This is a genomic window from Chitinimonas sp. (assembly GCF_036568685.1).
Lineage (GTDB): Bacteria > Pseudomonadota > Gammaproteobacteria > Burkholderiales > Chitinimonadaceae > Chitinimonas.
Genome location: NZ_DATCSC010000071.1, coordinates 55,940 through 111,723 on the forward strand (window position 1 = coordinate 55,940; position 55,784 = coordinate 111,723).

The following is a 55,784-nucleotide window of genomic DNA, read 5'->3' on the forward strand; positions in this document are numbered from 1 at the left end:
GCCACCTGGTTGCCTACGTTGGCGACGTGGTCGGTACCGGCTCTTCGCGTAAGTCCGCCACCAACTCGGTGGTCTGGGCGACCGGCCAGGACATTCCTTACGTGCCGAACAAGCGCTTCGGTGGCGTGACCCTGGGCGGCAAGATTGCCCCGATCTTCTTCAACACCCAGGAAGATTCCGGCTCCCTGCCGATCGAAGTCGACGTCTCCAAGCTGGAGATGGGCGACGTGATCGACATCTACCCCTACAGCGGCAAGATCGAGAAGAACGGCGCCGTAGTAGCCGAGTTCAAGCTCAAGTCCGACGTGATCCTCGACGAAGTGCGCGCCGGTGGCCGTATCAACCTGATCATCGGTCGCGGCCTGACCGGCAAGGCCCGTGAAGCACTGGGACTGCCCGCCAGCACCGAATTCCGCCTGCCCAAGGCTCCGGCCGATTCCGGCAAGGGCTTCTCGCTGGCCCAGAAGATGGTCGGCCGTGCCTGCGGTCTGCCGGAAGGCCAAGGCGTCCGTCCGGGTACCTACTGCGAACCGAAGATGACCACCGTGGGTTCGCAAGACACCACCGGCCCGATGACCCGTGACGAACTGAAGGACCTGGCCTGCCTGGGCTTCAGCGCCGATATGGTCATGCAGTCCTTCTGCCACACCGCCGCCTACCCCAAGCCGGTGGACGTCAAGATGCACAAGGAACTGCCGGCCTTTATCAGCACCCGTGGCGGCGTTGCGCTGCGCCCGGGCGATGGTGTGATCCACAGCTGGCTGAACCGACTCTTGCTGCCCGATACCGTCGGTACCGGTGGCGACTCGCACACCCGCTTCCCGATCGGCATCTCCTTCCCGGCTGGTTCCGGCCTCGTGGCCTTCGCCGCCGCGACCGGCGTGATGCCGCTGGACATGCCCGAGTCTGTGCTGGTCCGCTTCAAGGGCAAGATGCAGCCTGGCGTCACCCTGCGTGACCTGGTCAACGCCATCCCCCTGTACGCGATCAAGGCGGGTCTGTTGACCGTGGCCAAGGCCGGCAAGAAGAACATCTTCTCAGGCCGCATCCTGGAAATCGAAGGTCTGCCGGATCTGAAGGTCGAGCAGGCGTTCGAACTGTCCGATGCTTCGGCCGAGCGTTCCGCCGCCGGCTGCACCGTGCACCTGGACAAGGCCCCGATCATTGAATACATGACGTCGAACATCACGCTCATGAAGACCATGATCGCCAATGGCTACGCCGATGCCCGTACCCTGGAGCGCCGTATCAAGGCCATGGAAGCCTGGATCGCCAAGCCTGAACTGCTGAAGGGCGACGCCGATGCCGAATACGCTGCCGTGATCGAGATCGATCTGGCCGACATCCACGAGCCCATCGTGGCCTGCCCCAACGACCCGGACGATGTGAAGACCCTGTCCGAAGTTGCCGGTGCGACCATCGACGAAGTGTTCATCGGTTCGTGCATGACCAACATCGGTCACTTCCGTGCTGCCTCCAAGCTGCTGGAAGGCAAGCGCGACATCCCGGTCAAGCTGTGGGTGGCCCCGCCGACCAAGATGGATGCCGAAGAGCTGACCAAGGAAGGCCACTACGGCACCTTCGGTACTGCCGGCGCCCGTATGGAAATGCCGGGCTGCTCGCTGTGCATGGGTAACCAGGCCCAGGTGCGCGAAGGCGCGACCGTGATGTCGACCTCGACCCGTAACTTCCCCAACCGTCTGGGCAAGAACTCCAATGTGTATCTGGGTTCGGCCGAACTGGCGGCCATCTGTTCCAAGCTGGGTCGTATCCCGACCAAGGAAGAGTACATGGCCGACATCGGCGTGCTGAACGCCAAGGCCGGTGAAGTCTACAAGTACATGAACTTCAACGAGATCAAGGACTACCAGGACGTGGCCGATACCGTGGCCGTGAACTGAGCCTTGCAGCACTCGTAGGTAGTACACGCAACCCGCCGAGCAATCGGCGGGTTGTTTGCTTTTTGGGCTGGCTGCTTTCTGCCGGCCCGCTAAACTTGCAGCCTTCGGGCCTGTCTCTCCCTGGTAGCTTGTGCGCCACGGCGTGCGGGCCGGATAAATCCAATCAAGACTTCAGGAAGGAAGACCATGACCCTACGTATATTCTCCGGTGCCATGCTGGCTGCTGTCACCCTTGGGGGCTGCGCCTCTTTCGTGGAGCTCAAGCCGGCCGCCCAGTCGGTACAGGTAGGTAGTACCGACACGGTGGGCAGCTGCACCCTGCGGGGTTCGGTCCATGTGAAGGTGCTGGACAAGCTTGGCCCGGTATCGCGCGACGAGGGCAAGATGATCATTGAGCTCAATACCCTGGCGCGCAATGCGGCGGTGGATCTGCAGGGCGATACAGTCCTGGCTGACGGACCGATCAAGGCCGGCGAGCGGGACTACAAGGTGTACCGCTGTAAGTGAGCCTGGCGCACTTGCTGCCGGCGTAGGTGAGGTGAGTTCAGTACAGGCGCCTGGGATACCCGTGCGCTAACCGATTACAACGCAGGTATAGCGGCTCACCTCCGGATCTGATCCTCACCCCTCTCGCAGCCTTGCACGCACAGGTTCTAGGCGCCAAAGCGCCAAGCGCTCTGGCAGCCACCCGCCGGTGGGGAATCTTGCCGCGCTCACTAGCGCACCGAATGAGTGTTTAGGCTAGATGGAAAAAGAAAAAGGGAGGCATTGCCTCCCTTTTTTCTTATCTGGCCAACGCCTTCAGCACGGTTTGCGTATCACGCACCCGACCCAGTCTCGGCAGGATGTTTTCCATGGAGAAGCGGTGATGCTCCGGCTTGGGCGCGCTGCACAGGTCTTCCACCAATACCTGTTCATAGCCCAACTCCCAGCCTGCTCGCGCGGTCGCTTCCACGCCGATGCCGGTGACAATGCCACCCAGCACAATGGTACGTATGCCGCGCCGACGCAGTTGCAGGTCCAGCTCGGTACCGAAGAAGGCATTCCATTGCCGCTTGACGATCAGAACGTCGGAAGGGGCATGCAGCAGCGTAGGCGGGGAGTCCAGCCAGTTGGCCGGCAGGCCACCCGGTGGTAGTGGCGGGGCTTGGTCCACCGGCTGTTTGAGGCTATCGCCGAAGTCGGCCGACCAACCCACCCGTACCAGCACCACCGGCGCACCGAGTTCGCGAAAGCGCTGCGACAGGCGATTGGCGTTTTGCAGCACCGTATCGGCACTATGGGTGCCGGCATAGGGCAGTATGCCCTGTTGCAGGTCTATCAGTACCAAGGCGGTAGTTTTGGGATCTAGTGTCAGCATGGTGGCCGGCTCCTGTGGGCATGGGTACTATGTGAGGACTGTCTCACTTTTTGAGTATATGAGGATGTCCTCACAAAATGCAAATGGTACGGCGCGCTTGCCGCAGGGAACGCGCGGCCGGCAAAAGGTAGCCTTGCTGCTGGATACGGCGGCGGCGGTATTTGCCGAGCAGGGCTTCGACGCCGCGACCATGACCGAGATCGCCGCTCGCGCAGGGGCCTCCATCGGTTCGCTGTACCAGTACTTTCCTACCAAGGAGCAGGTGGCCGATGCGCTGCTGCAGCGCTTTGCCGAGCAGCTTTACCAGCGTATGGAAGCACTGGTTGAAGCGGCGGCTAACTGGAGCGCAGCCGAACTGCTGGAGCGGCTCTACCCGGCGCTGATCCAGTTCCGCTCGGATAACCCGGCCTTCATCATCCTGGCCGAGGCGCGTAGTGGCCCGGCGCTGGCAGCCATGCAGATCCGTGCCCGCATGCGCACCTATGTGCAGGCCATCCTGCGCCAGCAGGCGCCTGAGCGGGATGAGGCTGAGCTCGAACTACTGGCCGTGTTGGTGCTGCAGGTCATGAAGACCGCGGCCGGCCTCTATGCCGAGCCAGATCTACCGCAGCGCGAGCAAGTATTGTCGGAACTGAAGACCATGCTGCAGGACTGCCTGGAACGCCGCCTCTACCAGCGCGCAGGGCGATGATGCTGCGCCGCACAAAATACTTGACCGCCTAAACCAGCTCATACAAGATGAGCTTTCAGATCAACCAGCCAACGACCGGAAAGGAGCACCTTCATGACCTGGCAAAACTCCACCGTAACGACTAGCTGACCCATTTCGCCATTGGCGTGAGGGGTCGATGCCCTCACGCCGGTTGCCCGCAAAGCCCCGGCCGTGTCCGGGGCTTTTGCATTCCGTCCTCGCGCCAAACCACCTTCAAGGCCGGGGAGGGAGATATTGGGAATGATCCATCTATGCCTATCTTGAAAACCCTCGCCGGCGATCGCGTGCCGGTAAAAGTCTGGACTGACGACATCGAGCATGACGCCATCCAGCAACTGAAGAACGTCGCTGCGCTGCCCATCGTGCACGGCCATGTGGCCGCCATGCCCGATGTACACCTGGGCATCGGTGCCACGGTCGGTTCCGTCATCCCTACCAAGGGGGCCATCATCCCGGCCGCAGTCGGGGTGGATATCGGCTGTGGCATGAATGCGGTACGCACTTCGCTGACCGCTTCCGATCTGCCGGACAACCTGGCCAAGCTGCGCTCGGCGGTGGAGGCCGCCGTGCCGGTCGGCTTTGCCCAGCACGAATGGGACAGAGTGCGCGGCTCGGCCCACCAACGGGTGGCCCGCCCGCTGGACGACAGGCTGGACCGTATCGTCGGCAAGCACCCTGGCCTGATGAAAATGCAGCGCAAGTTCGCCCAGACCTGGGTCTGCCAGATTGGCACCCTGGGTGGCGGCAACCATTTCATCGAACTCTGCATCGATGAAGCGCAGCGGGTCTGGGTCATGCTGCACTCGGGCAGCCGCGGTACCGGTAATGTGATCGGGCGCTATTTCATTGAGGCGGCTCGCAAGGACATGCGCCGCCACAAGGTGAATCTGCCCGACCGTGACCTGTCCTACTTCAGCGAAGGGTCCATGCTGTTCGACGACTACGTCGAAGCGCTCGACTGGGCGCAGGACTATGCCTACGCCAACCGGCGCGAAATGATGCGCCTGGTGGTGGAGGCACTGCGGCCGCATGTACCGAGCTTTACCCTGACCGATGAAGCGATCAACTGCCATCACAACTATGTGGAGCAGGAAACCCACTTTGGCGAAAAGCTGTTCATTACCCGTAAGGGCGCCATCTCGGCCCAGGCTGGCCAACTGGGCATCATCCCGGGCTCCATGGGGGCGAAGAGCTTTATCGTTCGCGGTCTGGGGAATGCGCAGTCCTTCTGCTCCTGCTCGCATGGGGCAGGGCGGCGTATGAGTCGGACCGAAGCCAAGCGTCGCTTCAACCACTTTGATCTGCGCGAGCAGACCCAAGGCGTGGAGTGCCGCAAGGACGGTGGCGTGGTCGATGAGATCCCGGCCGCCTACAAGGATATCGATCAGGTCATGGCGCAACAGACCGATCTGGTCGAGATCGTCCATACCCTCAAGCAAGTGATGTGCATCAAGGGCTGACCGGCCTCTGATCGTTAACCTTCCAAGCAAGGAGTACTGCCATGAAGCTCAAAGTCACCCTACCCAAGCCGCGCAACCCGCATGCCCTGGCCGCAAGGCAAAGGCAGGCGGGGGCGCACGACAAGCGCGAAAAGGTGAAGCGCCGTGATGCGCGGCAGGCGCTGGCCAAGGCCGTCAAACAGGGGTGGGAGGATTTTTTCCCCACCCCTGTTTCATTGTGTTGCCGACTTGCGTAAGCCCTGCTGAGAGCAGGGCTTTTTATTCCAATTTAATGATTGCAAATGCCTGAATGTGTGGAGGAAAGTTCTAATACTTTGGTAAAATCGCTGCTTGCCCCAATAACAGCCGTTCTCATCCATACCCCATGTCCACGATTGCTACCGAGCGCGTACTGAGCGTCCATCACTGGAACGACACCCTGTTCAGCTTCACCACCACGCGCGACCCCGGTCTGCGCTTCGAGAACGGCCACTTCGTGATGATCGGCCTGCAGGTCGGTGAGCGCCCCCTGATGCGCGCCTACTCGATCGCCAGCGCCAACTACGAGGAACACCTCGAATTCTTCAGCATCAAGGTGCCCAACGGCCCGCTGACTTCGCGCCTGCAGCACCTCAAGGTGGGCGACGAACTGCTGGTCAGCCGCAAGCCCACCGGCACCCTGGTCATCCATGACCTCAAGCCCGGCAAGAACCTGTTCCTGTTCGGCACCGGTACTGGCCTTGCGCCCTTCATGTCCATCATCAAGGACCCGGAGACCTACGAAAACTTCGACAAGGTCATCCTGTTCCACGGTGTGCGCTTTGTGAACGAGTTGGCCTACGCCGATTACATCCAGAACGAACTGCCCAAGAACGAATTCTTCGGCGATGTGATCCAGCAGAAGCTGGTCTACTACCCCAGCGTGACCCGCGAGGAATTCCGCAACCAGGGCCGCCTGACCGATCTGATCGAGAGCGGCAAGCTGTGCGAAGACCTGGGCCTGCCCCCGCTGAACCCGGAAACCGACCGTGCCATGATGTGCGGCAGCCCCAGCATGCTCAAGGACACCGCGGCGCTGCTGGATGCCCGTGGCTTCAAGGTCTCGCCGCGCATTGGTGAGCCAGGCGACTATGTGATCGAGCGCGCCTTCGTCGAGAAGTAAGCGCCAGCACCGGCAACAAAAATGGCTCGCCTAGGCGAGCCATTTTCATTTGCACATTGCCTGGCGGCGGGACGATCAGCGTTCAGCCTCGGCCTGCAGTGGCAGGGTGGGCTGGGCTGCAACGCCGGGATTGCTGGCCCGTAGGCTCCAGACACTGTTGTCCTGGCCGTTATGCGCACGTTGCCAAGTCAGCCTGGCCAGCGCGGCAAAGCCGATAGCCAGTGCGATGGCCACCAGGTCCACGCCCACAATGCCGCCGTCACCGCGCATGGCTGCCTGCCATAGCGGGTCGCCCGCCACGATGCGCGCCAGCGGCACGGCCAGGGCCGCCATCGAATTGGCCAGCAATAGCTCAACTGCTGCACGTGCCGGCGGACGGGCAAAACTCCAGAGTGTGGCCAGCAACCAGCCACCGTAGCAGGCCCACTGCTCGGCGGCCTGCACCGGCCAACCCAGCGCAGGCGACAGCTTGGCAGCCACAAAGGCCAGCGATATACCCAGGCAAACCCCGAGACAGATACCGACCGACGCCTGTGCCATCCAGCGCAACTTGCGCGGCTGCACCTCGGCCTGGCGCTTGCGGCGCGATTCGATCCACAGGAGGTTGCCGGAATAGAACAGGAAGGCGCCGGCGATGCCAAGCAGGAAGTACAGCCAGCGCACCGTGTCGGCACCAAAGAGGCCGAAATGCAGGCTATAGAGCGAACTTAGCACGGCATGGTTGGTATCGCGCTGCTGCGCGACCTGGACATTGAGCACCTGGCCACTGGTGGTGGAGATGGCCAGCGTGCCATAGGGGCCGATGGTCTTTTCCGCCTCGCCAAAGACCTCTACCGCACCGTTGGCATCGCCATAGTGCACAAAGCGCAGCGATTCCACGTGGTGCTGCGGCGCTGCTGCTTGCGCACGCGCCAGCAGCTCGCCCACCGGCAGCATGGCGGCTGGTTTACCGCTGGCTTCCTGCCTGGGTAGAGCACCCATGGCCGGTTCGATCTCGGCCATCAGCTTGCCGTCATAGACCAGGGTGTTGAGCGCAAAGGCGAGGATGGCGTAGAGGCCAAAAAGCCCGCCGGTCAGCGCGAAGATCAGATGGAAGGGCAGGCTGAGGATGCCGATCACATTGTGCGCATCCTGCCAGTAACGCTTGAGATTACGGCCCGGCCGCAGCGCGAACAGGTCGTCCTTGAGCTTGGGCAGGTGGATCAGCAGGCCCGAGACCAGGGCGACGCCATACATCAGGCTGACGATACCCATCAGATAGGTACCGACCTTGGGTATGCCCAGCGAGTAGTGCAGGGTATTGACCAGATCCCCCAGTGCCGATTGCTCGGCATGGCCCTCGTGCTGCAAGCCGGCAAGATCGGCATGCTGCCATTCGCGCTTGGCGTCACGCCACATGATGGACCACTGGTGCGATTCCTCGCCCGGCGGCACCAACACGAACATGGCGCTGGCCTCGGGGTGACGCGCCAGCAATGCGTTGACCAGCGCCTGTCCATCGCCAGGTTTGGCGTTGCCCGCTTGGCCGGTTTCAGCCTGCCAGGCATGGATCTCGTGGTGGAAGACCGTCAGCGAGCCGGCATAGAAGGCGACAAACAGCGCAAAGCCGCAGACGATGCCTATCCAGCTATGCAGTGCAATATAGAGGCGGAGGGTGGTGGATTTCAGCATGTCGGGGTCAGATCGCTACCGTCTTGAGCAGCCAGAGTACGGTAAAGGCAAGTGCATTCAGCCCCAGCAGGCGCCATAGCGTCTGCCAGGTGCTGCGCCACAGCACGGCGCAGGCAATGATGGCCACCCAAAAGGGCAGCAAGGGGATAAAGGCCGGTACCAGGGTGGCTTGCCAGCGGCCGGGCAGGCTCCAGGCAATCAAGCCGGTCAAGGCGACTGCCAGCGGGAAGCCCAGCAGGAAGGCCAGCCAGAAACGGCGCCACATCAGCGTGCCTCCTGGCTGGTTTGCTTACGCAGCAGGGCGAAGTAGGGCAGTACCACGCAACCCAGCATCAGCGTGGTCAGCCAGGCAAAGGGGCCGGCTACGCTACCGTTGGCGGCGCACCAGAGCACCAGACTTGTAAGGCTCAGCCCCCAGGCTGGCAGCTGCCAGGCCTGCGACAGCGGTTGGCTGCGCCAACGCTGGTTGGGGGAGAGCAGGTAGATCACGCAGGTTGCGGCGAGCGAGAGCAGGCAGGCCAATAAGAGCATGGAAGCTAATCATTTAATTGGAATTCATTCTCATTATCATTAATTTGCTTGGCCAGGGTCAACGAAATACAATGGTCTATCGCTATGTGCTTAATCTGTAAGGCTGTTTTCCAGATGTGGCCGCCAGAAAAGGCTTGCCCCGGGTAACGCTTTGAGGGACAATCCGCCCTCGTTTTTTTAGCGCTGCGGCACCTCGCCCAGCGCGGGTATTAGGGTGTCTCAGCCGTATGGGACGCGCCTGGTGCTTGCCCCAAAGGGCCATGAGGCTAGGGAGGAGGGCTGTCCGCCCCTCTCCGGCCAGGCGCAACGCCTGTCCGACTCGTAATCCATCAAGGCAAGACGTTCTTAGACCTTCGGGTGTTTGGAGCGCTTCAAAGCTGGATTGCGCCCAACTCCGACTCTTGGGGGTGTGGGATATGTCCAAGCTGGAATCCAACCAACTGCTGCGCGCAGCCAACGCGCAATTGCCTGTCTCCGTCTATTTCGACGAGGACTTCTACAAGCTCGAGCAGGAACTGCTGTTCGCCCGCGGACCGCGCTACGTCGGCCATGAGCTGATGGTACCCAATGTGGGTGACTATCAGGTGTTGGAAATGTACGACCGTGCCCGCATGCTCAAGCGCACCGAAGGCGGTGTGCAGCTGCTATCCAATATCTGCCGTCACCGCCAGGCTCTGATGCTCGATGGGCGCGGCAATGGCACGCACATCGTTTGTCCGCTGCACCGCTGGACCTACGACAACCAGGGCACCCTGATCGGTGCCCCGCATTTTCCCGACAAGCCCTGCCTCAACCTGCCCAACACCCGTTTGCAGAACTGGAACGGCATGTTGTTCGAGCTGGGCAGCGGCGGCCGCGACGTGGAAGCCGACCTCAAGGACCTGGGCGTTGCCCGCGACCTCGATTTCAGCAACTACATGCTGCACAGCGTGCAGGTCGACAGTTATGAGGGTAACTGGAAGACCTTTATCGAGGTCTACCTCGAGGACTACCACGTCGATCCCTTCCATCCCGGCCTGGGCCGCTTCGTGCAGTGCGACGACCTGAAATGGGAGTTTGCCGACTGGTATTCGGTGCAGACCGTGGGTATCAACAACGGCCTCGCCCGCGCCGGCTCCAAGTCCTATGCCGAATGGCACAAGCAGGTGCTGGAGTTCAACCGTGGCGAGATGCCCAAGCACGGCGCCATCTGGTTGACCTACTACCCCAATGTGATGGTGGAGTGGTACCCGCACACCCTGGTGATCTCCACCCTGTTGCCGGATGGCCCGCGCCGCTACAAGAACGTGGTGGAGTTCTACTACCCTGAGGAAGTCGCCCTGTTCGAGCCGGAATTCATGGCTGCCGAACAGACGGCCTACCAGGAGACTGCGGTAGAGGACATGGAAATCATCCGCCGCATGGAGGAAGGTCGCGAGCGCCTGTACAAGGAAGGTCGCGACGAGTTCGGTCCCTACCAGAGCCCGATGGAAGACGGCATGCAGCACTTCCACGAGTTCATGCGTCGCCAGATGGGCGAGCATATTCCGGCCGCACGCGGCTGATCTGCCGCACTGCCAGACAAAAACGGGATGCCATTCGGCATCCCGTTTTGTTTTGTCGTCGGTCCTCAGCGGCGCACTACGCAGTCACCCGGCATGGCGGTGATCCACTCGCGTATCAACCGTATCCCATCTTCATCCACCAGGCTGCGACCTATGCGCGGCATGATGGCCTGGCCGCCCGTGGCTTGCAGGCGCGATAGCAGCAGCGACTGCTCCGGCTTGCCCGGCACGATGTCATAGGCCAGGTCGGCGCCGCCTGCGCCTGCCGCCACATGCTGCTTGCAGACGCCCAGCGCACTGCCCTCGGCGGTCGGCGTCAGCAACAGGCCGGATTGCCGGGCGTCGCCCAGGCTGTTGTGGCAGTGCATGCAGTTGATCTCCAGATAGCTGCGCGCCCGTGCATCCAGGGAACCCGCCTTCGGATCGGCATAGGCCACCGCGGTCGGCAGGCTGGCAAGCTCGGCCGGCAGGCCGTCGACGCTGCCCAATCTACCAAGCTTCACCAACTGGTTGCTGCGGCCATCGCGATAGAGGTAGTCGATATTGAGGTAGCGGGTCTTGATGCCTATGGGCTGTATGCCGGTCTGGCCGCGGGTCGAATCGACCGCGTGACAGGTCTGGCATTGGCGAGCGTTGGGCACACCATAGCGCAGCTCAGCCACCTTGCCGCTGGCCGGGTCACGCAGGGTACTCACCACCTCCTGGCCTATGCGCCGCAGTCGAGCCTCCGTCTGCGCCTCGTTCCACACATAGGTGTTGGCCTGCCAGTTACCATCCACGTCGCGCCGCAGTATGCGCGTCTCCACCAGTCGGTAGTGCTCAAGATCGATCTGCTCGCCGCCTTCCAACTTGTTTCCTTTGAGCCAGCCCCCAGGCTTGGCCGGGTCACGGGCGTAGAAGAAGGTCTTGCTGATCACGGTGCCGATGGGCAGGTCCCAGACCTCATCGGCCTGGTAGCCGACCTTGGCACCGGCTGGCAGGGTAAGGGTGCGGAATTTGAGCGCGTAGTCGGTGAAGAGCGGGGCCGCAAGCTGGTAGACCATGGTGTTGCCGGCCACGCGCAGTGTGTTGCCCTCCCGCTTGAGCACCCCGTAGTCGGCCAGTTGCTCGGGGATGGCGGTGGCAGCCATCGCCAGGCTGGTCCACAGCAGTAGCGCGCTATGGCCCAGCTGTCGCAAGCAGGCCCACATCAGCGCAGCGCCACCGCCGGCAGCGGCGGCAAAGTGCAGTCGTATTCACTCGGCGTCGCTTGTGTGGCGCGCGGCTCCCACATGCGGAACAGCGCCTTCCAGAAGCCGGCATCCTCCAGCCGCATGTCCACGAAGGCCATGCTCTCGCCATCGAGCTGGTTGTCCCGTATGCACAGCTTGAGCTCGCTGATGGAGGCCGCCTTGCCGGCCAGGATGCCGTCGTGCACCACATGCGGTATGCGCTCGAGCTTGACCCCGGCCAGGCGCATGCCGCCTTGGAGGTCCTTGAGCATGCCGTCGGCCGAATAGCCACCGTTACGCATGCGGTTGCCGTGGATATAGGTATTGCGCGCCTGCGCCTGGTACTGCGGGTCGTTGATAGGCCGCTCGGTTGCGTAGTAGCTGGTCAGTATCAGGCTGGCGGAGCGGTGGTTCTCGATCTGGTTGTCGAAAATTTCCACGTCGCGGTTGGCCAGGATCATCACCCCGGTTCCGGCCGGCACCAGGCCCACGATATTGCCCTTGGGCGCAAAGTTGGCGGTGTTGTTGTCATGGATGCGGTTGCCGAAGATCCGCGTGCCGGCGCCGTTACGTATCACCGGCAGGTCGGGCAGCGAGAACACCAGGATGCCGCCGGTGTTGTTGCGGGCGTCGTTGTCGTACACATCGGCCCGCAGCGAGTTTTCGATCTCTATCCCTGCCACGTTTTCGATGACCGTGTTGCGGCGGACGATGATGTCTTCGGTCTGGCCGACATAGAGGCCGGAATCGGAGGCACCACGTATGGTGTTTTCCTCCAGCAGGATGCGCTTGCAGGCCACTGGGTAGAGGCCGTAGCCGCCATTGCTGGCCTTGACCGGGCCGCTCCAGTCCACGGACAGGCGGCGGATCACCAAATCCTCGCAATTCTGTACCTTGAGCCCGTCTGCCTTGCTGTCGACGATGGCAAAGTCCTCAAAGGTTAACCGCTTGCCACTGGCATCGATGCCGTTGCCGCTCTGCTGGCCCTTGAAGGAGAGGACGGTTCTGTCCTTGCCGGCGCCCTTGATGGTGACGCCGTTGGCCGAAATTGACAGCGTCTGGCTGAACTCGAAACGGCCCTCGGGCAGGGTGATCACGCTGCCGTCGGTCGCATCGATAAACTGCGCCATGATCTGCTCGCTTGGCGTCTCAGCCAAGGCGGGCAGAGCGACCAGCAGGCTCACAAGACGCAGCAGGGTGGGAAGAGTGCGCATGGTGGGTATCCTTGGCTATCGCATCACATGCTGATGCCGAATTCGATGGCCGTGGTCCGCGGCGACGTGACTGCGCCATAGGTCGAACCCAGCGCCTGGGCGATGTTGTAGACCCCGGTGACATAACGGCGGTCAAACAGATTGTTGACCAGCAGCGCCACGTTCCAGCGCCGCGACGGTGCATCCCAACGCAGCCGCAAGTCGGTGCGGTTGGTGGCTGCGCCCACCGTAAAGCGGTTGGTCTGCAGACAGCTGCCCTGCGCCTGCGAATCCGCATTGCAGCGGTGGGCGCTGGTATAGGCGTTCTGCAGGCTGCCCATCAGCTTGCCGCCGAACACATCGCTCCAGGTGTAGTCGGCACCCACTGCCACGGTCCACTTCGGGTTGCCTACCGGTTGGCCGCTCAGGTTGGTGCCGGCCGAGCTCGTATAGCTGCCGTAGCGCTGGTTCAGATACTCGCTGGCCAGGGTCAGCTGCAGGCTGCGGGCTGCTTGCCAGCGCGCCTCCAGGTCCAGGCCCTCGGCCTTCTGGTCGCTGGTTGTGACCTGGTACTGCGGCACGCCGGAGCTGTTGATGTTCACAAGGCTCAACTGCTGCAGATTGGTAAAGCGGTAGGCGAACACCGAGGCGTTGAGCAGCAGCTTGGCATCGCGGAAATAGCTCTTGATGCCGAACTCCACATTGCGCACCGTCTCCGGATCGAACTTGCTGCCGACCTGCTGCAGCGCGTTGTAGCCACCGGCCTGGTAACCCTTGGCGAGCGAGGCATAGACCATATGGTCCGGCGCGAGCTTGTAGTCCAGCACCAGGCGCGGGCTCCAGTCGGTCCAGCTATTGCTGGCGGTGAGCGGCGCGCCGCTGGCGCCGGGGCTGGTGAGCAGCTGGTTCTGGCTCAGAAAGCCCTGCAACTGGTTGGCCACATCCTGTCCCATCATCTGTGCCACTTGCTCAAAGAAGCCCGCCTGGCTCAGACCAGCGACGCCCGCGTCCACTGCGGCGGCGTTGCGTAGCGGTTGGTACCAGCTGAATTCCTTCTTGTCGCGGGTGAAGCGCAGGCCGGTGGTCAGGTTCCAGGCCGGGCTCAGGTGCCAGATCACGTCGCCGTAGATCGCCTGAGCGCGGTTACGCGCCTCGTTGTACATATTCTCTTGCCAGGTGTTTCCCAGGAGGTCGAGCCCGCTCAGTTGCGCGATCGTGCTGTAGATAGGCAGCCCCGCCATATTGAAGGAGAGCGTGTCCAGCGTATCGGTGTAGGTGTTCACCTGGCTGTTCTGTTTGGCGTTCTCATGGAAGAAACTCAGCCCGGCCACCCAGTCGATGCGCTCATCCTTGCCCGAGAAGCGGAATTCCTGCTGCCAGCTGCGGTTGCGCTCGATGTTGGCGGTGTCGAGGTAGGTGTATTGCCGGTTGGTGCCGTCGTTGTCCTCATGGTTGATGGAATGGAAGCGCCGGTAGGCGGTGGTCGAGCGGAAGTCCGCCCAACCCAGTGGTACATCCAGTCTGGCTGTCAGGCCGTCGAAAATGCGTCCCTCACGGTTGCCGACCGCGTCGTTGTAGACCGGTGCCGTGCGCGGATCGAGGTAGTTGGCGGTGTCGACAGGCACCGGGGGCAGGGCCGGGGTATCCGGTAGGGCCACGAGGCCAATGGCGGGCCGCGCCTTCTGGTCCAGCTCCTCATGCTCCCAGCTGACATTGAGCTTGGCGCGCAGGCTGGGCTCCCAGCGGAAGGCGAGCCGCGTGCCCCAGTTCTTGGTGCCATTGAGTTTCTCGCCGGTAGCGGCATCACTAAGCCAGCCGTCCGATCGCTGGCTGACCGCGCTGAAGCGCAGCGCCATCTGCTCGTTGATGGGCTGGTTGAGCAGCACGTCCACATTGCGCTCGCCGTACTCACCAAGCCGTACCCGGCCCGAGTAGATGGGCGTGACCGTGTCAGGTTCGTTGTTGACGATGGAGATCGCTCCGGCCGCGCTATTACGCCCGAACAGGGTACCCTGCGGGCCCTTGAGCACCTCGATGCGCTGCACGTCATTGAAGTTCATCAGCGAACCGCCGGTCTTGCCGGTGTAGACGCCATCCACATACACCCCCACCGGCGAATCGGTACCGATGCCGAAGTCGCTGGCTCCAAGGCCGCGCAGGGTGAAGTTGGGCTGGGTGGGCTGGCCGGCATCAACCGTCAGGCCGGGGATATAGCCGTTCACCTCGCCGAGGTTGTTGGCACCCAGCTTGTCCATTTGCTCCGAGGTAACCACCTGCAAGGGGATGGGCACGCTCTGCGCACTCTGGCTGCGGCTCTGCGCGGTAACCGTGATCGCGGCTTCGCCGCCTTCCTCCGCCGCCATGGCCGGCGGGGCCAGGCTCAGCGCGGTGCTGCCTATCATCGAGATACCAATGGCGATGCTGTGCTTGCGGAAAGTCATGACTGCCCCTTGCTTATGGTTGGTGTTGATGCCGGGTGCTGCTCACTTTCTAAGTGCCGCTGATTAATCCTGCTGCTGCCGTCCTGCAAACCTGCCTTTTCCTAGTACGCCTTCGAACGCTCTGCCAACTGCCCGGCAGCATGGCGCTGCGCCGCCCGCCGCTGGTCCTTGCGCAGCCGCCCACCTGCCACCCAGCGTACCAGCCAGGGGATGCGCCCCACCGGCATGCCGGTGCTGTGCGCCAGCAGATAGGCCTTGGCGCATTTCTCCAATAGCTCGGCATTGAAGACCAGCCGTTCCAGCGTCATACCCAGGCACAGCACCTGCGTGCCCAGGCCATAACCGTTGTTGCCAAGCGCCAGCGCGGCTTCCAGCTTGCTTCCTTGCCGCCAGTCCGGTACTTGGCCAATCTGCGCCCCCAGGTGGCGTATCTGTTCATCGAAGATCCCTGGCATGGGCGCGGCCAGTTGACCCAGCGCAGCCGCCCAAGTGGGCGCTGCCTGCAACACCGCGCCCACGTCGCCTCGGGCTTGGTAGATACGGGCATGCAAGGCCGCAGTCCCGCTGGCGGGTTGGCCGGCCGATGCCAGGTCATGCCTGCCGATATCGCTCTGCTGGTCCAACAGCAGAAAGGCCGCCTCGCCAGGCATCAGCACCGATAGGCAGGCCCCGGCATCGAATAGGCTTTTGCCGCGCAACCGGGTGGCGGCTTCGTGCAGGCTTTGCGAGAGATCCTCGTGTTCACGCATGGGCTAGACCAGGCTCAGCACGGTATCGAAGCGCTCGAGTGCTTCGTCGATGATCTCGTCGGTATCGGCCATGCTGGTATAGAGCCGGCTGCCGGCCAGGGTGACGATGCCGTGGGCCATGTAGGCGGCCCCCATCTCCTCCATCATGTGCTTGCGGGCCTTCACTTCCTTGAGCAGCTTGATCGGGTTGCGGGTGCTCAGGAGCAGTACCGCCGAGGTTTGCAGGTGCACGATGGAGCCCTGGTTGTAGGCCACATAGGGCAGCTGCCGGCGGGTGATGATCTCCTGCAGCCCGCGGCAGAGCCGGTCGCCGGCGCGGCCGGCGACTACCGGTGCATTGCTGCGGGCCATCTCGCTGATCGCGTAGTAGCCGGCCACGCAGGAGAGCGGGTTGGCAGACAGGGTGCCGCCCACGAAGGCCCGCTTGCTGAGTGCGCCTATGCCGCCGGCCAGCAGCATCATGACGTCCTTGCGGCCGCCTATGCCGCCCGCCATCAGGTATCCGCCGGTCAGGCATTTGCCGAACACGGTCAGGTCCGGCGCCACGCCAAAGTAGCCCTGTGCTCCCCCCATGCCGACCCGAAAGCCGGTGACTACCTCGTCAAAGATCAGCAGCGCGCCGAATTCGTCGCAGAGCTTGCGTACCCCGGCGTTGTAGTCGCGGTGTACCGGCCGGGTACCGCTCTCGGGGCCGAGCGGCTCGACGATCACGGCCGCGGTGCCGCCGCGCAGCCGGTTGAGCCAAAGCTTGCGGCGCAGCGCATCCAGGTCGTTGGGGAAGCATTCCTGGGTTGCGCCGGTGGCGCCGCGTGGGATGCCGGTGGCCTCGCGCCGGCCGGTACCGGGCAGGCGCATGCCGTAAACCATCTGGTCACTCCAGCCGTGATAGGCGCCACCCACCTTGATCACACAGCGCTTGCCGGTAAAGGCCCGCGCCAGCCGGATGGCTCCCATCACGCCCTCGGTGCCGGAGCCCAGCATGCGGAACATCTCCACCGCCGGCATATGCTGGCGGATCAGCTCGGCCAGCTTGACCTCGTACTCATGGAACATGCCGGTCACTGGTCCGCACTCGTCCAGCAGGGTATGGACTTTCTCCCGTACCGCCGGATGGTTGGAACCGAGCAGGGTAGGGCCGCCAGCCTGCAGGAAGTCGATATAGCGGTTGCCGTCTACATCCCACATATGGGCGCCGTCACAGCGTGCTACCGCCAGTGGGAAAGGATGGTTGAAGGCCAGGTTATGTTGCACACCGCCCGGTATGACGGTGGCGGCCCGTTCCGCCAGTGCCTTGGAGCCCTGGCAGTGGGCGGTAAAGTAATTGAGTACCTCGTCCATGCGTTCGCGCCGTATCGGCCGCAGTGGCGCCTTCAACAGCGTTTGCAGTCGTTCGTAGATGGCGTCGGTGTCCTGCCACTGGCTGATCGCGTAGCCACTGTCACTGGGCTGGGGGGCGTCATTCAACTTCATGGAGAGAGGGCTTTCACGGTTGGTCGGTCAGGGCGGCGAGGGTCAGTGCTTGCAAGCCGCCAGACGCGCGCGCAGCAATGCGCTGGCGTAGAAAGCTCGCTGCCGCACGCTCGATGCGGCCCAGCTGGTCGACAGCTTCGGGCAGGCTGCGGGCAGCACAGATCAAACCGTGGTTGCGTAGCAGGTAGGCCTGTATTTCGGGCAACAGCCTACGGCGCAGGGCGCGGACCAGCAGGCCGGTGCCGGATGGCGCATAGGGCACGATGGCAACTTCGCGGCCCAGCAGGGCCTGGTCGGCCGGCAGGGGTAGGGGGATAGCGGTATTGAGCAGGGCCATGGCGCTGGCGAGCGGCTGGTGGGTGTGCACCGATGCCTGCATGGCCGGCTTGGCCCGCAGCAGGGCAGCATGCAGGCCACTCTCCACCGAGGGCGCCAGGCGGCCTTCGGCCTGCGCCAGCGTGTCCAAGCGCAGTACACAGATATCCTCCACCTCCAGGGTGTAGTAGTCGGCTGCGGTCGGGGTGACTGCGATGTGCGCTGCATCGAGCCTTAGCGCCACATTGCCGCCAGTACCGGCCAGATAGCCCTGTTCAGCCAGTTGCAAGCAGGTATCGATCACTTCCTGGCGCTGGGCGTGGAAGGGGCTCATGGTCCTAGCCCTGGGCATGCGAGAGGCGCTGGTAGAGCGGTTGCAACCGCTCGTACAGCTCCACGAAGGTGGCATAACGTTCGCCATACACACCGTGGTGGGCGGCATGTGGCTCGAATACCCGCCGGTAGCGGGTCTGGGCGGCAGCACTGGGGTAGTCGATCAAGCCCAGGCCCACGAAGGCGATATAAGCCGCCCCGACCGCATTGGCCTGCAAGGGTTCGGCCAGCTGGCGCATGGGCACGCCCAGCACATCGGCAAAGATCTGGCACCACACTTCCGAGCTGCCACCCCCGCCGAGGATGGTCATTTCGCGGACCGGCCGACCCAGGAAGCGCTCTACCGGCTTCATCATCCAGCGGGTATTGAGCGCCACTCCCTCAAGAAAGGCCCGGATGATGGTCTCGCGGCTATGGTGCAGCGAAAGGTTGAAGAGGCCAGCCCTAAGTGAGCGGTCCTCGACCGGGCAGCGCTCGCCAAACAGCCAGGGGGTATAGATCAGCCCCTTGCTGCCGGCCGGAACTCGCGCCGCGATCTGGTCGATGATCTTGTACACATCCGGTAGCTGGGCTTCGCGCAGCAGCTCGTCCTGGTGGTAGAGCACCTTCTCCTTCAGAAAGGCCAGGTTGCTACCGGCCGTGGTCTGCATGGCGACCATCAGGTATTTGTCTGGCACGGCACAGGGCAGGGAGGCGATGGCAGAGCGGACGTGGGTCTGCTTGCGCGGCACATGCGCACCTATCCATGAAGACGTACCGATGTAGAGGTGAGGGGCATAGTCAGCCAGGGTGCCGGCCCCGACAGCCGCTGCCGTATTGTCGATAGCGCCGGCCACCACCCGGGTGGTTGGGTCCAGCCCCAATGCTTCTGCCACGGCGGGCAGCAGCGGACCGAGTACCTCGGTGCAGGGCACGATCTCGGGGAATTTGTCGGCATCGATGCCGCTGTCGGCCACCAGGCCGGGGTGATAACGTACCTTGCCGGCGTCGCGGTTGTCGGTTACCCAGGAGGTCAGGATGGAATCGTGGGTAGCGACAAAGCGGCCGGTCAGCCGCAAGTTGAGGTAGTCGAGGACGTTCAGGAACCGGTAGGTACATGCGTAGACCTCGGGCATGTGCTCCCGGATGTACAGCATATGGGCGCTGGGGTCCTTGCCGGACAAGGCAGGTGCGCCGCCACAGAGGCGCAGCCAGCGCCAGAGCTTGAAGGCATCGTAGCCGGCCATATTAAGCCTGCCGCGTGACTGCTGGCGTATCTGCTCGCTGCCGCGCATGTCCATCCAGGTTATGGCATTGCTCAGCGCCAGCCCCTCACGGTCAACAGGTATGGTCCCTTCGCCCTGGGTGGAGCAACACACCGCCACGATATGCCGGGCTGCAACCCCGCTACGTGCCAGTGCCTCACCGGCACTGCCGAGGAAGGCCTGCCACCAGTCTTCCGGTACCTGCTCGGCGCCGTCGCCCGGCAGGAAGCGAGTGTCGACCGCTCTGTAAGCCCAGCCCAATATCTCGCCAGCACGAGAGACGATGGCCGTTTTGCAGCCCGAGGTACCGAGGTCTACGGCAAGTACACAGCAATGGTCGTCGGTTCCGCTCAAGTGCTTGTACCCTCAGCCTGATGATCGGCCCGGCCGGGCTTGTCATCGCCGGTCCGGTACTGTCTATGCCGCCCAATGTAGAGGCTTTGCGGGGGCGAGCGTCACGGCTCAAGCGGTCGAACTGGGGGTGCAAAACGGCCAATCAAGCGATCGGTTTAGCTCGGGCGCAATCCGGGCTCACGTAACTCGCTCGGGGCTGAGCCGGTCCAGCGGCGAAAGGCACGGCGGAAGTTGTGTGCATCGCTGAAACCCACCTCCAGCGCCACCTGCTCGATAGATAGGCGCGGGTTGGCGAGTAATTCGATCGCCCGGTTCTTGCGCACGCTATCCAGCAGAGCCTGGTAGGTCACCCCGCTGTCCGATAAGCGCCGCCGCAGGGTGCGCTCGCTCAGGCAGAGCATGCCGGCCACATCGCTCAACGTGGGTGCCTGCTGCATGCGCTGGCGTATGGCCCGCTCAACCGATTCGAACAACTCGGTCTTGTCCCGCTCGCGCGAGATGCCGATCTCTAGGAATTCCAAGGCCTGTCGGTGGCTCAGCGGGTCGTAGGTCAACAGCGGCTTGGCGATCCAGCTGGCATCTGCCGCAAAGGCACTGGTCTTCTGGCCAAAGCGCAAGGGACAATCGAACACCCGGCGGTACTCCGCGGCATAGACCGGTTCCGGGTAGGCCAGGTCCACCCACTTGGGCTTGAAGGCGATGCCCACCAGGCTGCGGGCAATCTGCAGGAAGCTGGCAAAGGCCTCCTCCACCAAAAAAATATGGATCTCCGGCTCCGGGAACTTCAAGGAGGCGGTAACGACGGTGGTCTGTGCATCCTGATCCAGGTCGAACTGCAACATGCTGCCGGCGAATTTCTGCTGGCTCAGGCCCAGCGCCACCGCCTCACCCAGCGTGCGGCTGGTGAGCATGGCGTAACCCAGAAGGCCAATGGAAGCGATGGTCTCCCGTTCGCCGATGATCAGGCCCAGGCCTTGCCCCGGCGCCATCTGCAGTGCCCGGCGGATCATGATGCTGCCTTGCCGGTAGGAAATACGGCTGGCCGGGTTGGCCAGATCGTCCACGCTCAGACCCAGGCCCATGCAGAGCCGGCTGGCGGGTATGCCCAGGTCCTCGGCCGTGGCCGCTAGGCAGCGCAGCAGATAGACCGGCAGGTTGGCAACGGTGTAGCGGTCATCGGTGATATCGGTCATTTTTATATGTCTCCATCCGCTATGGCCCATTGTGACGTGCAAGCGCTGAAACCAGCCAGCAAGCGCTTGGCCCGGTGACGGTTTTGCGACAGGCGCTGACCTTTGCGCACCCCTTGACCGGCCGCTTGGGACCCTGTCTGCCTGGCGGTGGCCAGCTATAGTGCGAGGCTGGGTGCCATAGAGCAGGGGGAGGCGGGCGATGTCGGCATGGCGGCGGGTAGCAGGCTTGAGCGCGGCATTCGCTGCGGCACTGAATGGCACCATGGTGATGCCCTTGATCGTGCTGGTGCTGGCACGCATCCCAGGTATTTCGGAAGAGACCGCCACCCTGGTCGCAAGCGTGGAGATCGCCGGCATGGCCCTGTATTGCCTGCTCGTCCCCCGGCTGGTGCTGCATTTTCGGCGCACCGTGATGTTGGGCGGCCTGGCGGCCCTGGTGCTGGGCGAGGCTGCCAGCCAGGTGCTCGATACCGCCCCGACGCTCGCCCTGGCGCGTTTCTTGACCGGCTTGGGGGAGGGGGCGCTATTCAGCTTGATTACCTGCGAGGTGGCGGCCGAACCGCAAGCCGAGCGCATCTGGGGGCAGATCAATCTGCTAGGAGGGCTGGCCATGGGCCTGCTGCTCTATGTGCTCTCCGTCCTGCCAGTGGAAACCGGGCGGGGTAGCCTCTTTCTATGGCTGGCCGGCATGGGGCTCTTGATGGCGCCCTTGGTACTGACCATCCGCGCCCGGCCAGACAGGGCGGCGGCCAGCGCCTTGCGGCCCACTACCTTGGGTAAGCGCCAGCTGGGTCTGGTCTGGCTGGTGGTGGTGCTGGTCTATGCGGTGCAGGCGGGGCAGTGGGCGGTCAGTGGTTATGTGGGGAACACTGCCCATATCGCGCCGGCCACGGTAGGCCTCTTTCTCGCCATTTCCTCCATCGCCGGTTTTGCCGGGGCCGTGGTACCGTCGTTGACCCGCAATCCTGCCTACCGGCTGCACTGCGTGTTGCTGGGCTTCGTGGTCATGGCCGCTGCGTTGTATGTTTTCTTCAACTGGCTCGGCCCCACACCTTTTCTGTTGGGCCAGGTGCTGGTCAACATCGGTTTCTATATGGTCACGCCGTTCTTGATCGGCCTCCTGACCGAGAACGACCATGACGGCGCGCTGGTGCTGCGCACCCTGGTGATCGCCTTGCTGGGGGCCGCGGCCGGTACGGCGCTGGCTGGCGAGGGCTACGTACAGAGCGGCCCCTGGCGTTTCAGCGTGGCGACCATCATCGCCGTAGGGGTATCCATGCTCTGCGCAGCGGTGGTATTTCAGCGCCTGCGCCTGACGCCCGTGGTGCCGGCACCCGAGGCGGTGCGGAGTTGATCGCCGGCGAGGGAATTTGCATGTAAGCAAGCGCCATGAGGCGGGACGTTGGCCTGCGTTACACTGGCCGGCTGTTTTCCGTCTTCACTTGCTCCATGTCCGGCATCATTGATTTCCCCGCTTTCCTGGTAGCGTCCACGCTGCTGATCCTATCCCCCGGCCCGGGTACGCTGGCCATCCTGGGCTCGGCCACCGGTTCGCGCCGGCACGGCTTTGCCGCCTTGGCCGGTACCAGCACGGGCGATGCCATCCTCATGGCCGCGGCCGCCATCGGCGCCGCCACGCTGCTGGCGACCAATCCGCTGGCTTTTGAGGTGCTCAAGTATGGTGGCGGTGCCTACCTGGTGTGGTTGGGCATCAAGAGTCTGCTGTCCAAGGAGCAGGGCCTGGCGGTGAGCCAACCCGATTCAACAGGCCCTTACCGGCGCAGCCTGCTGGTGACCTTGCTCAACCCCAAGGCCATCGTGTTCTTCATGGCCTTCTTCCCGCAGTTTGTGGCGCCGGGCGCCAGCGGCTGGAATTTTGCGGTACTGGGCACCGTGTTCATTGCGCTCAACTGTCTCTACCAAAGCCTCTTGATCCTTGGCGCCGGGTTTATCCTGCGCCATCTCGACGAGGCGCCGCACTATGCGCTCTGGATCAACCGCCTGCTGGGCATGGTGTTCATCCTGTTCGGCCTGCGCCTGGCGGTAGGCTGAGGCAGGACAGTTGGCTGGCAAACCCTGCAACCGTGCCTGTACCTTGCTAGGCGCAGCGACGATAAATCAAGCAACCCCACCCGGATCGAAGACACCATGAGCGACGAATTCGACTATCACCTGGAAACGCTGGCCATCCGTACCGGTCAGGAGCGCAGCCAGTTCGGCGAGCATGCTGAGGCCCTGTACCTGAGCTCCAGCTTCGTGGCGGACAATGCGGCACAGGCGGCTGCCCGCTTTACCGGTGTGGAGCCGGGCTATATCTATTCACGTTTTACCAACCCCACGGTTACCCAGTTCCAGGAGCGTCTGGCGGCCATGGAAGGCGCGGAGACCGCCGTGGCTACCGCCAGCGGCATGTCGGCCATCCTGGCACTGTGCATGGGTCATCTGAAGGCCGGTGACCATATCCTGGCCTCGGCCGGTATGTTCGGGGCCACCATCCAGCTCTTCAACAACTGGCTGGGCAAGTTCGGTGTCACGGTGAGCTATGTGGATGCCACCCAACCGGCAGCCTGGGATGCCGCGGTGAAGCCGGAAACCCGGCTGTTCTACCTGGAAACCCCGTCCAACCCGCTGACCGAAGTGGCCGATATTGCCGCCATCTCGGCGGTGGCGCACCGGCACGGCGCCATCATGGTGGTCGACAACTGCTTCTGTTCGCCCGCCTTGCAGCGTCCACTCAAGCTGGGCGCTGATCTGGTTATCCATTCCGCTACCAAGTACATCGACGGCCAGGGCCGGGTGCTGGGTGGGGCGGTGGTGGGCAGCAAGGCACTGATCGAGCCGGTTTACCAGTTCCTGCGCACTGCCGGTCCAACCCTTTCGGCCTTCAATGCCTGGGTGCTGACCAAGGGGTTGGAGACGCTGGGCATACGCATGAAGGCGCATTGTGAGAATGCGCTGGCACTGGCGAAGTGGCTGGAAGCGCAACCTGCCGTGGCCAAGGTCTACTACCCAGGTTTACCCTCGCACCCGCAGCATGAGTTGGCCATGCGGCAGCAGTCGGGCGGCGGCGGTGTGGTGTCGTTCGATCTCAAGGGTGGTAAGGAAGCCGCCTGGAAGTTGATCGACAGCGTGCAGCTGCTGAGCCGCACCGCCAACCTCGGCGACGTGAAGACCACCATCACCCATCCCTACACCACCACCCATGGTCGCATCAGCCCCGAGGCCAAGGCGCTGGCCGGCATAGGCGAAGGCCTGGTGCGTATCTCGGTCGGTTTGGAACATATCGAAGATATCCAGCGCGACCTGCTCCTGGGTTTGTAAGTCTCGGCGAGGGGCGGTTTGCCGCCCCTTGTTTAATGCTATTCGAATCGCACCTCGTGCTCAGCCGCAAAGGCCAGCGAGAAGGCGCCGGCACCGATGTTGACGCCGGCCGGGGTACCCATCTCAGAGAGCAGTACCGTCACCTTGTGGGCGGCTGCCTCGCGCAGCAGTGCCTGGTAGCCCTCCATGGATTCCACCACCGCAGTGTCGCCGCCATAGCTTACGCAAACCACCGGTGCCAAGAGTCCGCCCTGCATCTGGGTGATGGCCTTATCGAACAGCAGATTGCATCCGGCCTCAAAGCCGCGCACCTTGGTCACCGGCTGGGTGTCGCCACGGTAGGCCCGCACGATGGGCTTGATATCGAGCGCGGAACCGAGCGCATAGCTCAGAAAACCCACGCTCTTGTCGCCACGCTTGCGTGCCTGGTGACGTAGTTGGCTGAGTCCGGCCGGTACCAAAAAGGCCTGGGTGTGGCGGGTTAGGGTATCGATATGGCGGATGATGTCGAGTGATGACTCCTCGGCCGCCGCCAGCCGTGCCACCTCGGCCACGATCAGGCCCTGGCCGGTGAACAGCTGGTTGCTGTCGAATACGCGTAACGAGAACGGCGTCTTGACGCCGGCTGCCTCACGTATGGGCCGGTAGTCGCTGAGTATGCGTAGCGAAGCGTGGGTCGCGTTCTCGAAGATCAGGCTGCGGCTGGCCATGACCGTGACGCAGAACACGTAGTCGAATTCCAGTACCAGCCGTTTGAGGAAGAGCTCGCGGATCTGCTCCACGCTATAGGGGCTGGAGCTGACGTCCGCCTCGTGGCCGGACAACACGTCGCGATAGAAGGCGAGGGTGGCCTTGGGGTTGCGGCTGTCGACGAAATCGCCCTGTGGGCCGTGGATGGTGATCGGCATGATCACGATATGGTGCTGGTCGAGCAGGCTGCGCGGCAGGTCGCAGCTGGAGTCGGTAACGATACCGATGCGCATGGTGCTGTCTCCGGATGGTCAGGGCTACCGTCTGTTGCGGTTTGAGCGGAAAGCCAATGCTTGGAGCAATTGCTCCACATCCAGAATACGCTGTTTTTCTGATAAACGTTACGTAAAAATTCCTTTTATATCAATTGCTTGTATGACTTTGTCATCATGCCTGCAACTGCAGGCTGGCCAGCCGCTGGTAGAGTGGGTTGCCGGCCACCAGCTCGGCGTGGCTGCCTATGCCGCTGATTCGGCCGCCGTCGACAACCACGATGCGATCGGCGTGCAGCACGGTGGAGAGCCGGTGGGCAATGATCAGGGTGGTGCGGCCTTCCATCAGCCGCTCCAGCGCCTGCTGGACCATGCGCTCGCTGTGGGAGTCGAGCGCGCTGGTGGCTTCGTCCAGCAGTAGTACCGGCCGGTCCGCCAGGATGGCGCGCGCAATGGCAATGCGTTGCCGCTGCCCGCCTGACAGGCGCACACCACGCTCGCCCAGGTCGGTGGCATAGCCCTCGGGCAACTGCTCGATGAATTCGGCCGCAAAGGCCGCCTCGCAAGCCTGCCGCACCAAGGCCTCGCTGGCGTCCGGGCGGCCGTAGCGCACATTGTCGATGACCGAGGCGGCAAAGATCACCGCATCCTGCGACACCATGGCCAATTGCGACCGCAGCGAGGTCAGTGCCAGCTCACGGATATCCAGGCCATCGATCCGGATACGCCCCTGGGCCGGATCGTAAAAGCGCAGCAGCATTTGGAAGACGGTGCTCTTGCCGGCACCGGAAGGACCGACCAGGGCCACCTTCTCGCCGGGGCGGATATGCAGGCTGAAGTCCTGCAGCGCGGCTTGCTGCGGCCGGCTGGGGTAGTGGAAGGTCACCGCATCGAACACCACCTCGCCGCGCGCCCCGACGGGGAGGGCAGCGGGCGACACCGGGTCGGCGATGTCCGGCCTGGTAGCCAAGAGCTCAACCAGTCGCTCCAGCGCGCCGGAAGCACGCTGTACGTCGCCGATCACCTCCGAGATGGTGCCTACCGCACCAGCCACGATCACCGCGTAGAACACAAAGGCCGACAGCTGCCCGGCACTGATCCGCCCGGCCAGCACGTCGTGCCCGCCAACCCAGAGGATGGCTGCCACAGCGCCGAAGACCAAGACCAGCACTGCCACGATCATGCTGGCGCGATGGCGTATGCGCGTACGACCGGTCTCGAAGGTGGCCTCCACCTTGAGTCCGAAGGCCCGCTGGTCCTCGGCCTCGTGACCATAGGCCTGCACGGTACGGATCTCGTGCACCGTCTCGTCGATCAGGGCGCTGACATCGGCCACCCGGTCCTGGCTCTGCCGCGCCAGGCGGCGCACCCGCCGGCCCAGCAGCACGATAGGCGCCACCACCAGTGGTACGCCTACCAGTACCAGGAGGGTTAGCTTGAGGCTGGTGACTGCCAGCATCACCAGCCCACCGACCAGCAGGAGCAGGTTGCGGATAGCCATGGATGCCGACGAACCCACCACGGTCTCGATCTGGGTGGTGTCGTTGGTCAGGCGCGAGATCACCTCGCCGGTGCGGCCACTCTCAAAGAAGGAGGGCGGTAGGGTGAGCAGGTGATCGAATACCTTGCGCCGCAGATCGGCGGTGATGCGCTCCCCCAGCCAGGAGACACTGTAGAAGCGGCCATAGGTCGCGACGGCCAGTACGGCGATCAAGCCAAACAGCGCCAGCAATGCCTGGTCCAGCAGGTGGGCGTCATTGGCTACGAAGCCCCGGTCTATCACCCCACGCAAGCCCTGGCCAAGAAGCAGCATGCAGGCTGCGGCGATCAGCAGCGAGGCGGCAGCGACCAGCAGCCGGGCCCGGTAGGGCTGGACCAGGTTGCGTATCAGGCGTAAGGGTGTCAACTCGGTGGGCATGGTGAATCCGGTGGATAACAAGCGGCCCGGTAGTACCGGGCCGAGGCGGGTTTATTTCCAGTCGCCGCGCAGGGCTTGTACCTGGGTCTGCAAGCTGGAGAGATCGACCTCGCCGGCTGGGACCGGCTTACCGGCCACGAGTTCGATCCGCGACCAGACGCGTCGCGGCATCTTGAGCATGGCGCTGCCGTCCTTGCGGCTGAAGAAGCTGCCCCACAGCCCACGCAGAGCCATGGGCACCACGGTGGCGCCGCTGCGTTGGGCTATCTCGACCACGCCGGGGCGGAAGGCATTCAGCTCGCCGTCGTAGGTGATCTTGCCCTCGGGGAAGATACACACCACCTCGCCTTGCGAGAGGTATTCCTGCACCTTGAGAAAGGCGCGCTCCTTCATGCCGGGGTCTTCCTTGGCGGGGGCAATGGGCACTGCACCGGCGGTCTTGAAGATAAAGCTCAGCACCGGAATGCGGAAGATGCGGTGGTCCATCACAAAGCGTACCGGGCGGCGGATGGCGCCACCGATGACCAGTGCGTCCATGAAGCTCACATGGTTGCAAACCAGGATTACCGGGCCTTCCTCGGGGATATTGCCGAGATCGTGGTGCCGCACCCGGTACATGGTGTGGGTAGCGATCCAGACCAGAAAGCGCATCAGGAATTCCGGCTGCAGGCCATACACATAGAAGGCGACCGGGATATTCATCAGCGCCATGATCAGCAGCAGCTGCGGAATGCTGGCGCCGGCCTTGAGGATCAGTACGCTGACGATGGCCGAGACCACCATGAAGCAGGAGTTGAGGATGTTGTTGGCGGCGATTACCCGCGAGCGGTATTCCGGCTCGCTCTTCAACTGGATCAAGGCGTACAGCGGCACGATAAAGAAGCCGCCAAAGGTGCCAAGCAGGGTGATATCGGCAATCAAACGCCAGTGGCTGGCGTCCAGCAGGAAGGCGAGGGCGCCGATGTCATGGGCGGGCATGGGCGGCTTGGCAAAGAACAGGTCGATGCCGAACACGCACATGCCGATCGAGCCAAAGGGCACCAGGCCGATTTCCACTTTGCGGCCGGAGAGGGCCTCGCACAGGGCGGAGCCGGCGCCCACGCCGATGGAGAACAGCGCAACCAGGAGGGTATAGACCTCGGCATTGCCGCCCAATACGTCCTTGGCATAGCTCGGCAGCTGGGTCAGGTAGACCGCGCCGAAGAACCAGAACCAGGAGATGCCCATCAGGGAGTGGAACACCGTCATATTGCGGCGGCTGATGGCGATGATGTGCCAGGTCTCGCTGAAGAGGTTCCAATTGATCTTCAGGTCCTTGGCCTGCGGCGGCGCAGGGGGCATGGCGCGGCTGGTGAGGTAGCCCAGTATGGCAACGCCCAGGCAGGCGGCCGAAATCGCAGCCCCCATCAGCATATGGTTGTCCTTGTTGCCCTCGATGATCAGTGTGCCGCCGATCTGGCCCAGGAGGATGGCGACGAAGGTACCCATCTCGATCAGGCCGTTGCCGCCCAGGAGCTCCCGCTCGCTCAGGTACTGCGGCAGGATGGAGTACTTGAGCGGGCCAAACAGGGCGGAGTGCACGCCCATCAGAAAGAGGCAGCCCATCAATATGGCGGCGCTGCGCAGCATAAAGCCGGTTGCGGCCATGGCCATGATGATGATCTCCAGCAGCTTGACCATCCTGGCCAGGGCCGCCTTGTCGAACTTCTCAGCCAACTGCCCGGCGGTGGCCGAAAAGAGGAAGAAGGGCAGGATAAAGATGCCAGCCGCTGCATTCACCAGCGTCGGCGCATCGAGCCCGGCAAAACCGAGACCGAAGAAGGTGATCATCACCAGCATGGCGTTCTTGAACAGATTGTCGTTGAACGCCCCGAGGAACTGGGTGACGAACAGGGGCAGGAAGCGGCGGGTCTTGAACAGGTCGAACTGGTTGCTGTGGCTCATTGCAGGCTCTTGTCGGAACAACGCAGCGCAGTGTAGCAGCGCTGCCGCTGCTTGCCGCAGCCTTTGGAGGGTGGCATGGCTCGGTAGCGAAAGCCGCACCCGACGGGAGTGCGCCACGCAACTCCAAGGGCGGTGTAAAATCAGGCCCTTCCTGCCTACCCGGCACCTCACAGGCTGCAGCGTTACCCACGCCAGGGCCACCCAAGGAGACCTATGAATTCCGCTTTTCTCCAGCATCTCGAATCCGAGCTGGCCGGTATCAAGGAAGCCGGCTTCTTCAAGCCCGAACGCGTGATCGCCAGCCACCAGCGGGCTGATATCAAGCTGCGTGACGGCAAGGAAGTGCTGAACTTCTGCGCCAACAACTATCTGGGCCTGGCGGACGACCCGCGCCTGATCGCGGCGGCCAAGAAGGGCGTGGATGATTACGGCTATGGCGTGGCCAGCGTGCGCTTTATCTGTGGCACGCAGTCGGTGCACAAGGATCTCGAGGCAGCGATCTCGGGCTTCCTGGGTACCGATGACACCATCCTCTACTCCAGCTGTTTCGACGCCAACGGCGGCGTGTTCGAGACCCTCTTGAGCGATGCAGACGCGGTGATCTCAGATGAGCTCAACCACGCCTCCATCATCGACGGCGTGCGGCTTTGCAAGGCACAGCGCTACCGCTACAAGAACAACGACATGGCCGATCTGGAAGCCCAGCTGCAGGCCGCCAAGGCCGCCGGTGCCCGCTTCACCCTGATCGTCACCGACGGTGTGTTCTCCATGGATGGCTATATCGCCAACCTCAAGGGTGTCTGCGACCTGGCCGACCAGTACGGTGCCCTGGTCATGGTCGATGATTCGCACGCCGTCGGCTTTATCGGCGAGACCGGTGCCGGTACGCCTGAGCACTGTGGCGTGGCCGACCGGGTGGATATCTATACCGGTACCCTGGGCAAGGCGCTCGGTGGTGCTTCCGGTGGTTACGTGTCGGGTCGTCGTGCCATCGTGGACCTGCTGCGCCAGCGCTCGCGCCCCTATCTGTTCTCCAACTCCCTGGCACCCTCCATCACCGCTGCCAGCCTGGAGGTGTTCCGCATCCTCAAGACCGAAGGTGCTGTCCTGCGCGCCAAGGTCAAGGCCAATGCCGAGTTGTTCCGCAACAAGATGAGCGCCGCCGGCTTTACCCTCTTGCCGGGCGAGCACCCCATTGTGCCGGTGATGCTGGGCGACGCCCGCTTGGCGGGTGAGATGGCTGCCAAGCTGCTGGAACACGGCGTCTACGTGATCGGCTTCTCCTTCCCGGTCGTACCCAAGGGCAGGGCCCGCATCCGTACCCAGATGAGCGCGGCACATAGCACCGAGCATATCGAGCGTGCGGTAGCTGCCTTTACCTTGGTGGGTAAGGAACTGGGCGTGATCTGATGCGTCTGCGTGCGTTGACGGTTGCCGATCATCTGCCCATCCGGGCGGTAATGAACGAATGGTGGGGTGGGCGGCAGGTCGATCATCTGCTGCACCGCTTCCTCTTCGAGCATTTCGGCGACAGCAGCCTGTTTGCAGAGACGGCCGAAGGTGAGCTGGCGGGTTTTCTGGTGGGTTTTTTGTCGCAAACCCAGCCAGATGTCGCCTATGTTCATTTTATCGGTGTCGCACCATCGGCTCGCGGTTCGGGGCTGGGACGCACGCTCTACCAGGCATTCATGGCGCATGCCCGGCTTGCCGGGCGCACCCGTATCAAGGCGATCACCTCGCCCGTGAATCATGCTTCCGTGGCTTTCCACCTCAGCCTGGGCTTCAGGCTGGCGGAAGGGGATGCCACGGTGAACGACTATCCCGTGATCAGCGATCACGGCGGGCCGGGGCAGGCCCGCATATGTTTTGAAATTGATCTGAAAGCCGCTCACGAGGCGGCAGACCAGCAAGGACAGTAACAATGAAAGCACTCGTCAAAGCCGAAGCCGCACCCGGCCTCACCCTGCAACGCGTCAAGAAGCCCGAGGTCGGCCACAACGATCTGTTGATCAAGATTCGCAAGACGGCGATCTGCGGTACCGACATCCATATCTGGAAGTGGGACGACTGGGCGCAGAAGACCATCCCGGTTGGCATGCACGTTGGCCATGAGTACGTGGGCGAAGTGGTCGGCATGGGCTCAGAGGTCAAGGGTTATCAGATCGGCGACCGTGTCTCGGGCGAAGGCCACATCACCTGCGGCTACTGCCGTAACTGCCGTGCCGGCCGTGTGCACCTGTGCCGCAATACCACCGGCGTGGGTGTCAACCGCGAGGGTGCATTTGCCGAATACCTGGTGATCCCGGCCTTCAATGCCTTCAAGATCCCGGACGACATCCCCGACGAGATCGCGTCCATCCTCGATCCCTTTGGCAACGCCACCCATACCGCATTGTCCTTCGACCTGGTCGGCGAGGATGTGCTGATCACCGGTGCCGGCCCCATTGGCATCATGGCGGCCGCGATTGCCCGTCATGTGGGTGCCCGCCACGTGGTGATCACCGACGTGAACGAATACCGGCTGGAGCTGGCGCTGAAGATGGGTGCCACCCGCGCCGTCAACGTTGCCAAGCAGGACCTGCGTTCGGTCATGACCGAGCTGGGCATGACCGAGGGCTTCGATGTGGGCCTCGAGATGTCTGGCAACCCGCAGGCCTTCCGCAGCATGCTCGACACCATGAACCACGGCGGCAAGGTGGCCCTGCTGGGCATCCCGCCGGGCGATATGGCGATCGACTGGAACCAGGTCATCTTCAAGGGCCTGATCATCAAGGGTATCTACGGCCGCGAGATGTTCGAGACCTGGTACAAGATGGCCGCCATGCTGCAAAGCGGCCTGGACCTGAGCCCCATGATCACCCACCGCTTCCCGGTGGAGGAGTACGTGACCGGCTTTGAGACCATGCTGTCGGGTCAATCCGGCAAGGTCATTCTTGACTGGACTGAGGCTTGATCCTGAGCCCGGCATGAAACAGAACGCCCCGCCTGGGGCGTTTTGCTTTTGGAGCGGCGGGGACTCGTCGCATCACTGTCATCTTGCCCCGGTAACGTGCCGCCGTTTCGCACGAACAACCACTGGAAGATGCCATGCAAGTTCGCCTGATTGCTGCCGCGCTCGCTGCGGTCTATGCCCATTCCGCCCTGGCTGCCAACGCCTTTGAGCTCAAGCCGGTCGAGCATGCCTCGGTCACCATGGTCGAGCGTTACACCCTGGACGTGCCGGCCAGCGAATACGTTCCCTACAACGGCAAGTTCAAGGCTGCTTTCCCCAAGGGCCTGCCGCTGGCTATCGGTTCCGGTCTGCGCTTCAAGGGTTATGAGAAGGATGCCTCGCTGAGCTTCTGGGCGCTGACCGATCGTGGCCCCAATGGCGATTCGCCCAGGGTCAAGACGGGCGACAAGACCTCGCCCAGCAAGGTCTTCCTGGCCCCGGAGTTTGCCCCGCGCATCGGCATCATCAATGTTCAGTTGGCCGATGCGGCTCGTCTGGTCAGCTCCATGCCGCTCAAGCAGGACGGCAAGCCCATCAGCGGTCGCCCGGTCAACCCGGATAGCTCCGGCTCCTCCAGGGAGATCCCGCTGTCGGACGAGCTCAAGCCGCTCAAGTTCGACGACTTTGGTATGGACCCGGAAGGCATCGACTTCGACAAGCAGGGTAATCTCTGGATCTCGGACGAATATGGCCCGGTGATCGCCCAGGTGGATGCCAAGAGCGGCGAGTTCATGCAGCAGTACCTGCCGGGTGCCGGCCTGCCTGAGGTCATCGGCAGCCGTCAGCCCAACCGCGGTCTGGAAGGCATTGCGGTGGAGCCCAGTGGCCGGGTGATGGCCATAGTGCAGAGCACCCTCGACATCAACAAGGAAACCCGCGGCACGGCCCAGTTCCTACGTATGGTGGAGCTGGACCCCAAGACCGGCGCTACCCGCATGTTCGCCTACCCGCATGACGTGGCCGACTACAAGAAGAGCGGCGACGCCAAGATCGGCGACCTGATCGCCATCGACGACAACCGCTTCCTCTTGATCGAGCAAGGTAAGGACAAACAAAAGCGCATGCGCAACATCGTCTACCTGGTCGACATCCTGGGGGCGGACGATCTGAGCGGCCGCAAGCTGCCCAATGGCAAGGAGCTGGAATACGCCGATGCCAAGGCACTGAGCGAATTGCAGACCGGTGGCGGTGTGCAGGGCAGTAGCAATGTAGTGTCGGCAGGGACGTCTGGCGGCCTGAAGATGGTGCGCAAGACCAAGCTCTTTGATCTGCGCGACTTCGGTTGGGAGCCGGAAAAGGCTGAAGGCATCGCCATCGTCGGTGAGATCGGCAAGTTTGGTGATGCCACCCAGCTGGCTTTTATCAACGACAACGACTTTGGCCTCAAGGGCAAGATCAACGGCAAGGACGAAGACCCGGAAGCCTATACCGTGGACGCCAGCGGCAAGCTCTCGGATGAGCAGGGCAATCCCGCTGCCGCCAGCTACGAAGTGAGCCAGAACGATGCCGCCGAGCGCGATACCCAACTCTGGTTCGTGCACCTCAAGAAGCCGCTGAAGGACTTCTTCCCCAAGTAATTCTTACGGTCATATCACTCCGAGCAGTTCCTGCCCCGCCATGCGGGGCTTTTTTTCGTCCTGCCCAGCTATATAGTTAGCCCCAAGTGCTTCATCGCGTGGCCATGCCTGCGGGTAGAATGCGGCTTCCCCCTGGAGTTGTTCATGTACCACTCGCTCGAAGATTTCATCGGCAATACGCCGCTGGTGCGGCTCAAGCGCCTGCCCGGCAATACCAGCAACATCGTCCTCGCCAAGCTGGAGGGCAACAACCCGGCCGGTTCAGTTAAGGACAGACCGGCCCTCAGCATGATCCGCCGCGCGCAGGAGCGTGGCCAGATCAAGCCGGGTGATACCTTGATCGAGGCTACCAGCGGCAACACCGGTATTGCGCTTGCCATGGCGGCCGCGATGATGGGCTACAAAATGGTGCTGATCATGCCTGAGCACCTGAGCGTGGAGCGCCGCCAGACCATGAAGGCCTTTGGTGCCGAGATCATCCTCGTGAGCCAGCAGGAAGGCATGGAAGGCTCGCGCGACCTGGCTGAGAAGATGCGCGACGAAGGCCGCGGCATCATCCTTGACCAGTTCGCCAACCCGGATAACCCGCTGGCGCACTATGAAGGCACCGGGCCGGAAATCTGGCGCGATACCCAAGGTCAGATCACCCACTTTGTCTCCAGCATGGGCACCACAGGCACCATCATGGGTACCGGCCGTTACTTGCGTGAGCAGAATCCGACCATCCAGATCGTTGGCGTGCAGCCTATCGATGGCGCGCAGATCCCCGGCATACGCAAATGGCCGGCCGAGTATGTGCCCAGCATCTGCGACTTTTCCAAGATCGATCGCATCATGGAAGTGACCCAACAGGAAGCCGAGATCATGACGCGCCGGCTGGCGGCTGAGGAGGGCATCTTCGCCGGTATCAGCTCGGGCGGCGCCATGGCGGCTGCGCTTAAGCTGAGTGCCGAGCTGGAGAATGCCACCATCGTCAGCGTGGTCTGCGATCGTGGTGATCGCTACCTCTCCACCGGGGTCTTTCCGGACTGAGCGGACCTTCCGTACCCAAACACAACGACACCGTGAGGTGCCGTTGCGCTTTGTGGCGCAGGCAATCTTGCATCGAGCAGCAGTGTGTCGCTAAAATTCATAGGATGATTGGATCATTGGATGAATTTCATGATGCAAACCGATGAGAAAGTGAGCCGACGCTCCCTGGTGGACCAGGTGGCGGACATGCTGCGTGAGCGGATTACAAGTGGGGCATGGCTGACCGATAGCCGCATTCCAACCGAGCCGGAGCTGGTGGCGATATGCGGTGCCAGTCGCAACACCGTCAGGGAGGCCGTGAGGGCATTGACCTTCTCTGGAGTGCTGGAGACCCGCCAAGGCGACGGCACCTATGTGCGCAGTCGGGTGGACCCGACCGCCACCATGCGGGCGCTGGGCAAGGCCTCGCTGCGTGAGCACCTTGAGCTGCGTAACCTGTTGGAAGTGGAGGCGGCCCGACTTGCCGCGCTGCGCCACCAACCGGCAGATTTGCTTGAGCTGCGCAGCCTGCTCGCTGCGCGGGGCGACCGTGCCCGGGGGGAGCCCAGTCTTGCAGGGTTTATCGAGCGCGACCTGCGCTTTCACCGCAAGATCGCGCAGATGTCCGGCAACGCGTCGCTGGCGGCGCTGTATGAGTTCTTTGCCGTCAGTATTGGCCAGCACCTCTCCTATAGCCTTCTGGATGCCGAGCAGCCTGAGCCCGGACACGCCGAGCACGCTGCCGTGGTCGAGGCCATTGCCAGCAGCGACGGTGAGCGGGCGGCTGAGGCGGCCCGGCAGATCAGTGGCCCGGCGCTGGACCAACTGGGACAAGAGGGGCTGTCATGAGCGGCAAGACTTCGGGCGCTGCCGTTCTGTTGCTCCTTGGCATGGTCATGGTCGGCCTCAATCTGCGGCCGGCATTGTCCAGCATCGCTCCGGTGCTCTCGGTCGTTCGCCTGGGAGAAGGGCTGAGTGCGACGGGGGCCGGTCTTTTGACCACCTTGCCGGTGCTTTGCCTGGGTCTGTTTGCCCCCTTGGCACCCATACTGGCGCGCCGGCTGGGGGCGGAGCAGGCCATTCTCCTGGTGCTGGCGGGCCTGATGCTGGCCATCCTGCTGCGCCCCTATACCGGCCCGGTCGGCCTCTTTCTCGGCACCATCCTGGCCGGTGCCTGCATAGGCATAGGTAATGTGATCCTGCCGGGCATCGTCAAACGCGAGTTCGCTCATAGGGTCGGACCGGTTACCGGCCTCTATACGATGGCGCTGAGCCTGGGCGCTGCGTTGGCCGCAGGTTTTACCGTGCCGGTGCAGAACCTGGCCGGCGGCGACTGGCGGCCCGCGATGGCCTTCTGGGCGCTCCCGGCCGCGCTTGCAGCCATCACTTGGCTGCCGCAGCTCAAGCAGCACCGTGCGCTCAACAAGGTGGCGCATGTACGTGGTCTTTGGCGCGATCCACTGGCCTGGCAGGTCATGGTCTATATGGGTGCCCAGTCGTCCCTGTCCTACTGCGTGTTCGGCTGGCTTCCCACCATCCTGGCGGACCGTGGCATGAGCGCCCTGGCGGCGGGCTTCATGATGTCCATGTCGGTACTGGTGCAGTTGATCACGGCGCTGACGGGGCCCTGGTTCGCTGCGCGGGGTCGCGACCAGCGGCTGGCCATCGTGGTGGTAGTGGTGCTGACCATTGCTGGTCTCTTGGGTTGCGTTTACGCACCGCTGGAGCAGATCTGGTTGTGGGCGGTGGTACTGGGTCTGGGACAGGGAGGTACCTTCAGTATCGCGCTGACGCTGATCGTGCTGCGTGCGAGCGATGCGACGGTGGCCAGTGAGCTTTCTGGCATGGTGCAGGGGGGCGGCTATACCATTGCCGCCCTGGGGCCGCTACTGGTGGGTCTGTTGCACGAATGGACCCATGGCTGGCACGCCGTGGCCATCTGGTTCGCTGTGCTCACGGTCGTCGCACTGATCGCAGGCCTGGGGGCTGGTCGCAATCTGCATGTAACGGTACGGCGAGCGCATTAAAAAGCGCACCCTTGGGTGCGCCTTTTCCTGCAGGCTTGCGGGCTCAGCCACCCATGCCTACGAGGGCCAGGAGGCCCAGCAGTGCAAAGATGACGGCGGCAATGCGGTGCACCAAGGTCACTGGCAGCGCATGGGCAGCCTTGTCGCCCAGCCAGACCACCGGCGCATTGGCCAGCATCATGCCTACGGTGGTGCCGGCAATGACCCACCAATAGTCCTGGAAGCGGGCGGCCAGTGCCACGGTGGCAACCTGGGTCTTGTCGCCCATCTCGGCCAGGAAGAAGGCTACCAGGGTGGCGCCAAAGACGCCGAAGCGCTCGCTGAAGCCGGCCTCGTCCTCGTCCAGCTTGTCCGGGATCAGCATCCAGCCTGCCATGGCTATAAAGGAAACACCCAGGATCCAGCGCATCATGTCCGGTCCGATCAGCGCCATCAGCCAGGAGCCGACGGCACCGGCCAGGGCATGGTTGACGATGGTCGCAGCAAAGATGCCGAGCACAATGGGAACAGGCTTGCGGAATTTGGCAGCCAGCAACAGGGCTAGCAGTTGGGTCTTGTCGCCGATCTCTGCGAGCGCGACGATGCCGGTCGAAACGAGGAATGCTTCCATGGGGTGATTTCTCTGGGGCCGGCAGCAAACCATAGACGCAGCCCGCCGCGGCCCCTTGCCGGTCGGGTGCGTCCGTGGTCTTGCCAGGCGAAGGTCAGGCGACCTTGCTGTTCACGCCATGGTCTTGCGACCAAGTATGTTGACATGAACTTCCACCGGGGCGGTGGAACGGCTACTCCCCAAAGACGGGGCGCATTGTATACGCATGCGCCTCGTCGGGCCAGCCTTCAGTGCTGCGGGCCGGATTTGGGTAGCAGCAGATTGAGGGCGATGGCCAACACGCCGCACAGGCTGACACCGGAGAGGCCGAAGCTGTCGCTGAAGTTGATTGCCAGCCCGCCTATGCCGGTCACCAGTACGACCGAGATGATGCAGAGGTTGCGCGGGTCGGCAAGGTCGACCTTGCCCTCGATCAGGGTCTTGAGGCCGATACTGGCGATAGAACCGAACAAGAGCAGCATAATGCCCCCCATGACCGGCAGGGGGATGGTGCCCAGGAAGGCGCCGAACTTGGCCACGAAGGCCAAAAGGATGGCGAAGCAGGCCGCCCAGGTCATCACCACCGGGTTGAAATTGCGGGTCAGCATGACCGCCCCGGTCACCTCGCCGTAGGTGGTTACCGGCGGACCGCCGAACAAGCCCACGATGTTGACTGCCAGGCCGTCGCCCAAAAGGGTGCGGTGCAGGCCGGGCTTCTCGGTGAAGTCCTTGCCGGTAACCGAGCCGATGGCCAGGATGCCGCCCACGTGTTCGACAATAGGTGCGATCGCCACCGGGATCATGAACAGGATGGCGGCGATATTGAACTCTGGGTGGCCAAATGTGGGCAGCGCAAACCAGGGGGCATCCAGTACCGGCTGGAAGTTGACCACGCCGGCCGCGATGGCAGCCACGTAACCCACCGCCACGCCGGCCAGGATGGGCACCAGCTTCATGATGCCGCGCGCCTTGATTGCTACCAGCATGGTGGTCAGCAGGGAAATCGCTGCCAGGGTGATGGCGACGTGGTTAGCAACCACCTGGTTGCTACCGGCCTTGCCTGAGGCCATGCCCACGGCAACCTGCGCCAGGCCCAAGCCGATCACCATCACGACCGGGCCGATCACTACCGGCGGCAGGATGCGGTGGATAAAGTCCACACCGCGCCATTTCACCAGGGCGGCAGCGATGTAATAGCAGAGGCTGGCGCAGGCCAGCGCCCCCAGCGTGGCCGGCATGCCCCAGGTCTGCACCGAATAGATGACCGGTGCGATAAAGGCAAAGCTTGACCCGAGATAGATCGGTACCTCGCGGCGGGTGACCAGTTGGAAGACCAGGGTGCCAATGCCGGCACCGAGCAGGGCGAGGCTGGGGTTGAGTCCGGTCAGCAGGGGGACCAGTACGGTAGCGCCAAAGGCGACAAACAGGATTTGTGCACCGGCAATGGCCGTTTTGAGCGTGTCGTTCATCTTCTTGTTCTCTGGGCCTGGTTCTTCAGGCTTGGTAATAGCTGCCTTTGGGGGGCTGGGCGAGGAGCGGCATGACTTTGGCAATCTCATCGGCTGGGATCAGCTTCGCCGCCGCCTGGTGGGCAGCGATGCTTTGCCACTGCTCGATGATGACCAGCCGGTTCGGGTCGTCGTGCTGGCGCAGCAGTTGGCAAGCCAAGGCACCAGGGGCCTTGCTGACCACCTCGATGACTTGGCTGAGGAAGGTATGGAGCGCGTCGGCTTGCCCCGCAGCCGCTACAAACTCATTGATGCGGGTAATGGTCATGCTCCCCCCGCTCAGCCGTGCTTGGTGCCGAAGATCTTGTCGCCAGCATCGCCCAGACCCGGAATGATGTAGCCGTGTTCGTTGAGGTGGTCGTCGATGGCGGCGGTGTAGATATCCACGTCCGGGTGCCGTTCCTGCATCAGATTGATGCCCTCGGGTGCCGCGACCAGCACCAGCGCCTTGATATGGGTACAGCCATTGCGCTTGAGCATGTCCACGGTGGCGACCATGGAGCCGCCGGTGGCCAGCATGGGGTCGATGATCAAGGCGGTGCGCTCGGCGAGGTTGCCGACGAACTTCTCGAAGTAGGGCACCGGCTGCAGTGTCTCTTCATTGCGCGCCAGACCCACCACACTGATCTTGGCGTTGGGCATCATGTCCAGCACGCCATCGAGCATGCCGATGCCGGCGCGCAGTATGGGCACTACGGTAACCTTCTTGCCCTTGATCTGCTCGATCTCCACCGGGCCGCACCAACCCTCGATGGTGACCTTCTCAAGCGGGAAGTCCTTGCAGGCCTCGTAGGCCAGTAGACGGCCGATCTCGGCGGTCAGTTCGCGAAATTTCTTGGTACTCATGTCGGCGTCGCGGGCAAGGCCGATCTTGTGGCGTACCAGGGGGTGGCGTATCTCGTGGATGGCCATGTTTCACATCCTTTTTTCAGCAATATTGTCGCCAAGGTTAGTGCATGCCACCCCTGCATGCACGCAGTGCTGGGCTATGCTTTTCGCAAGCCCTTGAAAAGACGCGCTTTCATGGGTACCCTTCGCGCCTTTTTACAGCGTCGCGCCTCAGTCGGGAGATGAATATGAACCGGGAAGAAATCGTCAACGTCATGCGTGAGGCCGACTGCCTGCACAACGATGCAGAAGTCAGTGCCGCGCTGGACCGCATGGCCGCTGCCATCACCGAGCGCCTGCATGACAAGAACCCCTTGGTCTACGTGGTGCTCAATGGTGGCATCATCGCCGCCGGCCAATTGTTGCCACGGCTGAACTTCCCGCTGGAAGTAGCCTATCTGCACGCCACCCGTTACGGCGACAAGACCCAGGGGGGCGGTCTGACCTGGAAGGTCAAGCCCACCGACGACATGAACGGCCGTACGGTACTGATCATCGACGACATCCTGGACGAGGGGAACACGCTGGCTGCCATCCTCGACTACTGCCGCGATCAGGGCGCCACAGAAGCGTTGACCGCCGTGGTGGTCAACAAGCTGCACAACCGCAAGGCCTTCCCTGGCCTCAAGGGCGACTTCGTCGGTCTGGATGTCGAGGACCGCTTCCTGTTCGGCTGCGGCATGGACTACAAGGGCTTCTGGCGCAACACGCTGGGCATCTACGCAGTTAAGGGACTGTAAGTCCTTGAAGATGAGCGGAATCGGTCACTGTATCGATTCTGCTCATGCAAGCCGGCTGCGGTCGGCGTGGTAAAATCTCTGAAATCTTTCCCTCCCTTCCCGGAAGCTCCGCCATGTTCAAGCCGCTGTCCATTGCCCAATACGACCCCGAACTCTCCGCCGCGATCCAGGGCGAAGTCGTGCGCCAGCACGAGCACATCGAACTGATCGCCTCCGAGAACTACACCAGCCCGGCGGTGATGGAAGCGCAAGGCTCGCAGCTGACCAACAAGTACGCCGAGGGCTACCCCGGCAAGCGCTTCTATGGTGGTTGCGAATATGTGGACGTGGTTGAGCAACTGGCTATCGATCGTGTGAAGCAGCTGTTCGGTGCCGAATACGCCAACGTGCAACCGCACTCCGGTTCGCAAGCCAACCAGGCGGTGTACTTCAGCATCCTCAAGCCGGGCGACACCGTGATGGGCATGAATCTGGGCCACGGTGGTCACCTGACCCACGGCTCGCCGGCCAACCTGTCGGGCAAGCTGTTCAAGATCGTGCCCTACGGCCTGAATGACAAGGAAGAGATCGACTACGACGAGATGGAGCGTATCGCCATCGAGACCCAGCCCAAGCTGATCATCGGTGGCGCCTCGGCCTACGCCCTGCGTTTCGATTTCGCCCGCATGGCTGAGATTGCCAAAAAAGTCGGCGCCTACTTCATGGTCGACATGGCGCACTACGCCGGTCTGATTGCCGCGGGTGTCTACCCCAACCCGGTACCGCACGCCGACTTCGTGACCTCCACCACCCACAAGACCCTGCGTGGTCCGCGTGGTGGCCTGATCCTGGCCAAGGCCGAGCACGAGAAGATGCTCAACAGCAACGTCTTCCCTTCGCTGCAGGGCGGCCCGCTGATGCACGTCATCGCCGGCAAGGCCGTGGCCTTCAAGGAAGCGCTGACGCCTGAATTCAAGGCCTATCAGGAACAGGTGCTCAAGAACGCCGCCATCATGGCCAAGACCCTGGCCGAGCGCGGCCTGCGCATCATCTCCGGCCGCACCGAGAGCCACGTGTTCCTGGTTGACCTGCGCCCCAAGGGTCTGACTGGCAAGGCCGCCGATGCGCTGCTGGGCCAGGCTCACATCACGGTCAACAAGAACGCCATCCCGAACGATCCGGAAAGCCCCTTTGTAACCTCGGGCATCCGTATCGGCTCGCCGGCCATCACCACCCGTGGCTTCAAGGAAGCCGAGGCGATCGAAGTGGCCAACCTGGTGGCCGACGTGCTGGACAAGCCGAACGACGAAGCCAATATCGCCGCCGTCAAGGCCCGCGTCCATGCCCTTACCAGCCGCTTCCCGGTATACGGCAAGTAAGCCTTCAGGCCGGTAGGCATGAAAAGGAGCGCTTCGGCGCTCCTTTTTCTTTGCCTGCGGGGCCGGGTACTGTGCTGCCTGGTCCGCGTGCGCTGTACCGGGCCGCCGGTCGTCCGTCTGGGCTATCTTCCAGCTCGTCGCTTAGGGATTCATCGCCATGTCACGACTCATGCCCCTGCCTTCGCTTGCAGCCGGTTTCATCACCGTACTGGTCGGCTATACCAGCTCGGCCGCCATCATCTTCCAGGCTGCCAGCGCTGCCGGTGCTACGCCGGCCGAGCTTGCTTCCTGGTTGATGGTGCTGGGCATAGGGATGGGGCTGACCTGCATCGGCTTGTCGCTGCGCTACCGCATACCCATCTCCACTGCCTGGTCCACCCCTGGTGCGGCCCTGCTGGTCAGCAGCCTGCCCGGCGTGAGCATGCCCGAAGCAATCGGCGCCTTTGTGTTCTCGGCGGCATTGATCACCCTGAGCGGTGTTACCGGCTGGTTCGAGCGCGCCATGAAGCACGTGCCGCTCTCCATTGCTGCGGCCATGCTGGCGGGGGTGCTGCTGCGCTTTGGTATGAATGCCTTTGGTGCGCTGCAGCAGCAGTTCGGCATCGTCTTGCCCATGTTGCTGGTCTATCTCGTCTTCAAGCGCTTCCTGCCGCGCTACGCCATCGTGGTGGTGCTGCTGGTCGGTTGCAGCCTCGCGGCCTGGCACGGCTTGGTCCACCTTGAGGGCCTTGATTTTTCGTTGGCGCAACCGCTTTGGACTACCCCGGTGTTCGACTGGAAGGTGCTGGTTGGGGTTGGTTTGCCGCTATTCGTTGTCACCATGGCTTCGCAGAATATCCCCGGCGTGGCCGTGCTGCGATCAGCCGGCTATGCCCCGCCGATCTCGCCACTGATAGGTTGGACCGGGCTGTGCAATCTGCTGCTCGCTCCCTTCGGCTGCTTCGCCATCAACCTTGCTGCCATTACTGCCGCCATCTGCGCCGGCCGTGAGGCGCACGAGGACCCGGCCCAGCGCTTCCGCGCCAGCGTGGCAGCCGGCGGCTTCTACCTGTTGCTGGGTTTGCTCGGCGGCTCGGTCGGTGCCTTGTTCGCCGCCTTTCCCAAGGAGCTGGTGCTGGCTATTGCCGGCATTGCGCTCTTTGGTGCCCTGGCCAATGGGCTTACCCTGGCCATGCGTGAAGAGCACCAACGCGAACCGGCGCTGATCACCTTTTTGGTGACCGCCTCGGGGCTGTCGCTCGGCGGTATTGGCTCCGCATTCTGGGGGCTGGTGGCCGGTGGTGTGGCCTTGTGGGCGCTGAGCTGGCGGCTGCGCCGTCCGGCCTGAGCGGGTCTGCTAGACTGGCTTGGCCCGTTTGGGGCCAACCGCTTGGGGTAAGCCGTTTGTTCCGTACCTTGCTCGTTCTACTTTGCTGCTTTATGGGTGGCTGCAGCAGCTTGGCCTACCTGGGGCAGGCGGCCAATGGCCAATCCCAGGTCATGCGCCGGGCCCGGCCCATGGCCGAGGTGATAGACGACCCGGCCACCTCGCCGCAGCTGGCCGACAAGCTCAGGCTGGCGCAACGATTCCGGCAGTTTGCCGTGGCTGAGCTAGGGCTGCCGGACAATGCCAGCTATACCCGCTATGCGGACGTGCAACGCCCCTACGTGCTCTGGAATGTGGTGAGTACACCGGCGCTATCGCTCAGCCCGGTACAGAGTTGCTTTCCTATCGCCGGCTGCCTGGCCTACCGCGGCTACTACGCCGAGGCCGACGCTGCCCGCTATGCTAGTGAGCGGCGTGCCGCCGGCGACGACGTGTTCATGTACGGGGTGGCTGCCTATTCGACCCTGGGCTGGTTTGCCGACCCGCTACTCAACACCACCGCCCGTTATGACGATGCCAGCCTGGCACGGCTGATCTTCCACGAGCTGGCCCATCAACTGATCTATGTGAAGGACGACAGCACCTTCAACGAGGCCTTCGCAACGGCGGTGGAGCTGGAGGGCTACGAGCGTTGGTTGCGCCAGACAGGGGATGCGCAGCAGTTGGCGCGCTATCAGCGCGAGGAGGTGCAGCGAGCCGCCTTCCGCAACCTGATGGAGCAGGGCATGCAACGTCTGCGGGCGATTTATGCGGATACTGCCGATGCAGCAGATAAACAGCGCCGCAAGGCCGAGGCCTTGGCGGCGCTGGCTGAGGACTATCAGGCGCTCAAGCGGCAGTTGGGCGCCGCCAGCTGGGGCTACGACGCCTGGTTCCAGCCGGTGCCCAACAACGCGCACTTCGTCGCGCTGGCTACCTACCACGACAAGGTGCCGGCCTTTCGCGTGCTCTTTCATAAGCAGGGAGAGGACTTTGCGGCCTTCTACGCGGCGGTACGCACGCTGGCAGAAAAAAACCGGGCCGCTCGTGACGAAGCACTGGCGGCCCTGACAAGCATCGCCGGCACGGACGGCCAGCAATACGGAGCAACAAATTCTCGGACAGCGCCGTAGCGCGCGGCGGCCTTTCGTCCCGGAACAACCGCCTTGTTGCCAAGTGGGCATGATGTTGTGCTGAGCCAATAAGCGCTATTGCGGGTTTCGGCAATTGGGAAAAACCAGTCCAGCCCCGATCCGGTGTCGCTGCAAGCCGCGCCCCGGTTAGAATGCAGGCTGTTGAGGCAGCAGGAGTGGCAAGATGAAATGCCCGTTTTGTGGGTCTGCGGACACCCAGGTGATCGATACCCGTCTTTCCGAGGAAGGCGACAGCATTCGCCGCCGCCGCCGCTGCAGCGCATGCGACAAGCGTTTCACCACCTTTGAGACCGCCGAGGTGCGGCCGCCCCAGGTGGTCAAGGCCAATGGCAACCGCGCCGACTATGAGCGCGAAAAGGTCAGGGTGAGCTTTCAGCGGGCCCTGCATAAACGGCCGGTACCAACCCAGCTGGTGGATGAGGCGATTGCCCGTATCGACCAGAAGGTGCTCTCGCTGGGTGATCGCGAGATCGATTCGCGTCGGATCGGTGAGATGGTGATGGCCGAGCTCGCCAAGCTCGACAAAGTGGCCTATATCCGCTTCGCCTCGGTCTATCGGAGCTTTCAGGATGTCGACGACTTCCGCGATGCGATCCGCGAAGTCAGCAAGAACTGACCGCAGTAGCGGCGAGAGGACAAGCAGCTCATGAGCTTCAGCCCCGACGATCATCGCCATATGGCCGCTGCGCTGCGGATTGCCGAAGGTGGGCGACGCATCAGCACCCCCAACCCCAGTGTGGGCTGCGTGCTGGTCCAGGCGGACAGGGTGGTGGGCATTGGTCATTCCCAGCAGGCCGGCGGGCCGCACGCCGAGGTCATGGCCATGCATGATGCTGCCAGCCGGGGCGAGACGATTGCAGGCGCTACCGCCTATGTGACCTTGGAGCCCTGTGCCCATCAGGGGCGTACGCCTCCCTGCGCGCGTGGTCTGATCGAGGCGGGGGTGGGGCGGGTAGTTGCCGCCATCGAAGACCCCAACCCCCTGGTTGCCGGCAAGGGCTTTGCCATGCTGCGCGAGGCAGGCGTATCGGTCCAAGTCGGGTTGATGGCGGCCGAGGCGCGTGAATCACTACGTGGCTTCCTGAGCCGTATAGAACGGGGCCGACCCTGGCTGCGGCTCAAGATTGCCGCCAGCCTCGATGGCAAGGTCGCCCTGGCCAATGGTGAGTCGCAATGGATCACCGGTCCCGAAGCGCGTGCCGATGTGCAGCGCTGGCGGGCGCGCTCCTGTGCCATGCTGACCGGCAGCGGCACGGTGCGGCTGGATGACCCGCTGCTCACGGTACGCGAGGTTGACGGCCAGCCTTGGAACGGGCGGCAACCCTTGCGCGTGGTGCTAGATAGCCGGGCGCAGATGCCGGTAACGGCGAAGATGCTGACTGCGCCGGGCAAGGCCCTGGTGGTGACGGCAAACGCGCCGGCGGCCCACCGGGTGGCGCTGGAGGCGGCGGGGGCCGAGGTATTGGCCTTGCCCGATGCGCACGGCCGGGTGGATCTTGCCGCGACATTGCAGGCCCTGGGCCAGCGTGGTATCAACGAAGTCACCGTAGAATCCGGCGCCCGGCTCAACGGCGCCTGGTTGCAGAGCGGGCTGGTTGACGAGGTGGTGCTCTACCAGGCACCGGTGCTGCTGGGGGGCGATGCCCGTGACCTGGCGGACTTCTCGCTGACATCGCTGGCCGAGAAGCTGGCACCCAAGGTGGTCGACATCCGCCAGGTCGGCGCCGATATGCGCTATACGCTGCGCTTCACCCACTGAGGGCCAAGTCATGAAGATCGCCATCCTGACCTTCGACGGGTTCAATGAGCTCGATTCCTTTATCGCGCTCGGTATGCTCAACCGCCTGCGTAACGTGGGTTGGCAGGCCGAGATCACCGGCCCGGGGGAGCAACTGACCTCCATGAATGGTGTGAGTATCGCCCCGCAACGGCCGCTGGAATATGCCAACGAGGCCGACGTCGTCCTGTTCGGTAGCGGTATAAAGACGCGCGAAGTAGCCGCCGACGCTGAATTGATGGCCCGTTTGCAGCTTGATCCTGGGCGTCAGCTGATCGGTGCCCAGTGTTCGGGTACCTTTCTGATGGCCAAGCTGGGCTTGATTGGCGATCTGCCGGCCTGCACCGACCTGATCTCCAAGCCCTGGGTACAGGCGGCGGGTGTCGATGTGGTCGATGCACCTTTCCATGCCGAAGGCAATCTCGCTACCGCTGGTGGCTGCCTGGCCTCCCAGTATCTGGCTACCTGGGTGCTGTTGCGCTTGGCCGGCGAGCAGCAGGCTCGCGAGGCGCTGCACTATGTGGCGCCGGTTGGTGAGAAGGCGAGCTATGTTGATCGCCTTTTGAGCGTGGTCCGCACCCATACCCGCGAGCGACAACCTGCCTGATACCCAGGCCGGATTGACGCCCCTGCCGTAGCGGGCTATCACGATTAGGCGGCGCTCTGCCGATTCGTGTCTCGCTGTGGGGTATCCATGTACACCGGCATTGTTGAAGCTACCGGCAAGATTGCCACTGTCACGCCGCTGGCAGGGGAAGACCTGCGGGTCATGGTAGTCAGCGAGCGTCTGGATATGGGCGATATCGCCGTTGGTGACAGTATCGCCGTCAACGGCGCGAGCATGGCCGTGGTCGCGCGTAGCACGCACAGCTTCAAATACGATATTTCCATTACCACCCAGCGCACCACGGTTGGGCTGGAGGACCCCGGCCGCGAGGTCAACCTTGAGAAGGCCATGCGCCTAGGTGAACGGCTGGGTGGGCACATGGTGGCCGGCCAGATCGATGGACTGGGGGAAGTGCTGAAGTGCGAGACGGTAGGCGAGGGCCGGACGCTCCTGGTCGAGGTTGACCGCAGCCTGGCCAAGTTCATCGCGCTCAAGGGTGCGATCGCGGTCAATGGCGTGTCGCTCTCCATCAGTCAGATCAAGGACCATGGCGAGCAATGCCTGTTCTCGGCCAGCCTGGGCGGGCATCTGCTGGAAGCCACCAACCTGCGCCTTCTGCAGGTGGGGGACCAGGTCAACCTAGAGGTTGATATGGTTGCCCGGTATCTCGAACGCTTGCTCCCCGGGCGTCTGCGCAGCCACTAACAAGGCCCTTCTGGCGGTGCTGTGCAAGTTTGCCGTACTACTTGTACTGTCCATTGCACGCGCCTGCTCTTGCACGCCCAGCCAAGAACCGCCGCGCTGGGCTTGCCATTACTACCTGCGTTTCTTGCCCTGCGGCTTGGTTGCCTTGGCTTTGCCCTTGTTGGCAGGCTTGGCCTTGGGTGCCGGTGGCAACAGGCTGGGATCGAGGTAGGCGGCGCGGATGCGTTGCGCCAGCTCATGTACCGCCATGGCGTATAGCGTGCTGCGGTTATAGCGCGTGATGGCGTAGAAGTTGCCCAGGCCCAGCCAGTAGCGTGTCACGCCCGGTTCGTGTTCCAGCGGCGCCAGCACGGCCAGGGGGTCGCCCGGCGCCTCGCCTAGCGGCGTTACGCCATAAGCCGCCAGCTCGCTGACCCGGTAGTGCAGATTGAATTTGTCGTCGACCAGGGGCTGGAACTGGTCACCGTCGACCTTGGCCTCGATCACCAGCGGCTGGCCACACTGCCAGCCGTGCTTGGCAAAGTAGTTGGCGACGCTGGCCAGCATGTCGCCGGTGTTCTGCCAGATATCATGCCGGCCGTCGCCGTCCCAGTCCGCCGCGTAGGCGTGAAAGCTCGAAGGCATGAACTGGGGTGCACCCATGGCCCCGGCGTAGCTGCCCTTGAAGCTCAGCGGGTCGGCGTGCTCATCGCGCGCCAGCAGCAGAAATTCTCGCAGCTCCTTGCGGAAAAATTCGGCGCGACGAGGGTAGTTGAAGGCGATGGTAGAGAGCGCGTCCATGACCCGGAAGCTGCCAGTGTTGCGCCCCCACAGCGTCTCTACACCCAGGATGGAAACCAGGTATTCCGGCTCCACACCGTACTGCTCAGAGACGGCGGTCAGCAGGGCGGCATGTTCCTGCCAGAAGGCCACTCCCAGCCGGACGCGGGTGTCATTCACAAAGTCCGGCCGAAAGGCGTAATAGGGGCGGCTGGTAGAGGGGCGGTCGAGGATGGCCAGGATATTGGGTTTGTAGACGACCTGGGCGAACTGCGCATTCAGTGTGTCCCGATCAAAACCAGGCTCTTGCACCATTTCGTCGATAAAGGCCTGCACGTCGGTGCGCTGGTTGAAGTCCGGTGCGGCTTCATCGGCCAGGCAGCTGGCAGCGGTCAAGGCGGTCAAGCCGATCAAAAGGGTACGCAGCATCAAAGGGAATCCGGTAAGTCGCCACTCTGCGAGGTCGCCAGGGCTGCCTCGGGTGGCGGAAGGAGGTATCAGTGGTGCGACAGCGCCGAAGACAAGAGGCGGGCGGTGATGTCGACGATGGGTATGACGCGCTCGTAGGCCATGCGGGTAGGGCCGATGACCCCCAGCGTTCCCACGATCTGGCCGTTGACTTCATACGGCGCGGTGACGACCGAGCATTCGTCCAGCGGAGAGAGACCGGCCTCCTGGCCGATAAAGATCTGCACCCCGGCTGCGTGCTGGCCGTGGTCCAGCAGCTGGAGGAGGGCGGTCTTTTCCTCGAATACCCGGAACAACTGCCGTAGGCGCTGCACATTGCCGGACAGCTCGTCTACCCGCAGCAGATTGCTTTCGCCGGTGATCACCACTGGCGAAGGGTCGTCTGCCATGGCCTGGCTGCCAGCCTCGACCGCCGCATTCATCAAGGTGGTGATATTCCCCTGCAGGTGGCGCAGGTCTTCATAGACGGTGGCACGTACCTCTTCCAGCGTCTTGCCTACGCAGTGCTGGTTCAGGAACTGCGTCGCCTCGCTGAGCTCCTGCGGGGTGTGTTCACGCTCGGTCAGCAAGATGCGGTTCTGCACATCGCCATCGGCAGTGACCAGGATCAGTAGCACCCGCTTCTCAGCCAATCGCACGAATTCCACCTGCGCCAACGGTATGCCGCGTCGCTTGGGCGTCATGACCACGCCAGCAAACTCGGTCAGCTGCGACAGCAAGGACGAGGCGGCGGCGACCGCACGGGTCGGGTTATCCGGCTGCAACTGCCCCTGCAGTTCGCGAATCTCGAGCTGTTGCAGCGGCTGGATGGTGATCAGCTTGTCGACGAACAGGCGATAGCCGAGCGAGGTCGGCACCCGTCCTGCCGAGGTATGCGGGCTGGTGATCAGGCCGAGCTCCTCCAGATCCGACATCACATTGCGGATAGAGGCGGGCGACAGCTCCAGGCCGGAATACTTGGAGAGGGTACGGGAGCCGACGGGCTGTCCTTCGGCGATATAACGCTCGACCAGGGTCTTGAGCAGGATTTGCGCACGTTCGCTGAGCATGCGCCGATTGTAGCGCGTGCACTACTTGCGGCAAGCCTGTCCGGCAAGTTGTAAGTGGTATGGCACCGGCTCTATTTGCTGCGACGCAACAGCTCAACGCGCCACTATTGTGAGGGCGGCCGCTCCCGGCGTAGTCTGCGGCAGCGTGTCGCCACGCTTTTGTGTACCACCTGTATTCCACGTCTCCAGTCGGGAGTGTTCCATGCGTTTGTTGCCGTATCTGCTGTCTGCCGTTCTGCTGTCCCTGTCTGCCGCTGTTGCGGCCGAGCCGCTGCGCATCGCGCTGGAAGGGAAGTACCCGCCTTTCTCCGAGATCGACGCCAAGGGCAACCTGGCTGGCTTTGACATCGATATCGCCAAGGCGCTGTGCAAGGAGATGAAGGCCGACTGCAAGCTGGTCCAGGTGGACTGGGACAACCTCATTCCGGCACTCAACAACAAGAAGGTCGATGCCGCCATCGCCATGATGTCGATCACCGACGAGCGCAAGAAGCTGGTGGACTTCACCGACAAGTACGCCAACACGCCGGCCTTCTTCTTTGCCAAGGCACACCGCATTCCCTTCGTCTTCATCACCCCCAAGCGGGTTGCCAAGATGACCATCGGGGTGCAGGTGGATACTACCTATGATCGCTACCTGACCGCCAAGTACGAAGGTAGCTCGCAGATCATCCGCTACAAGGGTGCAGACGAGATGTACGGCGCGCTGGCCAAGGGCGAAGTGGACATGGTCATGGATGACGTGGTCGCCGGCTACTATGGCTTCCTGCAAACCCCCAAGGGCAAGGGCTTTGAGCTGGTCGGTTCGGCCGTGATCGACAGCAAGTTCTTTGGCGAAGGGCAGGGCATTGCCCTGCGCAAGGGTGACCAGGCGCTGAAGGAACGCTTCAACAAGGCCCTGGCCACCATCCTGGACAATGGCGTGTACCAGGAAATCCAGCGCAAGTACTTCGTTTTCAATATCTACTGAGCCTTCGACATGGCGCGCCGGCAGGTAGCAAACGCTTCCAGCAGCCTGCTCGCGTTGCCCAACGTGGGCCCTGCTACTGTGGCCGACCTGCACCTCCTTGGCATTACCGAAGCCGAAGGGTTGCGAGGGCAGGATGGCTACGCCATGTACGCCACCTTGTGCGAGCGTACCGGCCAGCGGCACGACCCCTGCGTGATCGACGTTTTTCTCTCCATCGTCCACTTTGTCGAGACTGGCGAGGCCCGCAAGTGGTGGGACTTTACCGCTGAGCGTAAGCGGCACTTGGCGGGGCGCTAGGCGCTCGTTGTTAGCTTGCGTACAACGGCCGCTTAGCAAGGCGCCTGCCCTTGTGGTTAAATTCCTGCCATGAGCATGCTCTTCAAGAAAATCGCCCTGGTGGCGCGTCGCAATAGTCCCAATATCGGCGAACCCTTGCGCCGCCTGGCGGCCTTGCTGTGCCAGCATGATTGCGGTGGCATCATCCTTGATGCCGATACCGCTGCCGAACACCCGATTGCCGATGCGGTGGTCGTGCCGCTGGAGCAGGTCGGCAAGGTTGCGGACCTCGTGATTGTGTTGGGCGGTGACGGGACGATGCTGTCCATCGCCCGGCTGGTGGCGCCGTACCGTATTCCGCTGGTCGGCATCAACCAGGGCCGCTTGGGCTTTATGACCGATGTCGGTGTGGACGATATCGAAACCGTTATTCCGCGCATCCTCAACGGTGACTTTGTGCCTGAGGAGCGCATGCTGCTGTCGGCCAAGGTGATCCGCGACGAGCGTGAGGTGCATTCGGCCCTGGCCTTCAACGACGTGGTCTTCAGCCGTGGCTCGCTCGGCGCCATGATCGAATTTGAAATATTTATCGACGACCAGTTCGTCTACAGCCAACGCTCCGATGGGCTGATCGTGAGCACCCCGACCGGTTCGACCGCCTACGCGCTGGCATCTGGTGGCCCTATCCTGCACCCGACCGTACCGGCCATTGCCCTGGTGCCAATCTGTCCGCAGACCATGACCGCCCGGCCTATTGCCGTGAACGATGCCTCCACCGTCGAGTTCATGCTGACGCGTGGCTCCGAGGTCAAGGTCCACTTTGACGGTCATTCCCACTTTGATCTGCAGGAGATGGACCGCGTCACCATCAAGCGTTATCGCAATTCGCTGCGCATCCTGCACCCGGTCGGGTACAACTACTACGACATGCTTCGCCACAAGCTGCACTGGGGCGAGCGTTTGTTCTGAGCCGGCCCGGCCTACCCGCCAAGGCGCCGGTGGTGCCCGGCATCACGCCCAACCTGTCTGACTGACCCCTATGCTGCTATCCCTGCACCTGCGCGATTTCGTCATCGTCGAAGAGCTGGACCTGGATTTCGCCGGTGGTTTTACCGTGCTGACCGGCGAGACCGGCGCCGGCAAGTCTATCCTGATCGATGCCCTGTCCCTGCTGCTGGGCGAGCGGGCTGAGACCGGCGTGGTCAGGCACGGTGCCGACAAGGCCGACCTGTCTGCCCACTTCGATGCACGTGGCCGCTCGGCTTTGCTGGAGCGCCTGAACGAGCATGCGCTCAATGGTGACGACGACAATCTGCTGCTACGCCGCGTGATCGATGCCAGCGGTCGCTCGCGGGCGTTCATCAACGGCCAGCCCGCGACGCTGGCGCAGTTGCGTGAGGTGGGTGAATTCCTGGTTGATATCCACGGCCAGCACGCCCACCAGTCGCTGATGCGGCCAGAGGCCCAGCGCAGCCTGCTGGATGCGTATGCCGGCCAGACTGAGCTGGCGCGGCAGGTGAAGCAGGCCTTTGCGGCCTGGAAGAAGGCCGAGGAGCGGCTGACACTGGCCAGCAAGCACGAGGGCGAGTTCGCTGCAGAGCGCGAACGCTTGCAGTGGCAGATCGAGGAGCTGGCCGTACTCAAGTTGGCTGAGGGCGAGTGGGCCGAGCTGCAGACCGAACATAGCCGTTTGAGCCATGCCGCCAGCTTGATCGAGGGCGGCCGGCAGGCGCTCGATGCCTTGTCGGAAGGTGACGTCAATGTGCAGTCCCTGCTCGGTAGCGTGCAGTCCCGCCTGGCCGACCTTGCGGCGCTGGACCCGAGCCTGGGCGAGACACTGGATCTCTTGGCTGCCGCCGACGCCAATCTCTCTGAAGCCGTGCATGCACTGCGTCACTACGCCGACAGGGTGGAGCTGGATCCCACCAGATTGGGCGAGGTGGAGCGGCGCATGGACGACATCTACCGGCTGGCACGCAAATACCGCATCGAACCGGAGCAGTTGCAAGAGCGGCTGGTGGCTTGGCAGGCTCGGTTGGCTGAGCTGGGCGGTGGCGAGGGGCTGGCCACGCTGGAAGCGGCAGTGCGCGAAGGCGAGGTGGCCTATCGTGCCTTGGCCGAAAAACTGGGCAAGGCGCGGCGCAGCACGGCGACCACGCTCAGCAAGGCGGTGAGTAAGGAAATGCAGGCCATGGCCATGGCCGGCAGCCGTTTCGAGATTGCCCTGTTGCCGCAGGAGCAGCCAGCTGCTTATGGCTTGGAACAGGTCGAATTCCAGGTGGCGCCACACGCCGCGGCACCGGCCCGGCCGCTGGCCAAGGTGGCGTCCGGTGGCGAATTGTCGCGCATCAGCCTGGCGCTGCAGGTCATTACCAGCAAGGTCGCGGCCGTTCCTACGTTGATTTTCGACGAAGTGGATGTGGGCATTGGTGGCCGAGTGGCCGAGATCGTGGGCCAGTTGCTCAAGCGGCTGGGCGAGCGCCACCAGGTGCTGTGCATCACCCATCTGCCGCAGGTGGCTGCCAGTGGCGATCATCAATACCAGGTCAGCAAGACCCAAACGCGCCAGACTGTCAGCAGCCATATTGCCTACCTCGACCAGGCCCAGCGCATCGAGGAGATTGCGCGCATGCTGGGTGGCGTGGACATTACCGACACCACCCGCCGCCATGCAGCGGAAATGCTGGGCGTAGTTTGAGCGGCGTCATGATGGAGCCTGCAGACTTCATGCGCCTGGCACTGGCCCAGGCGGCCGAGGCGGCAGCGCGCGGCGAGGTGCCGGTCGGCGCGGTGCTGGTCAAGGGCGGCAAGGTGATCGCTACCGGCAGCAATGCCCCCATTGCCCTGCATGACCCCAGCGCCCATGCCGAGATGCGCGCCTTGCGTGCAGCGGCGCAGATTCTTGGCAACTACCGCCTGCCCGGTTGCGAGCTCTATGTCACCCTGGAGCCTTGTGCCATGTGTGCCGGTGCCATCATGCATGCCCGTCTGGCCAGGGTCTGCTATGCCGCGGCCGATCCTAAAACCGGCGTGGCCGGTAGCGTGCTTGACCTCTTTGGCTATGCCCAGCTCAACCACCATACCGAGGTGGTGGCGGGGCTGCTGGCCGACGAAGCCAGCCAGCAACTGAAGGATTTCTTTGCCGAGCGGCGGCGCTTGGCCAAGCAGGCCAAGGCGGATTCCGCCTGATCTGAAAGTGGTATTGTTGCGGTATGGTATTGACCGCGCTTATTCTGTGGCTCTGCTGCACTTCCTGTTTGTGATGCGGAGACCACATGAGAGCCATTTGCCTGCACCTCATACTCGCCTGCTGCATGCTGATGGCCTTGCCGGCCGTTGCGCAGGATCCGGCTGACTACAAGATCGTCGCCTACTACTTCAGTGAGGCGTCGGAGCGCTTGGGCTATGGTCCTGAGCGTATACCGGCAGACAAGCTTACCCATCTGATGTACGCCTTTGCAGAGGTGAAGGATGGTAAGGCCGTACTGACACCGACCGCAGAGGGCCGGCGCCAGTTGGCCGGCTTGCAGGCGCTGAAACGGCAGTACCCCAAGCTGCGTACCTTGCTTTCCATTGGTGGCTGGGGCGGCTCCAAATACTTTTCCGATGTCGCACTCGACCCTGAGGCCCGGCAGCGCTTTGCCGGCAGCGCCGTGGCGCTGATGCGCCACTATGGCTTTGATGGTCTTGATATCGATTGGGAATACCCGGTTGAAGGCGGTGCCGAGGGCAACATCGTGCGACCGGCGGACAAGACCAACTACACCCTGCTGCTGCAGGCCGTCCGCGCCGCCTTGGACAAAGCAGGCAAGCCGGCCGGTCGGCACTACCTTTTGACCAGCGCCACCGGCGCCGGCGAGCGTTGGCTGAACCATACCGAGATGCGCGAGGCAGTGCGCTACCTCGATTGGGTCAACCTGATGAGCTATGACTTCAATGGTCTATGGAACAAGTTCTCCGGCCATGTGGCGCCGCTCTACCATGACCCTGCCTACCAAAGGGACGGTACCTCGCCGCTGTCCAATGTCAGCAGCGCCATCGACCTTTACCGTAAAGCGGGCGTACCGGCAGACAAGATCATGTTGGGCCTGCCTTTCTATGGTTATGCCTGGAAGCAGTGTGCACCTGCCGGTAACGGCCAGTACCAGGATTGCAACGGTCCTGGCGGCGGCGCAAACTCGGAGGGCTCGATACGCTACGGCGAGCTGGCGACCCATTTCATCGACCGCAACGGCTACACGCGGCACTGGAACGACGTCACCAAGACGCCTTACCTCGTCCGACTGGAGACCGGGGAGTTCATCAGCTACGAAGATGTGGAGTCGCTGGACTACAAGCTGCAGTTCCTCAAGGCGCAGCGGCTGGCCGGTGCGATGTTCTGGGAGTTGACCGGCGACCCGGACGGCGTGCTGCTCGACAGGCTCAATCTGCGTTTGCGCAAGGCGGGGCGCTAGGAGGGGCAGTGCTTTTTTGGGGTGCGTAGTCAAAATGCAGCGGATTACATCGCAAGCGGCTTGTATTATTACTACATAACCGTGCGATGCCGGTACCGCCGGTGTCTGCCATAAGTACTACCACCCAAGCCAGGAGTGCTTCTTCCATGCAACGCAGCACCAAGATCGTCGCTACACTGGGGCCCGCTACCAATGAGCCGGATGTCCTGACCCGCCTGATCGCCGCCGGCGTCAATGTCGTGCGGCTGAACTTCTCCCATGGCAAGGCCGAAGACCATATCGCGCGCGCGCAGATGGTGCGCGAGGTCGCCGCCCGCCTCAACCTGCCGGTTGCCATCATGGTCGACCTGCAAGGCCCCAAGATCCGTGTGGGCAAGTTCGAAAAGAACAAGATCAACCTGGAGCCTGGCCAAGCCTTCATCCTCGATGCAGCCTGCGAGATAGGCAATGACGAGCGCGTCGGACTCGACTACAAGGAACTGCCGCGTGACGTCAGCACCGGTAGCGTGCTCTTGCTGGACGACGGTCGCATCGTACTGGATGTCGAGACCGTACACGGTAG

Annotated in this window: 53 protein-coding genes and 1 riboswitch (2 of these 54 running past the window's edge); of the genes, 32 read left to right on the forward strand and 21 right to left on the reverse strand. The window is 62.9% G+C overall.

Annotation, left to right across the window (positions count from 1 at the left end; all coding sequences use genetic code 11):
- Positions 1-1,901 carry the 3' portion of a bifunctional aconitate hydratase 2/2-methylisocitrate dehydratase gene (gene acnB, locus VIM95_RS10980; RefSeq protein WP_331985556.1) on the forward strand. Its footprint begins 688 nt before the window's first position, so 1,901 of the gene's 2,589 nt are visible here — the last part of the coding sequence; its start codon lies off the left edge, out of view; the stop codon is at positions 1,899-1,901.
- Between the two features lie 186 nt (positions 1,902-2,087).
- Positions 2,088-2,408: a DUF4156 domain-containing protein gene (locus VIM95_RS10985; protein WP_331985558.1), complete on the forward strand. Its 321-nt coding sequence runs from the start codon at positions 2,088-2,090 to the stop codon at positions 2,406-2,408.
- A gap of 277 nt (positions 2,409-2,685) precedes the next feature.
- Here VIM95_RS10985 and VIM95_RS10990 read toward each other — a convergent pair whose 3' ends face one another.
- Entirely contained in the window at positions 2,686-3,261 is a 576-nt protein-coding gene (locus VIM95_RS10990; RefSeq protein ID WP_331985560.1) for a hydrolase, read from the reverse strand.
- 64 nt (positions 3,262-3,325) lie between these two features.
- On the opposite strand from VIM95_RS10990, the gene VIM95_RS10995 reads away from it, so the two are divergent.
- From VIM95_RS10995 to VIM95_RS11010, 4 genes are all read left to right on the forward strand, one after another.
- A complete protein-coding gene (locus VIM95_RS10995; RefSeq protein WP_331985562.1) occupies positions 3,326-3,952 on the forward strand; it encodes a helix-turn-helix domain-containing protein in 627 nt (208 codons plus the stop codon).
- Between the two features lie 272 nt (positions 3,953-4,224).
- The gene (locus VIM95_RS11000; protein ID WP_331985564.1) at positions 4,225-5,433 is read left to right on the forward strand and encodes an RtcB family protein; all 1,209 of its coding nucleotides are present in this window, start codon (positions 4,225-4,227) and stop codon (positions 5,431-5,433) included.
- Between the two features lie 41 nt (positions 5,434-5,474).
- Entirely contained in the window at positions 5,475-5,669 is a 195-nt protein-coding gene (locus VIM95_RS11005; RefSeq protein ID WP_331985566.1) for a hypothetical protein, read from the forward strand.
- A 128-nt stretch (positions 5,670-5,797) separates the two neighbouring features.
- Complete coding sequence (locus tag VIM95_RS11010; protein ID WP_331985568.1) at positions 5,798-6,574, forward strand: ferredoxin--NADP reductase; 777 nt, start codon at positions 5,798-5,800, stop codon at positions 6,572-6,574.
- Positions 6,575-6,649: 75 nt separating this feature from the next.
- Here VIM95_RS11010 and VIM95_RS11015 read toward each other — a convergent pair whose 3' ends face one another.
- The 3 genes from VIM95_RS11015 to VIM95_RS11025 are packed head-to-tail and all read right to left on the reverse strand — an operon-like array spanning position 6,650 to position 8,776.
- Positions 6,650-8,245: a PepSY-associated TM helix domain-containing protein gene (locus tag VIM95_RS11015; RefSeq protein WP_331985570.1), complete on the reverse strand. Its 1,596-nt coding sequence runs from the start codon at positions 8,243-8,245 to the stop codon at positions 6,650-6,652.
- 7 nt (positions 8,246-8,252) lie between these two features.
- Positions 8,253-8,510, reverse strand: coding sequence for a hypothetical protein (locus VIM95_RS11020; protein WP_331985572.1), 258 nt, complete (start codon positions 8,508-8,510; stop codon positions 8,253-8,255).
- Complete coding sequence (locus tag VIM95_RS11025) at positions 8,510-8,776, reverse strand: hypothetical protein (RefSeq protein ID WP_331985574.1); 267 nt, start codon at positions 8,774-8,776, stop codon at positions 8,510-8,512. Before VIM95_RS11025 ends, VIM95_RS11020 begins: the two co-directional genes overlap by 1 nt.
- Before the next feature lie 416 nt (positions 8,777-9,192).
- Here VIM95_RS11025 and VIM95_RS11030 point away from each other — a divergent pair, with 416 nt between their 5' ends.
- Positions 9,193-10,320: an aromatic ring-hydroxylating dioxygenase subunit alpha gene (locus VIM95_RS11030; RefSeq protein WP_331985576.1), complete on the forward strand. Its 1,128-nt coding sequence runs from the start codon at positions 9,193-9,195 to the stop codon at positions 10,318-10,320.
- 65 nt (positions 10,321-10,385) lie between these two features.
- On the opposite strand, the gene VIM95_RS11035 is transcribed toward VIM95_RS11030, so the two are convergent.
- The 8 genes from VIM95_RS11035 to VIM95_RS11070 all read right to left on the reverse strand — a co-directional run bounded on the left by VIM95_RS11035 (position 10,386) and on the right by VIM95_RS11070 (position 20,823).
- Positions 10,386-11,510: an SO2930 family diheme c-type cytochrome gene (locus VIM95_RS11035; protein ID WP_331985578.1), complete on the reverse strand. Its 1,125-nt coding sequence runs from the start codon at positions 11,508-11,510 to the stop codon at positions 10,386-10,388.
- The gene (locus VIM95_RS11040; RefSeq protein WP_331985580.1) at positions 11,510-12,745 is read right to left on the reverse strand and encodes a parallel beta-helix domain-containing protein; all 1,236 of its coding nucleotides are present in this window, start codon (positions 12,743-12,745) and stop codon (positions 11,510-11,512) included. Before VIM95_RS11040 ends, VIM95_RS11035 begins: the two co-directional genes overlap by 1 nt.
- 23 nt (positions 12,746-12,768) lie before the next feature.
- Positions 12,769-15,165 carry a TonB-dependent receptor gene (locus VIM95_RS11045; RefSeq protein ID WP_331985582.1) on the reverse strand — a complete coding sequence of 799 codons (2,397 nt, stop codon included), beginning with the start codon at positions 15,163-15,165 and terminating at the stop codon, positions 12,769-12,771.
- Positions 15,166-15,266: 101 nt separating this feature from the next.
- Entirely contained in the window at positions 15,267-15,914 is a 648-nt protein-coding gene (locus tag VIM95_RS11050; protein ID WP_331985584.1) for a class II aldolase/adducin family protein, read from the reverse strand.
- A gap of 3 nt (positions 15,915-15,917) precedes the next feature.
- Positions 15,918-17,384, reverse strand: coding sequence for an aspartate aminotransferase family protein (locus VIM95_RS11055; protein WP_331985586.1), 1,467 nt, complete (start codon positions 17,382-17,384; stop codon positions 15,918-15,920).
- Between the two features lie 13 nt (positions 17,385-17,397).
- Entirely contained in the window at positions 17,398-18,033 is a 636-nt protein-coding gene (locus tag VIM95_RS11060) for a class II aldolase/adducin family protein (protein WP_331985588.1), read from the reverse strand.
- Positions 18,034-18,037: 4 nt separating this feature from the next.
- On the reverse strand, positions 18,038-19,630 hold the full coding sequence (locus VIM95_RS11065) for an FGGY-family carbohydrate kinase (protein ID WP_331985590.1): 1,593 nt from the start codon (positions 19,628-19,630) through the stop codon (positions 18,038-18,040).
- A 155-nt stretch (positions 19,631-19,785) separates the two neighbouring features.
- The gene (locus VIM95_RS11070; RefSeq protein ID WP_331985592.1) at positions 19,786-20,823 is read right to left on the reverse strand and encodes an AraC family transcriptional regulator; all 1,038 of its coding nucleotides are present in this window, start codon (positions 20,821-20,823) and stop codon (positions 19,786-19,788) included.
- A 226-nt stretch (positions 20,824-21,049) separates the two neighbouring features.
- Here VIM95_RS11070 and VIM95_RS11075 point away from each other — a divergent pair, with 226 nt between their 5' ends.
- The 3 genes from VIM95_RS11075 (at position 21,050) to VIM95_RS11085 (ending at position 24,144) form a co-directional block, all read left to right on the forward strand.
- Positions 21,050-22,177 (forward strand): MFS transporter, encoded by a 1,128-nt coding sequence (locus VIM95_RS11075; RefSeq protein WP_331985594.1) that lies wholly within the window; start codon positions 21,050-21,052, stop codon positions 22,175-22,177.
- Positions 22,178-22,212: 35 nt separating this feature from the next.
- Positions 22,213-22,875 (forward strand): LysE family translocator, encoded by a 663-nt coding sequence (locus tag VIM95_RS11080; protein WP_331985596.1) that lies wholly within the window; start codon positions 22,213-22,215, stop codon positions 22,873-22,875.
- Positions 22,876-22,971: 96 nt separating this feature from the next.
- The gene (locus tag VIM95_RS11085; protein WP_331985598.1) at positions 22,972-24,144 is read left to right on the forward strand and encodes an O-succinylhomoserine sulfhydrylase; all 1,173 of its coding nucleotides are present in this window, start codon (positions 22,972-22,974) and stop codon (positions 24,142-24,144) included.
- Between the two features lie 38 nt (positions 24,145-24,182).
- Here VIM95_RS11085 and VIM95_RS11090 read toward each other — a convergent pair whose 3' ends face one another.
- The 3 genes from VIM95_RS11090 to VIM95_RS11100 form a co-directional block, all read right to left on the reverse strand.
- Entirely contained in the window at positions 24,183-25,127 is a 945-nt protein-coding gene (locus VIM95_RS11090; RefSeq protein ID WP_331985600.1) for a DegV family protein, read from the reverse strand.
- A 154-nt stretch (positions 25,128-25,281) separates the two neighbouring features.
- The gene (locus VIM95_RS11095) at positions 25,282-27,024 is read right to left on the reverse strand and encodes an ABC transporter transmembrane domain-containing protein (protein ID WP_331985602.1); all 1,743 of its coding nucleotides are present in this window, start codon (positions 27,022-27,024) and stop codon (positions 25,282-25,284) included.
- Positions 27,025-27,075: 51 nt separating this feature from the next.
- Positions 27,076-28,968: an MFS transporter gene (locus tag VIM95_RS11100; protein WP_331985604.1), complete on the reverse strand. Its 1,893-nt coding sequence runs from the start codon at positions 28,966-28,968 to the stop codon at positions 27,076-27,078.
- Positions 28,969-29,181: 213 nt separating this feature from the next.
- On the opposite strand from VIM95_RS11100, the gene VIM95_RS11105 reads away from it, so the two are divergent.
- From VIM95_RS11105 to VIM95_RS11135, 7 genes are all read left to right on the forward strand, one after another.
- A complete protein-coding gene (locus tag VIM95_RS11105) occupies positions 29,182-30,378 on the forward strand; it encodes a glycine C-acetyltransferase (protein WP_331985606.1) in 1,197 nt (398 codons plus the stop codon).
- Complete coding sequence (locus VIM95_RS11110; RefSeq protein WP_331985608.1) at positions 30,378-30,887, forward strand: GNAT family N-acetyltransferase; 510 nt, start codon at positions 30,378-30,380, stop codon at positions 30,885-30,887. The genes VIM95_RS11105 and VIM95_RS11110 overlap by 1 nt, the downstream gene beginning before the upstream one ends.
- 2 nt (positions 30,888-30,889) lie before the next feature.
- Positions 30,890-31,921, forward strand: a complete 1,032-nt coding sequence (gene tdh, locus VIM95_RS11115) for an L-threonine 3-dehydrogenase (RefSeq protein ID WP_331985610.1) — start codon at positions 30,890-30,892, stop codon at positions 31,919-31,921.
- A 134-nt stretch (positions 31,922-32,055) separates the two neighbouring features.
- Positions 32,056-33,537: an esterase-like activity of phytase family protein gene (locus VIM95_RS11120; RefSeq protein ID WP_331985612.1), complete on the forward strand. Its 1,482-nt coding sequence runs from the start codon at positions 32,056-32,058 to the stop codon at positions 33,535-33,537.
- A gap of 144 nt (positions 33,538-33,681) precedes the next feature.
- Positions 33,682-34,569 carry a cysteine synthase CysM gene (gene cysM / locus VIM95_RS11125; protein ID WP_331985614.1) on the forward strand — a complete coding sequence of 296 codons (888 nt, stop codon included), beginning with the start codon at positions 33,682-33,684 and terminating at the stop codon, positions 34,567-34,569.
- A gap of 129 nt (positions 34,570-34,698) precedes the next feature.
- A complete protein-coding gene (locus tag VIM95_RS11130) occupies positions 34,699-35,397 on the forward strand; it encodes a FadR/GntR family transcriptional regulator (protein WP_331985616.1) in 699 nt (232 codons plus the stop codon).
- Positions 35,394-36,575 (forward strand): MFS transporter, encoded by a 1,182-nt coding sequence (locus tag VIM95_RS11135; protein ID WP_331985619.1) that lies wholly within the window; start codon positions 35,394-35,396, stop codon positions 36,573-36,575. Before VIM95_RS11130 ends, VIM95_RS11135 begins: the two co-directional genes overlap by 4 nt.
- 43 nt (positions 36,576-36,618) lie before the next feature.
- On the opposite strand, the gene VIM95_RS11140 is transcribed toward VIM95_RS11135, so the two are convergent.
- The 4 genes from VIM95_RS11140 to upp all read right to left on the reverse strand — a co-directional run bounded on the left by VIM95_RS11140 (position 36,619) and on the right by upp (position 39,584).
- A complete protein-coding gene (locus VIM95_RS11140; RefSeq protein WP_331985621.1) occupies positions 36,619-37,185 on the reverse strand; it encodes a TMEM165/GDT1 family protein in 567 nt (188 codons plus the stop codon).
- Positions 37,186-37,198: 13 nt separating this feature from the next.
- Positions 37,199-37,378: riboswitch (yybP-ykoY riboswitch) on the reverse strand.
- A gap of 34 nt (positions 37,379-37,412) precedes the next feature.
- Complete coding sequence (locus VIM95_RS11145; RefSeq protein ID WP_331985623.1) at positions 37,413-38,633, reverse strand: uracil-xanthine permease family protein; 1,221 nt, start codon at positions 38,631-38,633, stop codon at positions 37,413-37,415.
- Between the two features lie 25 nt (positions 38,634-38,658).
- Positions 38,659-38,940: an antibiotic biosynthesis monooxygenase family protein gene (locus VIM95_RS11150; protein WP_331985625.1), complete on the reverse strand. Its 282-nt coding sequence runs from the start codon at positions 38,938-38,940 to the stop codon at positions 38,659-38,661.
- An 11-nt stretch (positions 38,941-38,951) separates the two neighbouring features.
- Positions 38,952-39,584: a uracil phosphoribosyltransferase gene (gene upp, locus VIM95_RS11155; protein WP_331985627.1), complete on the reverse strand. Its 633-nt coding sequence runs from the start codon at positions 39,582-39,584 to the stop codon at positions 38,952-38,954.
- A 164-nt stretch (positions 39,585-39,748) separates the two neighbouring features.
- Between upp and VIM95_RS11160 the strand changes: the two genes are divergently transcribed.
- The 8 genes from VIM95_RS11160 to VIM95_RS11195 all read left to right on the forward strand — a co-directional run bounded on the left by VIM95_RS11160 (position 39,749) and on the right by VIM95_RS11195 (position 47,246).
- The gene (locus tag VIM95_RS11160) at positions 39,749-40,300 is read left to right on the forward strand and encodes a hypoxanthine-guanine phosphoribosyltransferase (protein ID WP_331985629.1); all 552 of its coding nucleotides are present in this window, start codon (positions 39,749-39,751) and stop codon (positions 40,298-40,300) included.
- A gap of 113 nt (positions 40,301-40,413) precedes the next feature.
- Entirely contained in the window at positions 40,414-41,658 is a 1,245-nt protein-coding gene (gene glyA, locus VIM95_RS11165) for a serine hydroxymethyltransferase (RefSeq protein ID WP_331985631.1), read from the forward strand.
- Between the two features lie 157 nt (positions 41,659-41,815).
- Positions 41,816-42,985, forward strand: a complete 1,170-nt coding sequence (locus tag VIM95_RS11170) for a benzoate/H(+) symporter BenE family transporter (RefSeq protein WP_331985633.1) — start codon at positions 41,816-41,818, stop codon at positions 42,983-42,985.
- Between the two features lie 56 nt (positions 42,986-43,041).
- Positions 43,042-44,136 (forward strand): aminopeptidase, encoded by a 1,095-nt coding sequence (locus tag VIM95_RS11175; protein WP_331985635.1) that lies wholly within the window; start codon positions 43,042-43,044, stop codon positions 44,134-44,136.
- A gap of 184 nt (positions 44,137-44,320) precedes the next feature.
- The gene (gene nrdR / locus VIM95_RS11180) at positions 44,321-44,773 is read left to right on the forward strand and encodes a transcriptional regulator NrdR (protein WP_331985637.1); all 453 of its coding nucleotides are present in this window, start codon (positions 44,321-44,323) and stop codon (positions 44,771-44,773) included.
- Between the two features lie 30 nt (positions 44,774-44,803).
- Positions 44,804-45,916 (forward strand): bifunctional diaminohydroxyphosphoribosylaminopyrimidine deaminase/5-amino-6-(5-phosphoribosylamino)uracil reductase RibD, encoded by a 1,113-nt coding sequence (gene ribD / locus VIM95_RS11185; RefSeq protein ID WP_331985639.1) that lies wholly within the window; start codon positions 44,804-44,806, stop codon positions 45,914-45,916.
- 10 nt (positions 45,917-45,926) lie between these two features.
- A complete protein-coding gene (locus tag VIM95_RS11190) occupies positions 45,927-46,541 on the forward strand; it encodes a DJ-1/PfpI family protein (RefSeq protein WP_331985641.1) in 615 nt (204 codons plus the stop codon).
- An 87-nt stretch (positions 46,542-46,628) separates the two neighbouring features.
- Positions 46,629-47,246: a riboflavin synthase gene (locus VIM95_RS11195; protein ID WP_331985643.1), complete on the forward strand. Its 618-nt coding sequence runs from the start codon at positions 46,629-46,631 to the stop codon at positions 47,244-47,246.
- 111 nt (positions 47,247-47,357) lie between these two features.
- On the opposite strand, the gene mltB is transcribed toward VIM95_RS11195, so the two are convergent.
- Together mltB and hrcA are read right to left on the reverse strand one after the other, a co-directional pair.
- A complete protein-coding gene (gene mltB, locus VIM95_RS11200; RefSeq protein ID WP_331985645.1) occupies positions 47,358-48,434 on the reverse strand; it encodes a lytic murein transglycosylase B in 1,077 nt (358 codons plus the stop codon).
- A gap of 68 nt (positions 48,435-48,502) precedes the next feature.
- Positions 48,503-49,522, reverse strand: a complete 1,020-nt coding sequence (gene hrcA, locus VIM95_RS11205) for a heat-inducible transcriptional repressor HrcA (RefSeq protein WP_331985647.1) — start codon at positions 49,520-49,522, stop codon at positions 48,503-48,505.
- Between the two features lie 202 nt (positions 49,523-49,724).
- Between hrcA and VIM95_RS11210 the strand changes: the two genes are divergently transcribed.
- From VIM95_RS11210 to pyk, 7 genes are all read left to right on the forward strand, one after another.
- Positions 49,725-50,492: a transporter substrate-binding domain-containing protein gene (locus VIM95_RS11210; protein ID WP_331985649.1), complete on the forward strand. Its 768-nt coding sequence runs from the start codon at positions 49,725-49,727 to the stop codon at positions 50,490-50,492.
- A 9-nt stretch (positions 50,493-50,501) separates the two neighbouring features.
- Positions 50,502-50,789: a helix-hairpin-helix domain-containing protein gene (locus VIM95_RS11215; protein WP_331985651.1), complete on the forward strand. Its 288-nt coding sequence runs from the start codon at positions 50,502-50,504 to the stop codon at positions 50,787-50,789.
- 69 nt (positions 50,790-50,858) lie between these two features.
- A complete protein-coding gene (locus VIM95_RS11220; RefSeq protein ID WP_331985653.1) occupies positions 50,859-51,737 on the forward strand; it encodes an NAD kinase in 879 nt (292 codons plus the stop codon).
- Between the two features lie 70 nt (positions 51,738-51,807).
- Positions 51,808-53,466, forward strand: a complete 1,659-nt coding sequence (recN, locus tag VIM95_RS11225; protein WP_331985655.1) for a DNA repair protein RecN — start codon at positions 51,808-51,810, stop codon at positions 53,464-53,466.
- Between the two features lie 8 nt (positions 53,467-53,474).
- The gene (gene tadA / locus VIM95_RS11230) at positions 53,475-53,957 is read left to right on the forward strand and encodes a tRNA adenosine(34) deaminase TadA (protein ID WP_331985657.1); all 483 of its coding nucleotides are present in this window, start codon (positions 53,475-53,477) and stop codon (positions 53,955-53,957) included.
- A gap of 86 nt (positions 53,958-54,043) precedes the next feature.
- A complete protein-coding gene (locus tag VIM95_RS11235; RefSeq protein WP_331985659.1) occupies positions 54,044-55,222 on the forward strand; it encodes a glycoside hydrolase family 18 protein in 1,179 nt (392 codons plus the stop codon).
- A gap of 146 nt (positions 55,223-55,368) precedes the next feature.
- On the forward strand, positions 55,369-55,784 hold the start of the coding sequence (gene pyk / locus VIM95_RS11240; protein WP_331985661.1) for a pyruvate kinase. Its footprint extends 1,006 nt past the window's final position; 416 of the gene's 1,422 nt are visible here — the first part of the coding sequence; its start codon is at positions 55,369-55,371; the stop codon falls past the right edge of the window.

Excerpts from the sequence above, each read along its gene's own strand:
- VIM95_RS10985 (WP_331985558.1), top strand. The coding sequence starts at position 2,088 with ATGACCCTACGTATATTCTCCGGTGCCATGCTGGCTGCTGTCACCCTT.
- VIM95_RS10990 (WP_331985560.1), bottom strand. The coding sequence starts at position 3,261 with ATGCTGACACTAGATCCCAAAACTACCGCCTTGGTACTGATAGACCTG.
- VIM95_RS10995 (WP_331985562.1), top strand. The coding sequence starts at position 3,326 with ATGTCCTCACAAAATGCAAATGGTACGGCGCGCTTGCCGCAGGGAACG.
- VIM95_RS11000 (WP_331985564.1), top strand. The coding sequence starts at position 4,225 with ATGCCTATCTTGAAAACCCTCGCCGGCGATCGCGTGCCGGTAAAAGTC.
- VIM95_RS11005 (WP_331985566.1), top strand. The coding sequence starts at position 5,475 with ATGAAGCTCAAAGTCACCCTACCCAAGCCGCGCAACCCGCATGCCCTG.
- VIM95_RS11010 (WP_331985568.1), top strand. The coding sequence starts at position 5,798 with ATGTCCACGATTGCTACCGAGCGCGTACTGAGCGTCCATCACTGGAAC.
- VIM95_RS11015 (WP_331985570.1), bottom strand. The coding sequence starts at position 8,245 with ATGCTGAAATCCACCACCCTCCGCCTCTATATTGCACTGCATAGCTGG.
- VIM95_RS11020 (WP_331985572.1), bottom strand. The coding sequence starts at position 8,510 with ATGTGGCGCCGTTTCTGGCTGGCCTTCCTGCTGGGCTTCCCGCTGGCA.
- VIM95_RS11025 (WP_331985574.1), bottom strand. The coding sequence starts at position 8,776 with ATGCTCTTATTGGCCTGCCTGCTCTCGCTCGCCGCAACCTGCGTGATC.
- VIM95_RS11030 (WP_331985576.1), top strand. The coding sequence starts at position 9,193 with ATGTCCAAGCTGGAATCCAACCAACTGCTGCGCGCAGCCAACGCGCAA.
- VIM95_RS11035 (WP_331985578.1), bottom strand. The coding sequence starts at position 11,510 with ATGTGGGCCTGCTTGCGACAGCTGGGCCATAGCGCGCTACTGCTGTGG.
- VIM95_RS11040 (WP_331985580.1), bottom strand. The coding sequence starts at position 12,745 with ATGCGCACTCTTCCCACCCTGCTGCGTCTTGTGAGCCTGCTGGTCGCT.
- VIM95_RS11045 (WP_331985582.1), bottom strand. The coding sequence starts at position 15,165 with ATGACTTTCCGCAAGCACAGCATCGCCATTGGTATCTCGATGATAGGC.
- VIM95_RS11050 (WP_331985584.1), bottom strand. The coding sequence starts at position 15,914 with ATGCGTGAACACGAGGATCTCTCGCAAAGCCTGCACGAAGCCGCCACC.
- VIM95_RS11055 (WP_331985586.1), bottom strand. The coding sequence starts at position 17,384 with ATGAAGTTGAATGACGCCCCCCAGCCCAGTGACAGTGGCTACGCGATC.
- VIM95_RS11060 (WP_331985588.1), bottom strand. The coding sequence starts at position 18,033 with ATGAGCCCCTTCCACGCCCAGCGCCAGGAAGTGATCGATACCTGCTTG.
- VIM95_RS11070 (WP_331985592.1), bottom strand. The coding sequence starts at position 20,823 with ATGACCGATATCACCGATGACCGCTACACCGTTGCCAACCTGCCGGTC.
- VIM95_RS11080 (WP_331985596.1), top strand. The coding sequence starts at position 22,213 with ATGAGGCGGGACGTTGGCCTGCGTTACACTGGCCGGCTGTTTTCCGTC.
- VIM95_RS11085 (WP_331985598.1), top strand. The coding sequence starts at position 22,972 with ATGAGCGACGAATTCGACTATCACCTGGAAACGCTGGCCATCCGTACC.
- VIM95_RS11090 (WP_331985600.1), bottom strand. The coding sequence starts at position 25,127 with ATGCGCATCGGTATCGTTACCGACTCCAGCTGCGACCTGCCGCGCAGC.
- VIM95_RS11095 (WP_331985602.1), bottom strand. The coding sequence starts at position 27,024 with ATGCCCACCGAGTTGACACCCTTACGCCTGATACGCAACCTGGTCCAG.
- VIM95_RS11100 (WP_331985604.1), bottom strand. The coding sequence starts at position 28,968 with ATGAGCCACAGCAACCAGTTCGACCTGTTCAAGACCCGCCGCTTCCTG.
- VIM95_RS11105 (WP_331985606.1), top strand. The coding sequence starts at position 29,182 with ATGAATTCCGCTTTTCTCCAGCATCTCGAATCCGAGCTGGCCGGTATC.
- VIM95_RS11110 (WP_331985608.1), top strand. The coding sequence starts at position 30,378 with ATGCGTCTGCGTGCGTTGACGGTTGCCGATCATCTGCCCATCCGGGCG.
- tdh (WP_331985610.1), top strand. The coding sequence starts at position 30,890 with ATGAAAGCACTCGTCAAAGCCGAAGCCGCACCCGGCCTCACCCTGCAA.
- VIM95_RS11120 (WP_331985612.1), top strand. The coding sequence starts at position 32,056 with ATGCAAGTTCGCCTGATTGCTGCCGCGCTCGCTGCGGTCTATGCCCAT.
- cysM (WP_331985614.1), top strand. The coding sequence starts at position 33,682 with ATGTACCACTCGCTCGAAGATTTCATCGGCAATACGCCGCTGGTGCGG.
- VIM95_RS11130 (WP_331985616.1), top strand. The coding sequence starts at position 34,699 with ATGATGCAAACCGATGAGAAAGTGAGCCGACGCTCCCTGGTGGACCAG.
- VIM95_RS11135 (WP_331985619.1), top strand. The coding sequence starts at position 35,394 with ATGAGCGGCAAGACTTCGGGCGCTGCCGTTCTGTTGCTCCTTGGCATG.
- VIM95_RS11140 (WP_331985621.1), bottom strand. The coding sequence starts at position 37,185 with ATGGAAGCATTCCTCGTTTCGACCGGCATCGTCGCGCTCGCAGAGATC.
- VIM95_RS11145 (WP_331985623.1), bottom strand. The coding sequence starts at position 38,633 with ATGAACGACACGCTCAAAACGGCCATTGCCGGTGCACAAATCCTGTTT.
- VIM95_RS11150 (WP_331985625.1), bottom strand. The coding sequence starts at position 38,940 with ATGACCATTACCCGCATCAATGAGTTTGTAGCGGCTGCGGGGCAAGCC.
- upp (WP_331985627.1), bottom strand. The coding sequence starts at position 39,584 with ATGGCCATCCACGAGATACGCCACCCCCTGGTACGCCACAAGATCGGC.
- VIM95_RS11160 (WP_331985629.1), top strand. The coding sequence starts at position 39,749 with ATGAACCGGGAAGAAATCGTCAACGTCATGCGTGAGGCCGACTGCCTG.
- glyA (WP_331985631.1), top strand. The coding sequence starts at position 40,414 with ATGTTCAAGCCGCTGTCCATTGCCCAATACGACCCCGAACTCTCCGCC.
- VIM95_RS11170 (WP_331985633.1), top strand. The coding sequence starts at position 41,816 with ATGTCACGACTCATGCCCCTGCCTTCGCTTGCAGCCGGTTTCATCACC.
- nrdR (WP_331985637.1), top strand. The coding sequence starts at position 44,321 with ATGAAATGCCCGTTTTGTGGGTCTGCGGACACCCAGGTGATCGATACC.
- ribD (WP_331985639.1), top strand. The coding sequence starts at position 44,804 with ATGAGCTTCAGCCCCGACGATCATCGCCATATGGCCGCTGCGCTGCGG.
- VIM95_RS11190 (WP_331985641.1), top strand. The coding sequence starts at position 45,927 with ATGAAGATCGCCATCCTGACCTTCGACGGGTTCAATGAGCTCGATTCC.
- VIM95_RS11195 (WP_331985643.1), top strand. The coding sequence starts at position 46,629 with ATGTACACCGGCATTGTTGAAGCTACCGGCAAGATTGCCACTGTCACG.
- mltB (WP_331985645.1), bottom strand. The coding sequence starts at position 48,434 with ATGCTGCGTACCCTTTTGATCGGCTTGACCGCCTTGACCGCTGCCAGC.
- hrcA (WP_331985647.1), bottom strand. The coding sequence starts at position 49,522 with ATGCTCAGCGAACGTGCGCAAATCCTGCTCAAGACCCTGGTCGAGCGT.
- VIM95_RS11210 (WP_331985649.1), top strand. The coding sequence starts at position 49,725 with ATGCGTTTGTTGCCGTATCTGCTGTCTGCCGTTCTGCTGTCCCTGTCT.
- VIM95_RS11215 (WP_331985651.1), top strand. The coding sequence starts at position 50,502 with ATGGCGCGCCGGCAGGTAGCAAACGCTTCCAGCAGCCTGCTCGCGTTG.
- VIM95_RS11220 (WP_331985653.1), top strand. The coding sequence starts at position 50,859 with ATGAGCATGCTCTTCAAGAAAATCGCCCTGGTGGCGCGTCGCAATAGT.
- recN (WP_331985655.1), top strand. The coding sequence starts at position 51,808 with ATGCTGCTATCCCTGCACCTGCGCGATTTCGTCATCGTCGAAGAGCTG.
- tadA (WP_331985657.1), top strand. The coding sequence starts at position 53,475 with ATGATGGAGCCTGCAGACTTCATGCGCCTGGCACTGGCCCAGGCGGCC.
- VIM95_RS11235 (WP_331985659.1), top strand. The coding sequence starts at position 54,044 with ATGAGAGCCATTTGCCTGCACCTCATACTCGCCTGCTGCATGCTGATG.